Origin of the sequence: Mesorhizobium sp. M1C.F.Ca.ET.210.01.1.1 (assembly GCF_004791585.1) — a bacterium.
Lineage (GTDB): Bacteria > Pseudomonadota > Alphaproteobacteria > Rhizobiales > Rhizobiaceae > Mesorhizobium.
The window spans coordinates 1-57033 of record NZ_SRUU01000004.1; the positions used below are offsets into that span (position 1 = coordinate 1).

Consider the following 57033-nt stretch of genomic DNA (forward strand, 5'->3'; position numbering starts at 1 on the left):
AAGCCGCGATCTGGGCGCGCGACAATATGAGGAAGCCGCTGATCGCCTACATCGCCGGCCTTTCGGCGCCGAAGGGCCGCCGCATGGGCCATGCCGGCGCCATCATCTCGGCCTTCGGCGAGTCGGCACAGGAGAAGGTCGAGATCCTCAAGGACGCCGGCGTCGTCATCGTGCCGACGCCCGCCTCCTTCGGCGAGGTCGTGGCCGATACGCTGGCGCGGACGAAGAAGGCGGCGTGACAGCCGCGAGATGTGAAGTCTCCATCGGGTCGCCGGAAGCTTCGCGGCGACCCATCGATCGGCGAGAAATTCAATGAAACCGCGTTTGATTGTCACCCGCAGATGGCCTGCCGCCGTCGAAGCGATCCTGGCCGAGCGATTCGATACGACGTTCAACGCCAGCGATACGCCGCTCAGTCCTGCCGCAATGACTTCCGCCTTCGCGGATTATGATGCCATTCTAGCAACAGTCAGCGATCGCTTGCCTTCTGCGGTGTTTCCCGAGAGCGCCGCGCGCACCCGCATCATCGCCAATTTCGGCGTCGGCTTCAGCCATATCGACGTCGCGGCCGCCCGCGACCGCGAGATCGTGGTGACCAACACGCCGGGCGTGCTGACCGACTGCACCGCCGACCTCGCGCTCAGCCTGATACTGGCTGTAGCGCGCCGGACCGGTGAAGGCGAGCGGCAACTGCGGGCCGGAGAGTGGCGTGGCTGGTCGCCGACCCATATGGCCGGCGCGAAGGTGTCGGGCAAGACCTTGGGTATTGTCGGCATGGGGCGCATCGGCAAGGCGACAGCCAGGCGCGCGCATTTTGGCTTCGGCATGAAGATCGTGTTCTTCAACCGCTCGCCGGTCGACGATGACGAGACGCGCGCCATGGGCGCAGTGCAGATGCCGACTTTGGAAGATGTGCTCACGGCATCCGATTTCGTGTCGCTGCATTGTCCGGGCGGCACTGAAAACCGACATCTCATCAATGCTCGAAACCTGCGGTTGATGAAGCGCGGCGCGTTCTTGATCAACACTGCGCGCGGCGACGTCATCGATCAGGATGCCCTGATCGGCGCGCTGGAAAGGCGCGAGATCGCAGGCGCAGGTCTCGACGTCTTTGCCGACGAGCCGGCCGTTCCGGAGGCGCTGAAGCAGCTGGAGAACGTCGTGCTGCTGCCGCATCTCGGCAGCGCGACCGAGGAAACGCGCGTGGCGATGGGCATGAAGGTCGTGGAGAACCTGACCGCCTTCTTCGAGGGTCGCCCGGTTCCTGATCGGGTCGCCTGACTGCCGGCGTCGCCCTCGGTTCAGGACGCGGCCCCAGCGGCAATCGATGCGGACGAATCAGGAAAGCGGGTTTGGAACAGAGCAGACGCATCAACTTTCGTGAGGACGAGCGCAGCCTCTTGCTGCGCCTGCTGCTTCAGGTCGCAAGCGCGCGTGAGCCCGAAATTGCCGCCGTCTTGGCCGGACGCAGGCCGCTTGTCTCCCTCGCCGCGGAGCAGCGCATCCCGGCGCTTCAGGCGACCGGCGTATGGTTCCAGTTGCTGACGATTGCCGACGAGTTGCTTGCCATGCGGGCGCGTCGCGAACTCGAGCAAGGCGCAGGCGCCGACGAGGTGCCCGGCTCGTTGGCCAGCGTAGTCGCGCAGATGGCGGCGAACGGCAACTCGGCGGAGGAAGTCCAGGCGACGCTCGATGGGCTTTGCGTCGGGCCGACCATGACCGCGCACCCGACTGAGGCCAAGCGTGTCACGGTGCTGGAGATCCACCGCCGCATCTATCGCAAGCTGACCGAACTCGACCAGCCGCGCTGGGCGCCGCGCGAACGCGACCTGCTGGTCGCCGACCTGGAAAGCGAGATAGAGCTCCTGTGGATGACGGGCGAGCTGCGGCTGGAGCGCCCGACCGTCGAAGGCGAAATCGCCTGGGGCCTGCATTTCTTTCGCGAGGTCATCTTCGAGGCAACGCCGCAGCTCTATGGCAAGCTTCAAGGCGCCTTCGAGCGTCACTATCCGGGAGAGCCGATCAGAATTCCCTCCTTCATGCGCTATGCCTCGTGGATCGGCGGCGACCGCGACGGCAATCCAAATGTGACGGCCGCAGTCACCGCCCACGCCATGTCCGAATACCGCAATACCGCCATAGGCTGGTATCTGGCGCAGGTGCAGCGGCTGGTGACGGTGCTCAGCGCCAGCTCGAACGTCATCGACCTGCCGGCGAGCTTCAAGCCGGTGCTGCAAACGGCGCTTGATAAAAGCGGACAGGCTGACGTGATCGCCGCCCGCAACCCTGACGAACCGCTTCGCCAGTTCGCTTCGGCCTTGCTTGGCCGGTTGGTGGCCACGCGAGCCGGCGGCAAGGCGGCCTACCCCTCGGCCGACGCGTTTCGTGCCGATCTGACCGCCCTGTCTTGCGTTCTCGAAGCCATCGGAGGGCGCGCGGTAGCCAGGCGTTTCGTCCAGCCTCTGCTTTGGCAGGTCGGAAGCTTCGGCTTCCGTACGGTCTCACTCGACATCCGGCAGAACTCCACGGTCGTCAACCGGGTGTTGGCCGAGCTGTTTGCGCTGACAAATCCCGCCGAGCCGGTCGCACCCGGCACGCCGCAATGGTCGGCGCGCATTCGCGCGGCCTTGAGTGGGGGCGAGCGGCTGGAGATCGACGCCGGCCGACTCTCGCCCGAAGCAGGTGAACTGCTTTCGACATTCTCCGTCATCCGTGAGCACATCTCCGCCTCGGATGCCGACGCAGTTGGCTCATTCGTTCTCAGCATGACCCGCTCGACTGACGATCTGCTCGCGGTCTATCTGCTGGCGCAATATTGCGGACTTTCAACCGCGCCGGGTGGCGGCGGCACAATCAGGCTGCGGATCGTGCCATTGTTCGAGACCATCGCCGATCTTAAAGCCGCTCCTGGCATCCTGAGCGGATTGCTCGGCGTTTCACTGGTGCGGCAGACGGTGCGGGATTTCGGCGCGCGCCAGGAAATCATGCTTGGCTATTCAGATTCCAACAAGGACGGCGGATTCCTGGCTTCCAATTGGGAACTGGCAAAAGCGCAAAAGCGCCTCGCTGCCGTGGGGCGCAGGCACAACGTCAGGATCAGCTTCTTTCACGGCCGCGGCGGCTCGGTCAGCCGCGGCGGCGCGCCGACCGGCCGGGCGATAGCGGCACAGCCGCAAGGCACTGTCGCCAGGAGCATGCGCGTGACGGAGCAGGGCGAGGTCGTATCGTCGAAATTCGCCAACCGCGGTACAGGCCTTAACCAGCTCGAGGTTCTGGCCGCTGGCGTGCTGGCGCACAGTGTGGGATTGCTCGGTGGTTCCGAGCCGAAGGAAACACCGGAGTTCGATGAGGCGCTGGAAGCGCTGGCAGGCATGTCGCAGGCATCCTATGCCAGGTTGATGGCTGAGCCCGGCTTCCTCCATTATTTCAACCAGGCGAGCCCGGTCGCGGAACTGGCGCTCCTGAAAATGGGCTCACGGCCGGATCGCCGTTTCGGCGCCAGCGGCATTGCCGACCTGCGCGCCATTCCATGGGTTTTCGCCTGGAGCCAGAACCGCCATCTGTTGACCGGCTGGTATGGCATCGGCAGCGCGCTGAGCTCCTTCGTCACGGTGCGCGGCGAGGCCGGGCGCGAACTTCTGGCTCGCATGTTCGAGCACTCGCGCTTCTTCCGCCTGATCGTCGACGAGGCCGAGAAGACGCTTTACCAGTCGGACATGGAGATTGCGCGGCTTTACGCCGGCCTGGTGTCCGACAGCGATGCAGCCCAACGAATCTACGCCCGCATCGCCGCCGAATACGAACTGACGCGACGGCTGATCGGCGACCTCACGGGCGGCGATCTTTCGGCGCGCTTTCCGATGTTCAAGCGGCGTTTCGACAATCTGCGGCGACAGATGGACGACATTCACCGCCTGCAGGTCGATCTGCTGCGTGAAGTTCGGGCCAGTACCGGCACGGCGGACCAAAAGCGGACGACCGACGCTCTGCTCGTATCGATCAATTGCATCTCGGCCGGCCTTGGCTGGACGGGATAGGCTAGGCCCGTCTCAGGCTCGCAATACCTTTTTGTCGCGTGCGGTACTGCTCGCCCACGTATGATCGCGTAGGGCTTTCAGAGGCAATTCGTCAGGAGAGTTTTGGTGCGGTCGAGAAGACTCGAACTTCCACGGGTTGCCCCACAGCGACCTCAACGCTGCGCGTCTACCAATTCCGCCACGACCGCACGTGGTAGGAGCCGGAACCGACCGGCCCGGGGCCTGTAGCAAATCGTTTCCGGCGAAACAAGTGCGCCGTGCGGAATATTCGTCGCTGATTTGCACAACCCCTCACGAGCCGGCGGCGCACGACCGGAACTGGACGTTTTGGCCGATTGCCGCCATATAAGCGCAAATCATGCCGCCCAAGGTGCGACGCGGTTTTGGGGTCACGGCATACATAGTCGAGAACGAACAATCCATGACAGAACGCAGCCAGATCGCCACGTCGTTCCTGCCCCTTCCCGGTTCGGCGCCGGTCGAATGGGTGATCGAGCCCGGCCTTACTTCCTATCCGGACGCGCTTGCCTTCATGGAAGCGCGCGCCGAGGCGATCCGTAGCGGCGCAGCCAACGAGATGGTCTGGCTGGTCGAGCATCCGCCGCTCTACACCGCAGGCACGAGCGCCCGCATCGAGGACCTCATCGAGCCCGACCGGTTCCCGGTGTTTCCGGCCGGCCGCGGCGGCGAATACACCTATCACGGGCCCGGCCAGCGCGTGGCCTATGTCATGCTCGACCTGAAACGCCGGCGTGAGGACGTTCGCGCCTTCGTCGCCGCGCTGGAGCAATGGATCATCGGCACTCTTGCCGCCTTCAACGTGCGCGGCGAGCGGCGCGAGGACCGGGTCGGTGTCTGGGTGGTGCGGCCGGATCGCCCTGCCCTGCCCGACGGCTCGCCCGCCGAGGACAAGATCGCCGCCATCGGGATCAGGCTCAGGCGCTGGGTAAGCTTTCACGGCATCGCCATCAATGTTGAGCCGGAGCTCGGCCATTTCAGCGGTATCGTGCCTTGCGGCGTCTCGGACCATGGCGTGACCAGCCTCGTCGACCTTGGCCTGCCCGTTGCCATGGCAGACCTCGACGTCGCGCTGAAATCGGCCTTCGAGGATGTGTTCGGGCCGGCCGCTGCGCCAGTGGCGGAGCCGGCGCGCAAGGCTGGCTGATCCTCCCGCGCATACTGCGTCACATCAGCTGCGCGGACGCCCAGAGCACGCCGTAGCCGTGAATGGAAAAGACCGCCAGCAGCGCGCCGGCCATGGCCAGGCGGTCGAAGGTATGGATCGGCTTCAGCTCGTGGCGCGACTTCACGCCGCTTCCCACGGTGATGAGGCTGAGGATCGAAAACACCGCGCCGGTGACAAGCAGGAAGCTGGACGGGAACCCGGCACGCCAGCCAAGCGCCAGCAGGGCGGACAGCAGCAGGAAGGAGGCCAGCGCGAGCACAATCGGCCCCGGGCAGATCTGGCGCAGCACCTGGCCGCCGTCGAACTTCCACACCGGCACCAGATTGGCGATGTTGAACAGCGAGGCGCAGCCGGCAAGCGCCGCCAGCAGCAACGCCGGCAGACGGTGCCCTTCGCTACCGGCAAAGCCGCTGGCGGCGATCAGGACAGGCACCAGGAAAGCGGAGAAGCCGGCGCCCATCAGCGCCACGAAGGCGACCTCGAAGCGGCTGTCATAGGGCCGGCCGCCCATGGCGATGCCGCCGAGCAGCGGGATGAAGATCATCCGCGCCCGGCGATGCCCCGTCAGGCGGAACGCCGCCATGTGGCCAAGTTCGTGCAGCGCCACCACCGCGGTCAGGATCGCGGCCAGCGCCAGCCCGCCAAGGTTGAGCCCGAAGAACGGCCACAGGATGAAGGCCGAAAGCACGGCGAAGCCGATCTGGCTCACCGGATGCTCGAACCAGCCGCCCTTGCGATATGTGCCGGTCCTCGCCCAGACCTGCAGCTTAGCCAACTCGCGGCGCATGGCGAAGAAGCGGAAGATCAGGAAGGCGACGCCGCGATAGCGGTCGGTCTGCGTCAGCGTGACCCGCGTCGCACCGCCTTCGGGCGCGAGTTCCGTGGTTTCGCGATAGTTGGCCCAGAACGAGGGATCGAGCGCCGTATCCTCGATGACGCGCATCGAGAAACGGCTGCCTTCCACCACATCGTCGAACCGCGCCTTACGTTCGATCGGCCGGCCATCCCGCCCCTCCCAGGACAGTTTGATCAGCGCCGTACCCTCATTGTCTTGAGGTTCGGCGGAGAGGATTTCACCCGACCAGCCCGCATCGGCGCCGAACGGCCACAGCGCCTGCCAGAGGCGTTTGCGATCGGCCTCTATCACACGGCTGACGGTGACCGTGCGCAACCCCAGCGGCACGGTCATCAAGAGAAAGATCAGCCCGAGATTTCCGGCCACGAGGGTGACCGTGACGATGACCGACACTGCCTTTGCTCCCCATCTTCGGAAACCAGCCTAGCGGCGGCGCGGCCAAGAAAGACTTAACAAGGGGTGGGCTTTTTCCCATCCCCAGGGCGGGCCTTTTTTTGCCCGCCCGAACAACGGGGCGGGCTCTTGCCAGCCCCTGCGGCGGCGAAGCGCCTGGTCACATGGCGCCAATCCAGATCGCCATGGAAATGAGAAAGGTGCTCATGCAAACCAGCGAGACGACATCCTGAACCAGATCGGCCATAACTCTCTCCTGTTGTTAGTATGTTCGTAATTTGTTCTAATTTTGTTCGAATGTCAACGATAGCGAAGCGCCACTCCAGGCGAATCCGGCGGGCCAGTTCGGGCAGGGTTAAGGAAAGGTTGACGAGGCGAATGCCGGCCGGCCAGAGCCGACCGGGGCACGTCGAGACTCAGGTCAGGCCGAGCCGAGAATGGTGGATTCCGAGCAGGGGCGGAGCCGTCCTTAAGCTACGTGAGCACCCGCCTACGCCGGCCGTAGCCTTAAACTGCCACTCCGCTCATGAGTGCTTCGGTCGGCGAAGGCCGGAAGCGCAGGAGGCCGCCTTTCGCAGGCCGGCCTCACCTTAGTATCGACGTGCCTTAAAGCGGAACGACCTTGCCCTCGGCCAGCGTCACCCGCCGGTCCATGCGCGAGGCCAGCTCGTGATTGTGGGTGGCGATCAGCGCCGCCAGTCCCGATTGCCGCACCAGCGCCTCCAGCGCATCGAACACGTAGGAGGCGGTGGCCGGATCGAGATTGCCGGTCGGCTCGTCGGCCAGAAGCACCAGCGGCGCATTGGCGACGGCGCGCGCGATTGCCACCCGTTGCTGTTCGCCACCGGAAAGTTCCGACGGCCGGTGCTGCGCGCGCTTGCCGATCTGCATGTAGTCCAGCAGTTGCGCCGCCCGCTCGGACGCCTCCTTGGGAGGCAGCCCCTTGATCAGCTGCGGCATCATGATGTTTTCGAGCGCCGAGAACTCCGGCAGCAGATGATGGAACTGATAGACGAAGCCGATATCGTTGCGGCGGATCGCGGTGCGTTCCTCGTCGGAGAGCCGGCCGCAGGCGCGGCCGCCAAGGATCACGTCGCCGGCATCCGGGCGCTCTAGCAGTCCCGCCGTATGCAGCAAGGTCGACTTGCCCGAGCCCGATGGCGCCACCAGCGCCACCATCTCGCCGCGCCGAAGCGAAAAGTTGGCGCCGTTCAGGATGGTCAGCTTGCGCGGGCCCTGGACATAGTGCCGCTCGACGCCCTTCAGCTCGATAATGGCTTCGGCCATCACTCGTACCTCAAGGCTTCGACCGGATCGAGCCGGGCCGCCCGCCAGGCCGGGAACAGCGTGGCCAGGAACGACAGGGCCAGCGCCATGATAACCACGTAGGTGGTCTCGCGCGGGTCCATTTTGGCCGGCAGTTGGCTGAGGAAATAGAGCTCAGGGTTGAACAGTATCCTGCCGGTCATCCAAGAGAAGAACTGGCGGATCGATTCGATGTTGAGGCAGATGACGACGCCGAGCAGCACGCCGGCGATGGTGCCGGTGACGCCGATCGCCGCCCCCGTCATCAGGAAGATGCGCAGGATCGCACCGCGCGACGCTCCCATGGTGCGCAGGATGGCGATGTCGTGCCCCTTGTCCTTCACCAGCATGATGAGGCCCGAAATGATGTTGAGCGCCGCTACCAGCACAATCAGCGTCAGGATCATGAACATGACGTTGCGCTCGACCTGGAGCGCCGAGAAGAAGGTTTCGTTGCGCTGGCGCCAGTCGACGAGATCGATCGGTCGTTGCGCCGCCTGCTCGACCAGCGGCTTCAGCGCGTCGACATTGTCGGGATTGTCGACATAGATCTCGATGGTCTGCGCCCGCCCGTCCAGGTTGAAATAGAGCTGCGCCTCGGAAAACGGCATGTAGACGATCGAGCTGTCATACTCCGACATGCCGACCTCGAAGATCGCGGCCACCTTGTAGCCCTTCATGCGCGGCGTGGTGCCGAGCGGGGTGACGTCGCCTTCCGGCGAGATAAGCGTGATGGTGTCGCCAAGCACCAGCCCGAGATTCTCGGCCATGCGCTTGCCGATCGCCACGCCCTCGCCGGTGTCGAAACCGTCGAGCGTGCCCTGCTTGATGTTGCTGGAGACGATTGCGATCTTGGCGAGGTCCTCGCCGCGAATGCCGCGCACCAGCGCGCCGGCGCCGCCGCCGACATTGCCTTGCGCCAGCACCTGCCCGTCGATCAGCGGGATGGCGTATTTGACGCCTGCGACGCCGTTGATGCGGCCAGCCACCTCCGCATAATCTTCCAGTGGCGAATCCAGCGGCTGCACGATCAGATGGCCGTTGACGCCGAGGATGCGGGTCAAGAGCTCTGCACGAAAGCCGTTCATCACCGCCATGACGACGATCAGCGTCGCGACGCCGAGCATGATGCCGAGGAAGGAGATCGAGGCGATCACCGAGATCACCGTCTCCTTGCGGCGCGAACGCAGGTAGCGCCACGCCACCATGCGCTCGAAGCCTGAAAAGGCGCCCGCCGGCGATCTGGCCGCTGCCGCCGCCTCGCTCATCAGGCGATACCCAGGCGCTTCTTGGCTTCCGCGATCGGCAGCGTCTCGCGCTCGCCGCTGCGGCGGTTCTTGATCTCGACCTCGCCGGCGGCCACGCCGCGCGGGCCGACGATCACCTGCCAGGGCAGGCCGATCAGGTCGGCGGTTGCGAACTTGCCGCCGGGCCGCTGGTCGGTGTCGTCATAGAGCACGTCCTTGCCGGCCGAAGTCATCGCAGCGTAGAGCTCGTCGCAGACGTGGTCGCAGTCGGCGTCGCCCGCCTTCATGTTGATCAGGCCGACATCGAACGGCGCCACGGCTTCCGGCCAGATGATGCCGTTCTCATCATGGCTCGCCTCGATGATCGCCGCGACCAGTCGCGACGGGCCGATGCCGTAGGAGCCGCCCGAAGCGAAATGATCCTTGCCGTCGGGCCCGGTCACCTTGGCGCCCATCGGCTTGGAATATTTCTCGCCGAAATGGAAGATATGACCGACCTCGATGCCGCGCGCCGAGAGCCGGTCGCCTTCAGCGACGTTCGCCCAGGCCGCTTCGTCATGCATCTCGTCGGTGGCGGCGTAGGGGGTCGTCCACGTCTTCACGATGCCGCCGATCTCCGCATCGTTGGAGAAGTCGGTGTCCGCGCCAGGCACGTCGAGCGACAGATAGGCGCGGTCGCAGAACACCTGGCTCTCACCGGTGTCGGCCAGGATGATGAACTCGTGGCTGAGGTCGCCGCCGATCGGGCCGGTGTCGGCGCGCATCGGAATGGCCTGCAGCCCCATGCGCGTGAACGTCCTGAGATAGGAGACGAACATGCGGTTATAGGCTGCTCTCGCGCCTTCATAATCGAGATCGAAGGAGTAAGCGTCCTTCATCAGGAACTCGCGCGAACGCATGACGCCGAAGCGCGGACGCACCTCGTCGCGGAACTTCCACTGGATGTGGTAGAGGTTGAGAGGCAGGTCCTTGTAGGACTTGACGTAGGCGCGGAAAATCTCGGTGACCATTTCCTCGTTGGTCGGACCATAGAGCATGTCGCGATCCTGGCGATCCTTGATGCGCAGCATCTCCTTGCCGTAATCGTTGTAGCGGCCGCTCTCGCGCCAGAGGTCCGCCGACTGGATCGTCGGCATCAGGATTTCCAGCGCGCCTGCCCGGTTCTGCTCCTCGCGGATGATCTGGCAGACCTTGTCAAGCACGCGCTTCCCGAGCGGCAGCCAGGAGAAGCTGCCCTGCCCCTGCTGGCGGATCATGCCGGCGCGCAGCATCAGCCGATGCGAGACGATTTCGGCCTCGCGGGGGTTTTCTTTGAGAATAGGCAGGAAATAGCGCGACAAACGCATGGACTGGTCCGTGAATGAAAAAATGGCGGCGCGGAGAATCGCCGCAACCGAGGCTGCTTGCCCGGGCTTAATAGCCATTTCATGGCCGAATGGAAACCCGAGCAGCCAAAGTGTGGCGGCCTTCTGCACCCGATCAAAGGGCCTGCCCAGACCGCAAAATGCCGATTACCTCAATTTGATCGATTCACAAGCAAGCCCTGCTCCACTATTGTGCAGTGCAGCACGATATTGCCCGTTTGGAGGCAAAATTCTTCGTGACATGTTCACCTACGTTGGTCTAGTGTGCGCCGATAACCGAGAGGGCGGAGAAAAATCTGCTCTCCTACGCGGTCAAAGTCTTGGGAGGATGCGATCTAGGCGCGGTAACTCGCTGCCGCCGGACACCGGAAACGGATCGGACGCGTTTAAATTGCAAGGCCTCGTGCCTTGCATTTTTTTTGTGCAATCATCTGCTTAGCACGACAAGCTGCCAAACAGCTCTACCTCGCGTCAGCCCTTGAAATCGGAAGCCGGCTTCCGATTTCAACCAAAACGCGCGTTCTCAGTTCAATACTTGCGAAGGACTGTATAGGACTTTTAGCGGCTGTCACTTTGACTAAAGTCCGGCACGATGTGCGGGATGTCGTCGAAGCCGAAGCCAAGCCCCTTCGTCAAGCCGTAGAAAGTGCCAATGACAATGGCGGTGACGATCGTCGTGCGAATCGCAGCGCGCAGCATATGCGGTCCACGCGGCGCGCTCGACACCGTGCCGAGCGTCACGTCCTTGTCCTCATCCTGCGTGCGCAGGCTGAACGGCAGCACGGCAAACAGCACCAGCCACCATGTGACGAAGAACAGCGCGACAAATGAAACCCAGTTCATGCCTGCTCCAGTTCGACCAGCGTGCCGAAGAAGTCCTTCGGGTGCAGGAACAATACCGGCTTGCCGTGCGCGCCGGTCTTCGGATTGCCGTCGCCGAGCACGCGCGCGCCGCTCGCCTTGAGATGATCGCGCGCGGCAAGGATGTCATCGACCTCGTAGCAGACGTGATGCATGCCGCCGGAAGGGTTCTTCTCCAGGAATGCCGCAATCGGCGAGGCATCGCCCAACGGCTCCAGGAGTTCGATCTTGGTATTGCCGACATCGACGAACACCACTGTCACGCCATGTTCCGGCAGCGCCTGTGGCGCACTCAGCCGGGCGCCCAGCGTGTCGCGATAGGCCGCGCTCGCCGCGGCCAGGTCCGGCACGGCAAGCGCGACATGGTTCAGGCGTCCGAGCATATGCGCTCCGCTTTTAGGGGAGTAGGCAGTGGGCCATAGGCAGTAGGGACCTACAAAAATCCATCGCCTTTCCTATCGCCTACTGCCTAGTCCCTACTCCCTCATCTTGTGACGAACACCGTCACCAGCGGCTTCTTGCCCCAGGCTTCGTTGGCGGCGCCGCGCACGGCACGGCGCACGGCCTCCTGCACCAGGTCGAGGTCTTTTCGGCGCTGGCGCGGGATCGAGTCCACCGCGCCGATTGCCGCATCGAGCATCAGGTCTTCCAGCGTCTCGCCGCTGGCGTCGGCCTCGGCGACGCCGATCGCCACCAGATCCGGGTCGCCGGCAAGCTCGTATTTGTCGTCGAGCACGACATTGACCGCAACATGGCCGGCGAAGGACAGCTTGCGCCGGTCGCGTATGCCCATCTCCTGGTCGCTGCCGATCAGGAAACCATCCTTGTAGAGGCGGCCGAACGGCACCTGGTCGATGATCGTGGCGGGACCGGGCCAGAGCCTCAGCATGTCGCCGTCGCGCACCTGCGCCACCTGCCCGATGCCCGACATCGACATCAGCGAGCCCTGCGCGACCAGATGCGCCGCCTCGCCATGCACCGGCACTCCGATCTGCGGCCGCACCCATTCATACATCTTGCGCAGCTCGCTGCGACGCGGGTGGCCGGAAACATGCACCAGCGCGTCGCCGTCCTCGATGATTTTCATGCCGAGGTCGATCAGCCGGTTCTTGATCTCGAGGATCGCCTTCTCGTTGCCGGGAATGGTGCGTGAGGAGAACACCACTGTGTCGCCGGCCGTCAGCGCCACCGATTTCATCTCGTCGCGCGACAGCTTCGCCAGCGCGGCCAGCGGTTCGCCCTGGCTGCCGGTGCAGATGATCACCAGGTTCTCGCGCGGGATGAAGCCGTAGTCCTCCTCGGCGATGAACTCCGGCAAGCCATCCATGTAGCCGAGCTCGCCCGCGACGTCGATGACGCGCTTCAACGAGCGGCCGAGCACCAGGCACTGGCGGCCGGCATCGCGCGCCGCCCTGGCGATCGAGACGATGCGCCCGACATTGGAGGAGAAGGTGGTGACCGCGACCCGACCCTTGGCATTCTCGATGACGCCCTTCAGGCCCTCGCCGACCGCCACTTCCGAAGGCGACTCGCCTTCCCTCAGCGCATTGGTTGAATCGCAGATCAGCGCCAGCACGCCCTTGTCGCCATAGGCGCGGAAACGCGCCTCGTCGGTCTTCGGGCCGATCGTCGGCGCCGGATCGATCTTCCAGTCACCGGTATGGATCACCGTGCCGGCCGGTGTGGTGATCGCCAGCGACATCGGCTCGGGGATCGAGTGCGCCACCGGAATGGCCTCGATCTCGAACGGCCCGACGGTGAACTTCTCGCCGGCCCGGTAGATCGATGCCGGGATTTTCGGCGCATTCTGCTCGCCCTGCCGCTTGGCCTCCAGCAGCCCGGCGGTGAAGGGCGTCATCCACACCGGCGCTTTGAGTTTCGGCCAGATATCGAGCAGCGCGCCGTAGTGATCCTCATGCGCATGCGTGATGACGATGCCGCGCAACCCGTCGAGGTTCTCCTCGATGAAGCGCGTATCGGGCAGGATGAGATCGACGCCCGGATGCGCGGTGTCGGGAAATGTGACGCCGACATCGACGACGATCCATTCGCGCGCGTCCGCCGGCCCGTAGCCATAAAGGGCGAAGTTCATGCCGATCTCGCCGACGCCGCCAAGCGGCGCAAACACGAGTTCGGCGTTTTCTCTATTCGCCATGAATTCTTCCCTTCCTGGCCGGTCGGGCCAAGCCAATCAACCCCGCGCCGATGCGACCGCGCCGAAATGCACGTCGCCGGCCGCGATCGTCAAAACAGATCCGTCATCGTCGCGGATCACGAAACGGCAGTCCTCGTCAATGGTCTCGAAGACGCCACGCACCACATTGCCGTCAATTCTGACAGCAACCTCGCCGCCGAGCCCGGCCGCGCGCGCCAGCCAGCGCTTCCTGACCCCGCTAAGCCCGCGCCCGTCGTCCCACAATCTGGCATTCTCGCTCCAGGCGTCGGAGAGCGCCAGGAACAGCGTTTCGGCATCGCAATTGGCGCCCAGCGCCTTGAGCGATGTCGCCGGATACGGCAAATCCTGCGGGTAAGCCACCACATTGACGCCTATGCCGACGGCGACGGCAAAGCGTCCGCCTTCGAGCATGGCCGATTCCAGCAGGATGCCGGCGAGCTTGGCGCCGGAAGCGAGCACGTCGTTCGGCCATTTCAGCTCGAAGCGGTTTCGCCCTTCGCCACCGCCGTCCAGGCCAACGGCGATCCGGCCTTGCGGAACGATGGCGTCGAGTGCGTCGGCCAGAGCAAGGCCGGCGACGAAGCCGAGCGTCGCTGCAAGCCTCAGCTCGCCGCCAGGAACCAGAAGCAGCGTCGCCGCAAGATTGCCCTCGGGCGTCGCCCAAGCGCGGCCGCGCCGACCGCGTCCACTTTCCTGCCTCTTCGAGACCACCCAGAGCTTGCCGGGATCGCCGGCGCGCGCATGCTCGAGCGCTAGCGCGTTGGTCGAGCCGACGCTGTCATGGGCCTCGAGCCGGAACCCCTCCGACGCCGCGGTTGGAGCCAGCCGAAATGCCATCCCGTCAGAAGAACGTTTTTGCGGCGACTTCGGCATAGCTGCCGATCGGCCCGCCGATCAGCACATAGAACAGCACGAAGGCGCCGCTGACGCCGAGCACGAGGCGAAGCTCGCTTGCCATCGGCACGAAACCGCCGACCGGCTCGTCGAACCACATGATCTTGATGATGCGCAGGTAATAGTAGGCGCCCACCACCGAGGCCAGCACACCGATGATCGCCAGCGCGTAGAGATGCGCGTTGATGGCGGCGAGGAACACGTACCACTTCCCCCAGAAGCCGGCGAGCGGCGGAATGCCGGCCAGCGAGAACATCAGGATGGTGAGGATGGTAGCCATGATCGGATTGGTCGAGGCAAGGCCTGCGAGATCGCCGATCTGCTCGACATTGCCCTCCTTGCGCCGCATGGCGAGGATGAAGGCAAAAGTGCCGAGCGTCATCACCAGATAGATCAGCATGTAGATCGCCACGCCGCGCACGCCTGCCTGGCTGTTGGCGGCAAGGCCGACCAGCGCATAGCCCATATGGCCGATCGAAGAATAGGCCATCAGCCGTTTGATGTTGGTCTGGCCGATGGCGGCAAAGGCGCCCAGCGCCATCGAGGCGATCGAGATGAAGACGACGATCTGCTGCCAGTCGGCGGCGATCGGCTTGAAGGCGCCCATGGTAACGCGCACGATCAGCGCCATTGCCGCCATCTTCGGCGCCGCCGCCAGGAAGGCGGTGATCGGCGTCGGCGCACCCTCATAGACGTCGGGCGTCCACATATGGAACGGCACGGCGGAGATCTTGAAGGCAAGGCCGGCAAGCACGAAGACAAGGCCGAAGACAAGGCCGAGCTGCCGTTCGCCGCTGCCCAGCGCCGTCGCGATCTCGTGGAAGCCGGTGTTGCCGGTATAGCCGTAGACGAGGCTGATGCCGTAGAGCAGCATGCCCGACGACAGCGCGCCGAGGACGAAATATTTGAGACCCGCCTCGGTCGAGCGGAGATTGTCGCGGTTGATCGCCGCCAGCACATAGATCGCCAGCGACTGCAGCTCGAGCCCGAGATAGAGCCCGATCATGCCGTTGGCCGAGATCATCAGCATCATGCCGAGCGTGCAAAGCAGGATCAGCACCGGATATTCGAACTTGTCGAAATGCTCCTGCCTGGCAAAGCGCATCGACATGACGAGCGTCACCACCGAGCCGATCAGCGCCAGCATCTTCATGAAGCGGCCGAAAGAGTCCTGGACGAAGGCGTTGCCATAGGCAGCACCCTCGCCGCCGGAGGAAGCCAGCCACAGGCCGGCGATGACAAGCACCGCGACCGCAAGCCCGGTCACCGTCATCGTGTTGTTGGAGCGCGAATAGGCGCCCACCATCAAAAGCGCCAGCGCGCCGATGGCGAGGATCAGCTCCGGCGTCGAGAGCGAAAGGCTGGAGAGAAGGTCCGGCGTCATGGTTTTTCCCCAGTCAGTTCGCCGCCGCGGTCTGCGCGGAATTGATGGATGCGGTGACGTTGGTGACGAGCGCCTTGACCGATTGCGTCGTGGCGTCGAACACCGGCGCCGGATAGACACCGAAGAAGATGACCAGCACTACCAACGGGTAGATGATCGCCTTCTCGCGCGGCGACAGGTCGAGCAGGTTCTTCAGGCTTTCCTTGGTCAGCGCGCCGAAGATCACCCGGCGGTAGAGCCAGAGCGCGTAGGCCGCCGACAGGATGACACCGGTGGCCGCGAAGAACGCCACCCAGGTGTTGACCCGGAACACGCCGAGCATGGTCAGGAACTCACCAACGAAGCCGCTGGTGCCCGGCAGGCCGACATTGGCCATGGTGAAGATCATGAACGCGGTGGCGTATTTCGGCATGTTGTTGACCAAGCCGCCATAGGCGTCGATCTCGCGCGTGTGCATGCGGTCATAGATGACGCCGACGCACAGGAACAGCGCGCCGGAGACCAGGCCGTGGCTGAGCATCTGGAACATCGCGCCCTGCACGCCTTCCTGGTTCATCGCGAAGATGCCCATGGTGACGAAGCCCATATGGGCGACCGAGGAATAGGCGATCAGCTTCTTCATGTCCTCCTGCATCAGCGCCACCAGCGAAGTGTAGATGATGGCGACGACGGAGAGCGTGAAGATCAGCGGCGCGAATGTCTCCGACGCCAGCGGGAACATCGGCAGCGAGAAGCGCAGGAAGCCGTATCCGCCCATCTTCAAGAGGATGGCGGCGAGGATGACCGAGCCGGCAGTCGGCGCCTCGACATGCGCGTCTGGCAGCCAGGTGTGCACCGGCCACATCGGCATCTTCACCGCGAAGGAGGCGAAGAAGGCGAGCCACAGCCAGGTCTGCATGTTGGCCGGGAAGTTATGCGTCAGAAGCGTTGTGATGTCGGTGGTGCCGGACTGGAAGAACATCGCCATGATGGCGAGCAGCATCAGCACCGAGCCGGCGAGCGTGTAGAGGAAGAACTTGAACGATGCATAGACGCGCCGCTTGCCGCCCCAGACGCCGATGATGATGAACATCGGGATCAGGCCGCCCTCGAAGAAGACATAGAAGAGCACGATGTCGAGCGCGCAGAACACGCCGATCATCAGCGTCTCGAGGATCAGGAAGGCGATCATGTAAGCCTTGACCCGCTTCTCGATCGCCTCCCAGGAGGCGAGGATGCTGAGCGGCATCAGGAAGGTCGTCAGGATGACGAACAGCATTGAGATGCCATCGACGCCCATATGGTAGGAAATGCCCGAATCCAGCCAGGCGTGCTTCTCGACGAACTGGAAGCCGGCCTGCGAATTGTCGAAGCCCTTCCAGATGAACAGTGAAATTACGAAGGTGAACGCCGTCGTGATGAAGGCGATCGAGCGGATGTTGCGGCGCGCGTTTTCGCTGTCGTCGCTGATCGGCAGAATGAGCAGAACACCAACCAGCGGCAGGAAGGTGACCAGCGAGAGGATTGGCCAGTCGGTCATCAGAGCATCATCCAGGTGACGAGAGCGGCCACGCCGATCAGCATGGCGAAGGCATAGTGGTAGAGATAACCGGTCTGCAGCTTGACGACCCGGTTGGTGACGTCGACGACGCGCGCCGAAATGCCGTCGGGACCGAGGCCATCGATGATCGCGCCGTCACCAGTCTTCCACAGGAACCTGCCGAGGCGCTTTGCCGGCCGCACGAACAGGACGTCGTAGAGCTCGTCGAAGTACCATTTGTTGAGCAGGAAGCCGTAAAGCAGGCGATGATTGGCGGCGACGCTCCGCGGCAGTTCCGGCGAGCGGATATAGAACTTCCAGGCGACCGCGAAGCCGATGACCATGGCGATGAACGGCGCCAGTTCCACCCACAGCGGCAATTCGTGGATCTCGTGCAGGATGTGGTTCTCCGGCAGCGTGAACAGCGACGCCTTCCAGAATTCGCCATAGCCCTCGCCGATGAAGGCGCCGTGGAATATGAGGCCGGCAAAGAGCGCGCCGGCCGCCAGCACATAGAGCGGCACCAGCATCACCGGCGGCGATTCATGGACGTGATGCATGACCTCGTGGCTCGCGCGCGGCTCGCCGTGGAAGGTCATGAAGATCAGCCGCCAGGAATAGAAGCTGGTGAAGCAGGCGGCGATCACGAGCAGGATGAACGCGAAGCCGGCGACTGCATTGTGGCTGGCAAAGGACGTCTCGATGATGGCGTCCTTGGAGAAGAAGCCGGCGGTGCCGATGACTGTCGCCGGGATGCCGACGCCGGTCAGCGCCAGCGTGCCGACCACCATCATCCAGTAGGTCTTCGGGATCAGCGTTCTCAACCCGCCCATCTTGCGCATGTCCTGCTCATCGGAGACGGCATGGATGACCGAGCCCGAGCCAAGGAACAAAAGCGCCTTGAAGAAGGCGTGCGTGAACAGGTGGAAGATCGCCGCGCCATAGGCGCCGACGCCGAGCGCCACGAACATGTAACCGAGCTGCGAGCAGGTCGAATAGGCGATGACGCGCTTGATGTCGTTCTGGACCAGACCGACAGTGGCGGCGAAGAAGGCGGTGACGGCGCCGATGAAGGTGACGACGGTGAGCGCCGAATGCGACAGCTCGAACAGCGGCGAGAGCCTCGCCAGCATGAAAACGCCGGCCGTCACCATGGTCGCGGCATGGATCAGCGCCGAGACGGGTGTCGGGCCTTCCATGGCGTCGGGCAGCCAGGTGTGCAGCGGCACCTGCGCCGACTTGCCCATGGCGCCCATGAAGAGCAGCAGGCAGACCACCGTCAGCGCCGTGTGCTTGTCGAGCGCATGGCCGAGAAAGGTCAGCACCGCGGCCCCCTCCGGCGCGCCTTCGGCCGGGAGGAAGGAGGCGGCATTTGCAAAGACCGTGCCGAGATTGACCGAGCCGAACAGCACGAAGACGCCGAAGATGCCGAGCGCGAAGCCGAAATCGCCGACGCGGTTGACGACGAAGGCTTTGATCGCCGCGGCGTTGGCGGAGGGCTTCTTGTACCAGAAGCCGATCAGCAGGTAGGAGGCGAGGCCGACACCTTCCCAGCCGAAGAACATCTGCACAAGGTTGTCGGCCGTCACCAGCATCAGCATCGCGAAGGTGAAGAGCGAAAGATAGGCGAAGAAGCGCGGCCGGTCCGGATCGTGGTGCATGTAGCCGATCGAATAGATGTGGACCAGCGCCGACACCGTGTTGACGACGACCAGCATCACGACCGTCAGCGTGTCGATCCTCAGCGCCCAGGCGGCATCGAGCCCGCCGGCCTGGATCCAGCGCAGCACCGGCACGGTGAACACCTCGCCGTGGCCGAAGCCGACAGTGAAGAAGGCGATCCACGACAGCACCCCCGCGATCACTAGGAAGCCGGAGGTGATGTATTCGGATGCCTTGGCGCCGAGCGAGTTGCCGAACAGGCCGACAATCAGGAAGCCGAGCAGCGGAAGGAAGACGATGGCCTGGTACATGGTTGTTCCCGTCAACCCTTCATCTGGTTCACGTCTTCGACCGCGATCGAGCCGCGGTTGCGGAAGAAGACGACAAGAATGGCAAGTCCGATCGCGGCTTCCGCCGCGGCGACCGTCAGCACGAACAGGGCGAACACCTGCCCGACAAGGTCATGCAGCGCCGCCGAGAAGGCGACGAAGTTGATGTTGACCGCAAGCAGGATCAGCTCGATCGACATCAGGATGACGATGATGTTGCGGCGGTTCAAAAAGATGCCGAACACGCCGAGCGTGAACAGGATCGCCGATACGGTGAGATAATGCGCGATGCCGACGACCATCTCAGATGCCCTCGCCCGACTTGACCTTGCGGATTTCCATGCCCGTCGCCGGCGTGCGGCCGACCTGGGCGGCGATCGACTGCCGCTTGACGCCTTCCTTGTGGCGCAGGGTCAGCACGATGGCGCCGATCATGGCGACCAGGAGCACGAGGCCGGCGATCTGGAAGTAGTAGAGGTAGTCCGTGTAGAGGATGTCGCCGAGCGCGGCCGTGTTGGAGCGCGTGGCGAGGTCCGGCGTTGCCTTCGCCACCGTCGAGGCAAGCTGCGGCGCGAAGCTGTAGCCGCCCAGCACGACGATCAGCTCCGCCGCCAGGATCAGCCCGACCAGCGCGCCGATCGGCGCATATTGCAGCGCGCCCTGCTTCATCTCGGCGAAGTCGACGTCGAGCATCATGACGACGAACAGGAACAGCACCATCACCGCGCCGACATAGACGACGAGCAGGATCATCGCCAGGAACTCGGCGCCCGTCAGCATGAACAGGCCGGCGGCATTGAAGAAGGTGAGGATCAGGAACAGCACGGAATGCACGGGATTGCGCGACGAAATGACCATGAAGGCCGACGCCACCGCGACAAAGGCGAAGAGGTAGAAAAAGGCCGCCTCTAGTCCACTCAGCATGGGGTTCCCCCGGGTTCCTGTCCGAACAATGGGCTCAGCGCCGCTGCTCGATGTCGCCGCCGCCTCCGGCTGGCAAAGTTGCGTTTCCTTAGACGAGGCCCCTCGCCCCGTCCATGCGTCAAATGTCAGCGATAGGGCGCGTCCAGCGCGATGTTGCGCGCCAGTTCCCGCTCCCAGCGATCGCCGTTCGCGAGCAGCTTTTCCTTATTGTAGTAAAGCTCCTCGCGCGTCTCGGTCGCGAATTCGAAATTCGGCCCCTCGACGATGGCGTCGACCGGGCAGGCTTCCTGGCAGAAGCCGCAATAGATGCACTTCACCATGTCGATGTCGTAGCGCACGGTGCGCCGCGTGCCGTCGTTGCGGCGCGGGCCCGCCTCGATGGTGATCGCCTGCGCCGGGCAAATCGCCTCGCAGAGCTTGCAGGCGATGCAGCGCTCCTCGCCGTTGGGGTAGCGGCGCAGCGCGTGCTCGCCGCGGAAGCGCGGGCTCACCGGCCCCTTCTCGTGCGGATAGTTGATCGTCTCCTTCGGCGCGAAGAACTGGCGCATCGACAGGAAGAAGGCGCTGACGAAATCCTTCAGCAGCAGCGCCTTTGCGGCTTGGCCAAGAGCGGACATCACGCAAACCCCGTGATCTTGAGGAAGGCCGCGGTGGCAACCACCATGAACAGCGAGATCGGCAGGAACACCTTCCAGCCCAATCGCATCAGTTGGTCGTAGCGGTAACGCGGCACGAATGCCTTCACCATCGAGAACATGAAGAAGACCAGGCAGACCTTGAGCACGAACCAGATCAAGCCCGGCACCCAGGTGAAGGGCGCGAAGTCGAACGGTGGCAGCCAGCCGCCCAGGAACAGAATGGTGGCCAACGCGCACATCAGGACGACGGCGACATATTCGCCCAGGAAGAAGAGCAGGAACGGCGTCGAGGAATACTCGACCATGTGGCCGGCGACGAGTTCCGATTCCGCCTCCACCAGATCGAAAGGCGGACGGTTCGTCTCGGCCAGCGCCGAGATGAAGAAGACGACGAACATCGGGAACAGCGACAGCCAGTGCCAGTCGAGGAAGGTGTTGGGCAGGCCGAGCCTGGTGCCGAGGCCATCCTGCTGCGACATGACGATGTCGGAGAGGTTGAGCGAGCCGACGCAAAGCAGCACCGTGACGATGACGAAGCCGATCGAGACCTCGTAGGACACCATCTGCGCGGCCGAGCGCAGCGCGCCGAGGAACGGATATTTCGAATTCGACGCCCAGCCGCCCATGATCACGCCATAGACCTCCAGCGAGGAGATGGCGAAGACATAGAGAATGCCGACATTGATGTTGGCGATCGCCCAGCCGTCATTGACCGGAATGACGGCCCAGGCCGAGATCGCCAGCACCGCCGACACCAGCGGCGCAAGAAGGAAGACGCCCTTGTTGGCGCCGGACGGGATCACCGGCTCCTTGAAGACGAATTTCAAAAGGTCGGCGAAGGCCTGCAGCGTGCCCCAGGGACCGACGACGTTCGGGCCGCGGCGCAGTTGCACCGCCGCCCAGATCTTGCGGTCGGCATAGAGCACATAAGCCACGAAGATCAGAAGAACGACGATCAGCACGACCGACTTCAACAGGATCAGCAGCGCCGGCAGAACGTAGAAGGAGAAGAAGGTGTCCATGCTTATTCTGCCGCCTGCTTGAAGCCGCTCTTGGCCAGCGCCGAGCATTCGGCCATCACGGCAGAGGCCCGCGCGATCGGGTTGGTCAGATAGAAGTCCTTCACCGGCGAGGTGAAGGTGCCCTTGTTCAGCCGCCCGCCGAGCTTCGCCGCCTTGGCGATGTCGTCGGCGCTGCCAGCCAGGACCTGGTCGATGCGGGCGAGATGCGGATATTCGCCATAGAGCTTGGCACGCAGCTGCGCCAGGCTGTCGAAGGGCAGCTTCTTGCCGAGCACGTCTGAAAGCGCCCGCAGGATCGCCCAGTCCTCGCGCGCCTCGCCAGGCGCAAAGCCGGCGCGGTTGGTCTGCTGCACGCGGCCTTCCGTGTTGACATAGGTGCCGGATTTTTCCGTGTAGGCCGCGGCCGGCAGGATGACATTGGCGCGATGCGCGCCGGCGTCGCCATGCGTGCCAATATAGACGACAAAGGCGCCGCCGGTCTTGGCCATGTCGATCTCATCGGCGCCAAGCAGGAACAGTAGGTCCGTATCGCCCAGCATCGCCGCGACGTTCTTGCCGCCCTCGGCCGGCACGAAGCCGACATCGAGGCCGCCGACTCTGGCGGCTGCATTGTGCAGCACCGCAAAGCCGTTCCAGTCGGCCGTGACCGCATCGACGGCTGCCGCCAGCTTTGCCGCCTGGCCGAGCACCGCAGCACCATCCGCGCGCGCCAACGCGCCCTGGCCGACGATGATCAGCGGATGCACCGCCTTCTTCAGCACCTCGAAGAACTTGCCGTTGCCGTCGGCCAGGTCCTTCAGGGATTCAGGGCCGGCGCCGATGAGCTCATAGTCGTAGCGCGTGTCGCCGATCTCGCCGATGACGCCCACCGGCAAATTGCCGACGCGCCAGCGCTTGCGGATGCGGGCGTTGAGCACCGAGGCCTCGAAGCGCGGATTGGCACCGACGATCAGCACCGCATCGGCTTGCTCGATGCCCTCGATGGTCGGATTGAAGATGTAGCTGGCGCGGCCGAGCGACGGATCGAGCGCTGCGCCATCCTGGCGGCAGTCGATGCTCTTGGAGCCGAGCGCCGTCATCAGAAGCTTGAGCGCGTAGATTTCCTCGACCGCTGCAAGGTCGCCGGCAATGGCGCCGATGCGCTCGGGCGCGGTCTTGCCCACCTCTTCCTTGATCGCCGCAAAAGCTTCCGCCCAGCTTGCCGCAACGAGCCTGCCGTTGTTGCGCACATAGGGGCGATCGAGGCGCTGCGTGCGCAGGCCGTCCCAGATGAAGCGGGTCTTGTCGGAAATCCACTCCTCGTTCACCGCTTCGTTGACGCGCGGCAGGATGCGCATCACCTCGCGGCCTCTCGAATCGACGCGGATCGCCGAACCGACGGCGTCCATGACGTCGATCGATTCCGTCTTGGTCAGCTCCCACGGCCGCGCCTGGAAAGCGAACGGCTTGGAGGTCAGCGCGCCGACCGGGCAGAGGTCGATGACGTTGCCCTGCAGTTCCGAGGTCATCGCCTGTTCGAGATAGGTGGTGATCTCGGCATCCTCGCCGCGGCCGATCAGGCCGAGTTCGGAAATGCCGGCGACCTCGGTGGTGAAGCGGACGCAGCGCGTGCAGTGGATGCAGCGGTTCATCACCGTCTTCACCAGCGGGCCGATATACTTGTCTTCGACCGCGCGCTTGTTCTCATGATAGCGCGAGGAATCGACGCCGAAGGCCATCGCCTGGTCCTGCAGGTCGCACTCACCCCCCTGGTCGCAGATCGGGCAATCCAGCGGATGGTTGATCAGCAGGAACTCCATCACGCCTTCGCGGGCCTTCTTGACCATCGGCGTGTTGGTGAAGATCTCCGGCGGCTCGCCGTTCGGGCCGGGGCGCAGGTCGCGCACGCCCATGGCGCAGGAGGCCTGCGGCTTGGGCGGGCCGCCCTTCACCTCGATCAGGCACATGCGGCAGTTGCCGGCGATCGACAGCCGCTCATGGAAGCAGAAGCGCGGCACTTCAGCGCCGGCGTCCTCGGCCGCCTGCAGCAGCGTGTAGTGGTCGGGTACCGTGATCTCTTTCCCGTCGACCTTTAGCTTTGCCATTCGCCTCAAACCCTCGCGGATTTCCCGCAATCTCTCTTTCCGGGCGCGATTGACGCCGCGCCCGGCACTTCATCTCAGTACTTCGCGGCCAGCGCCGCCGCTTGGGCGGTCCAGTCGTCGCGGCCGATGCGGCCGGCGAGCGACAGGTAGTCCTCGACCCAGGCGATCTCTCCCGACGTCCAGGCGGCGATCTGGGCATAGGTCCAGATGCCGAGGCCGTTCAGCACTTTCTCCAGCTTCGGCCCGATGCCCGAGATCGACTTCAGATCCGAAGGCGTCGCCGGCTTGTCGATCGCCGTGGGCTGCCTGAAATCTTCCGGCATCAGCCCGCCGGCCGGGGCTTCCGCGACCGTGTCGGCGCCTGTGGCGTCAAGCGCCTTCTCGGTGGCGTTCGCCGCGATGTCGGTGACGTCCCTGGCAAATATCTGCGCCTCGGCGATCAGCGTCTCGGTCGCCTTGCGCGCCTTGGACAGATTGTTGGCCGCTTCGGTCCGCGCCTCGAGATCCTCGAGGAACGGCTGGAACATGCGCTGCGACGCCTCGAAGGCGCCGGAGAGCGCTCCCAGCCAGACGCCAAGCGCGTGATTGGCAAAACCGATGCCGAGCGCCGACATCGCCGCCGTCCCCGCGACAGGATGCGCCATGAGGTTGACGGCGCTGGCCATCTCCTTCGGCATCATCTTGGTCAGGTCCTGGTTCATCTTCTCGATCTGGTCCAAATAGGGCATCAGCGGGTAGGCTATCGAATACGGCGCCATAGACATCTCCTGGTCGTTTCTTCGTATGCCCGCCCCTGCTTTTCCGTCCCGGGCGATTGCCCGTCTTCACAAATTCTATTCCGCCGCCACCATCACCGGTTCGACCCGGTGCGCGTTGCGCGAAAACTCGTCGATACGGCGTTCCACCTCGCCGCGGAAGTGGCGCATCAGGCCCTGGATCGGCCAGGCAGCCGCATCGCCCAGCGCGCAGATCGTGTGGCCCTCGACCTGCTTGGTGACGTCGAGCAGCATGTCGATCTCGCGCTTCTGCGCCTCGCCGCGCACGAGCCGCTCCATCACCCGCCACATCCAGCCGGTGCCTTCGCGGCAAGGCGTGCACTGGCCGCAGCTCTCATGCTTGTAGAAGTAGGAGAGGCGCGCGATCGCCTTCACGATATCGGTCGACTTGTCCATGACGATGACGGCCGCCGTGCCGAGGCCGGATTTGAGGTCGCGCAACGCGTCGAAATCCATCGGCGCATCGATGATCTGCTCCGCCGGCACCAGCGGCACCGAGGCGCCGCCCGGGATGACCGCCAGCAGATTGTCCCAGCCGCCCCGGATGCCGCCGCAATGCGTCTCGATCAGCTCGCGGAACGGGATCGACATCGCCTCTTCGAAGGTGCACGGATTGTTGACGTGGCCGGAAACGCAGAACAGCTTGGTGCCGGCATTGTTCGGCCGGCCGAAGGACGAGAACCAGGCAGCGCCCCGGCGCAGGATGGTCGGTGCCACGGCGATCGATTCGACGTTGTTGACGGTGGTCGGGCAGCCGTAGAGGCCGACATTGGCCGGGAACGGCGGCTTCAGCCTTGGCTGGCCCTTCTTGCCTTCGAGGCTTTCGAGCAGCGCCGTCTCTTCGCCGCAGATATAGGCCCCGGCGCCATGGTGCATGTAGACGTCGAAGTCGTAGCCGGAGGTGTTGTTCTTGCCGATGAGCTTCGCCGCATAGGCCTCGTCGATGGCGCGCTGCAGCGCCTCGCGCTCGCGGATGAACTCGCCGCGCACATAGATATAGGCGGCGATCGCGCCCATGGCGAAGCCGGCGACCAGCGCGCCTTCGACCAGCGTGTGCGGATCGTTGCGCAGGATGTCGCGGTCCTTGCAGGTGCCGGGCTCGGATTCGTCGGCATTGATGACGAGGTAGCTCGGCCGCCCGTCGCTCTGCTTGGGCATGAACGACCATTTGAGGCCGGTTGGGAAACCGGCGCCGCCGCGACCGCGCAGGCCGCTCGCTTTCATCTCGTTGACGATCCAGTCGCGCCCCTTGGCGATAAGGCCGGGCGTGTCGTCCCAGATGCCGCGCGCCTGCGCTCCGGCCAGCGACTTGTCGAACAGGCCGTAGATATTGGTGAAGATGCGGTCTTTGTCCTGAAGCATTGTTCGTCCCTCAGACCGGCTTCTTGCCGAACACGCGGATGTATTCGGCGACGCCGCCCTTGGCGAGCGCCTTGGCCTGCTTCACCCAGTCGTCACGTTCGATGCGGCCACGGAAATTGAGATAGCCGTCGACCCATTCGCGCTCCGCCTTCTTCCACGCGGCAACCTGGCCGAAAGTGTAGATGCCGAGCGAATGCAAGGTGCCTTCGATCTTCGGACCGACGCCGGAGATCAGCTTGAGATCGTCGACCGTTGCCGGGCGCTCGATGCCGGCCGGGCGGTTCTTGTCCTCGAGCGATGGCTTCGCGGTTTTGGTGGCTGGCTGCTTGGTTTCGGGCGACTTGAAGGCGGAGGCCGGCTCGGCCTTGGTTATCGGCCCGCTGCGCGGCTTCGAGACCCCTTCGACTTCGGGAGAAGCCTGGTTGGCGTTGGCCGCGGAGTGGCGCGGCGCCCTGACGCTGGCCGCCTTCTCGGTGGCCGGCGAAACCTTGACCGGCGACGGCGTCTTCAGCGCCGGGCTGGTTTCGGGTGCGTCGGTTTTCGGCTTGCCGCTTTTCGAAGGCCCGACCGGACCCGAGGCCGCCGGCGCGGCAGGCGCCTGCGAGACGACGGCGGCAGGAGCAGCGGCCGGTGCCGCGGCAGCGGCTTGCCTGGCCGCCTTCGCCGCGGCCTTGGCTTCCTTGTCGCGGGTCGCCTTCAGGATCGCCTTCTCGCTCGTGAGCGTCGTGAGACCGGAAGCAGGCTCCGAACCCGTGCGGCCGTTCTGCGGGCCGGGCTTTACAGTGGCGCCCTTGCCGGCCTCATAGAGATCGATGATCTCGGCCAGGCGCTCCGGCGTCAGGTCCTCAAACGTGTCCTTGAAGATCATCACCATCGGCGCGTTGACGCAGGCGCCGAGGCATTCGACCTCCTCCCACGACAGCGTGCCTTTTTCATTGGTGTGGAACTGATCGTGATGGATCTTCGAGCGGCAGACATCCATCAGCGCTTCCGAGCCGCGCAACATGCAGGGCGTGGTGCCGCAGACCTGGATGTGGGCACGGGTGCCGACCGGATTGAGCTGGTACTGTGTGTAGAAGGTCGCGACCTCGAGGCCGCGGATGCGCGGCATGCCGAGCATGTCGGAGATCGTCTCGATCGCCGCCTTGGTGACCCAGCCTTCCTGCTCCTGCGCCAGCATCAGCAGCGGGATGATCGCCGACTGCTCGCGCCCTTTCGGATATTTGGCGATCCACTGCTTGGCCGCCGCCGTGTTCGCCTTGTTGAAGGCGAAGGAGGCTGGCTGGACGCTGGCATCTGCGAGACGGCGGACTGACATTTAGCGATCGACCTCACCAAACACGATGTCGAGGGAGCCAAGCACGGCGGTGACGTCGGCCAGCATGTGGCCGCGGCACAGGAAATCCATGGCCTGCAGATGCGCGAAGCCTGGCGCGCGCAGCTTGCAGCGGTAGGGCTTGTTGGTGCCGTCTGAGACGAGATAGACGCCGAACTCGCCCTTGGGCGCCTCGACGGCCGCATAGACTTCGCCCGCCGGAACGCGATAGCCCTCGGTGTAAAGCTTGAAGTGATGGATCAGCGCTTCCATCGAGCGCTTCATGGCCGCGCGTTTCGGCGGCACCACCTTGCCGTCGAGGTTCGACACCGGACCGGCGCTTTCCTTGCCGAGCAGCAGGTCGACGCACTGGCGCATGATCTTCGCCGACTGGCGCATCTCTTCCATGCGCACCAGATAACGGTCGTAGCAGTCGCCGTTCTTGCCGATCGGGATGTCGAAATCCATTTCGGAATAGCATTCATAGGGCTGCGCCTTGCGCAGGTCCCAGGCGGCGCCCGAGCCGCGCACCATCACGCCCGAAAAGCCCCAGGCCCAGGCATCGGCCAGCGACACCGTGCCGATATCGACATTGCGCTGCTTGAAGATGCGGTTGGGGGTGAGCAGCGCGTCGAGGTCGTCGATCGACTTCAGGAACGGGTCGATCCACTTGCCGATGTCCTCGATCAGTTTCTGCGGCAGGTCCTGGTGCACGCCGCCCGGCCGGAAATAGGCGGCATGCATGCGCGAGCCGGAGGCGCGTTCATAGAACACCATCAGCTTTTCGCGCTCGACGAAGCCCCACAGTGGCGGGGTTAGCGCTCCGACGTCCATCGCCTGCGTCGTCACATTGAGGATGTGCGACATGATGCGGCCCATTTCGGAATAGAGCACACGGATCAGCTGGCCTCGCTTCGGCACTTCGATGCCGAGCAGTCGCTCGGCGGCCAGAGCGAAGGCGTGCTCCTGGTTCATCGGCGCGCAATAGTCGAGCCGGTCGAGATAAGGCACCGCCTGCAGATAGGTCTTGGCCTCGATCAGCTTCTCGGTGCCGCGATGGAGCAGCCCGATATGCGGGTCGACGCGATCGACCACCTCGCCATCCAGCTCAAGCACCAGGCGCAAAACGCCATGTGCCGCAGGGTGTTGGGGCCCGAAGTTGATGTTGAAATTGCGGACGGAGGTCTCAGCCATTCTGGCGCCTCAATTCGTCTTGGCTTTTTCATCCCCCGGCAGGACGTAGTCCGTCCCTTCCCAAGGAGAAAGAAAATCGAAATTGCGGAATTCCTGCTTGAGCTCGACCGGCTCGTAGATCACGCGCTTGGCTTCGTCGTCGTAGCGCACCTCGACGAAGCCGGTAAGCGGGAAATCCTTGCGCAACGGATGGCCGTCAAAGCCGTAGTCGGTGAGGATGCGGCGCAGATCCGGATGATCGGAGAACAGCACGCCGTAAAGGTCGTACGTCTCGCGCTCATACCAGTCGGCGCCGGGATAGACGGCGGTCAGCGACGGCACCAGCGTCTCCTCGTCGGCCTGGACTTTCAGGCGGATGCGGACATTCTGCTTTGGCGACAAAAGGTGGTAGACGACGTCGAAGCGCTTGGCGCGCGACGGATAGTCCGCGCCGGAAATGTCGATGATCGAGATGAACTGGCAGCGCGGATCGTCGCGCAGAAAGGTCGCCACCTCGATCAGATTGCCGGGCTCGACGGAAACCGTCAGCTCGCCATAGGCAAGCACAGCTTCGCCGATGCGGCCGGCCAGCTTCTCGCCGAGATAGGTGGAGAGTTCGTTCAACGCCTGGGTCATCGGCTCACCGTTCGATCGTGCCGGTGCGGCGGATCTTCTTCTGCAGAAGGAGAATGCCGTAGAGCAGCGCTTCCGCGCTCGGCGGGCAGCCGGGCACATAGATGTCGACCGGCACGATGCGGTCGCAGCCGCGCACCACCGAATAGGAATAGTGGTAATAGCCACCGCCATTGGCGCAGGAGCCCATCGAGATGACGTAGCGCGGCTCCGGCATCTGGTCGTAGACCTTGCGCAGCGCCGGCGCCATCTTGTTGGTCAGCGTGCCGGCGACGATCATGATGTCGGACTGGCGCGGAGAGGCGCGCGGCGCGACGCCGAAACGCTCGCTGTCGTAGCGCGGCATTGAGGTGTGGATCATCTCGACCGCGCAGCAGGCAAGGCCGAAGGTCATGAACATCAGCGAGCCGCTGCGCGCCCAGGTGATCAGCGCCTCAGTCGAGGTGACAAGGAAACCCTTGTCGGCCAGCTCATTGTTGATTTCGAGGAAGAAGGGATCGTCCTCCCCCACCGGCCTGCCGGTGTTGGGGTCGATGATGCCCTTGGGCTTCGGCGCGACGAGGGTGCCTGAACTGTCGTTCAATCCCATTCCAGCGCTCCTTTCTTCCACTCGTAGGCAAAGCCGATGGTCAGCACCGCCAGAAAGACCATCATCGACCAGAAGCCGAGCATGCCGAGCTTGGAGAAGGACACCGCCCAGGGGAACAGGAAGGCGACCTCGAGATCGAAGATGATGAACAGGATCGACACCAGGTAGAAGCGGATGTCGAACTTCATGCGGGCGTCGTCGAACGAGTTGAACCCGCATTCATAGGCGGAAAGCTTTTCCGGGTCGGGATTGCGGTAGGCCACCAGGAACGGCGCGATGATCAGTGCGAGACCGACGACCATCGCCACGGCGATGAAGAGGACGATGGGCAGGTACGAACTTAGGAGTGCGGCCATGCGGCGACTTTCCTTTGGCGGGCCAGTTCACTTTGATTACAGCAACGGACTCTAATGCGGAAGCGTGACAGTTTAACCCGCTGAACCGTTTTAGGAGCCCTATGCTGCGACGCGGCGAGGGTTAGCGCAGCGGTTTCGGCGAAGCAAGTCAAACCTTGTTCAAAACGCGGCCCTGGACGCCATATCGGAAGAAAGTGGTCCGATCCGCTCCTGTTTGATTTCCTTCACCTTTTACTCCACTTTTCTCTCCTGACATATCTCCCGCCATTTGCTTGCTAGCATGGCCGGAATCACCGGCTAAAAATCCCGGCAAAGGATCAGAGGCAAAGGTAGCTGATGAAGGAAAAGATCTCGCTTCGCACGGCCAGGCGCATCGCGCTTGGCGCCCAGGGCTTTACGGACCCTCGCCCGGGCGGAGAGCCCAACCGCAGGCACCTCGCTCGCGTGCTCTCGCGAACCGGCTTGTTGCAGATCGATTCCGTCAGCGCGGTGGTCCGCGCCCATTATATGCCGCTTTATTCGCGCCTCGGCCCCTACCCGCTCACGCTGCTCGACAATGCGGCGGTCACTCGCAAGCGAAGCGTCTTCGAATATTGGGCGCATGAGGCATCCTTCCTTCCGGTCGAGACTTACCCGCTGATGCGCTGGCGCATGCAGCGGGCCGAGCAAGGCGAGGAGATGTATCTCGGCCTCGCCAAATGGGGCCGGGAGCGCAAGAAGATGATCGAGGAGATCTACGGGCAAGTCGCCGAACGCGGACCGATCGCCGCTTCCGATATCGAGGGCCACAAGGGCAATGGCGGCTGGTGGGGTTGGAGCGAGGCCAAGCATGCCTTCGAGTGGCTGTTCTGGGCCGGACGCATCACCACCGCCTACCGGCGCGGCTTCGAACGCTATTACGACCTGCCGGAACGCGTGCTGCCGCAGGCCGTCCTCGATCTGCCTGCGCCGTCGGTCGAGGACGCGCATCGCGAATTGCTGCGCATTTCCGCCCGCGCCCATGGCATCGCCACCTATGGCGACCTGCGCGACTATTTCCGGCTGGCGCCAGGCGATACGAAAGACAGGATCGATGAACTGGTCGAATTGGGCGAGCTGCTGCCGGTGAAGGTCGAAGGCTGGGACAAGACCGCCTATCTGCACAAGGACGCCCGTTTCCCGCGCCGGATCGAGGCGCGCGCCCTGCTCGCGCCGTTCGATCCGGTCGTCTTCGAACGCACGCGCACCGAAAAGCTGTTCGACTTCCGCTATCGCATCGAAATCTACACTCCGGCCGAAAAGCGCCAGTATGGCTATTACGTGCTGCCGTTCCTGCTCGGCGACCGGATCGTCGCCCGAGTCGACCTGCGGGCCGACCGGCCGGCCAGTGTGTTGCGCGTCCATGCCGCCTATGCCGAGGCTGGCGCTCCGCCCGAAACGGCTGCGCAGTTGCTGGAAGAGCTGAAGCAGATGCAATCCTGGCTTGGCCTGGAGCACATCGCGGTGACCCCGGCCGGCGACCTCGGGCCGGCGCTAGCCGACATTCCCGTGTCGTAGCCGTGCGTTGACACGCCCCCATAGGTAAGCCTAAATCCGCCGCAGACGGTCTTCTCCCGGCAAGGGGAGGAGCCAAGAGGGAATGCGGTGCGGGGCTCGAAAATCCCAAATCCGCGGCTGTCCCCGCAACTGTAAGCGACGAGCCTCAGCCGAAAACCACTGGGATGTTCCCGGGAAGGCGGCGCCAAGGCAATGAAGCGCGAGCCAGGAGACCTGCCGTCTGGGACTTTAAGTATCCGATCGCCTGGCGGGTTTTCCGGGCAAGGAGCCTGGTTTTGGATCGCAACGGCAGTTTTCCGGCTAATATCGTGGACGTTCCGTCCGAGCCCGGCGACGCACTCGCTGGCGTGACCGTTATCGTCTGCTCGTCCTGCCGCGACGAGACCGGTTCGGACGCGCATCCGCGCGCCGGCGCGCTCCTGGCCGAGGACACGCGCCGCGCCGCGTCGGGCCAGGATATCCGCGTCCGCACCGTCGAATGCCTCGGCAATTGCAAGCGCCGGCTCAGCGCCGCGCTCCTGCGTGACGGCTGCTGGAGCTACGTCTTCGGCGACCTGGAGACGACCAGCGGCCCCGACCTCGTCGCCGGCGCAAAACTGTTCGCCACCGCGACCGATGGCCTGATCCCCTGGCGCGGCCGGCCGGATTCCCTCAAGCGCGGCCTGGTTGCCCGCATCCCTCCCCTCGACCTCCTGAAGGACTGACCATGAACGCCTCCGTTTCCCGTGTCCCCTGCACCGTCGTCACCGGCTTCCTCGGTGCCGGCAAGACGACGCTGATCCGCAACCTCATTGAAAACGCCAAGGGCAAGCGACTGGCGATTATCGTCAACGAGTTCGGCGATGTCGGCATCGATGGCGAGATCCTCAAGGGTTGCGGCATCGAGACCTGCCCGGAGGAAAACATCGTCGAGCTCGCCAATGGCTGCATCTGCTGCACCGTCGCCGACGATTTCGTGCCGGCGCTCGACCAGATCCTGTCGCGGACGCCGAAGGTCGACCACATCCTGATCGAGACCTCCGGCCTCGCTCTGCCGAAGCCGCTTGTGCAGGCCTTCCAATGGCCGAGCGTGAAGAGCCGCGTCACCGTCGACGGCGTCATTGCCGTTGTCGACGGTCCGGCGCTGGCCGATGGCCGCGTCGCGTCCGACATGGATGCCCTGCAGGCGCAGCGCGCCGCCGACGATTCCCTCGACCATGACGACCCGGTCGAGGAGGTGTTCGAGGACCAGATCGCCTGCGCCGACCTTGTCATCCTGTCGAAGAGCGACCTGATGGACGCGGCAGGGTCGGAGCGTGCCAATGCCGTCATCGGCGAGCATGTGGCGCGCGCCGTCAAGGTCGTGCCGACCGCGCAGGGCAAGGTCGACCCGTCGGTGCTGCTCGGTCTCGGGCTTGCCGTCGAGGACGACATCGAGAACCGCAAGACGCACCACGACGACGAGCTCGACCACGAGCACGACGATTTTGACTCCTTCGTCATCGACATCCCGTCCATCGCCAGTCCGGACGATCTTGCCAAGCGCGTTGCCCTTGCCGCCGAGCAGGAAAACGTGCTGCGCGTCAAAGGCTTCGTCGAGGTCGGCGGCAAGCCGATGCGGCTGCTTCTCCAGGCTGTCGGCCCGCGCGTCAACCATTATTACGACCGCGCCTGGACGGCCGAGGACGACCGCCGCTCACGGCTCGTCGTCATCGGCCTCAAGGGGCTGAACCGCCCGGCGATCGAGAGTATCCTCGCCGGCTGAGGCCAGTACGAAAAGCGATGCATATCCTCACCGCGACATCCGCCTCGCTCGACGATCTCGCCGAGCCGGTCGACCTCAGGCAGACGCCTGCGGATGTCGTGGCGCTGTCCTTCACCGACAGCGATCTCGCCGGACTGGCCACCGCCTGGAAGGCGGATGCTGAGCGCTTGCCCTCGATGCGGCTCGCGGCACTTCGCGATCTGCGCCATCCGATGTCGGTCGACCTCTGGATCGACAGCGTAGCCCGCCATGCCAAGGTGGTTCTGGTCCGTATCCTCGGCGGTTACGACTGGTGGCGCTATGGCTGCGACCAATTGGCGACAGCCGCGCGCGAGCGCGGCATCAAGCTGGCGCTGCTGCCCGGCGAAAGCCATGACGAGGATCTGCGGCTGATCGAAGGCTCGACCTTGCCGCGCGTCGAGCTCGACGCCCTGCTCGGCTATTTCCGCGAAGGCGGCCCGGCGAACATGGCGGCGCTGGTGAAGAGACTGGCACGGCTGGCGGGGTCGGAGGCCGAGGTGGCCGAGCCGGTGGGCGTGCCGAAGGCGGGATATTATCAACCGGGACGAGGAGTTGTCGCAAAGCTAGCTCCGTCCAGCGCCGGCAATATCGGCTCCCCCATCATTCCCATCCTCTTCTATCGCTCAATGCTTCTGGCGGCCGACGTTGCGCCAATCGACGCCCTCGTTGAGGCGCTGCGCTCGCAGAGCATGGAGCCCGTGCCGATCTTCGTTTCCAGCCTGAAGGATCCGACGTCGCTTGCCTTCGTCGAAACCGCCCTCGCCTCGCTGAACCCGTCAGCCATCGTCACCGCCACCGCCTTCGCCTCCGGCGCCGAACCGGGCGCGGAAACGCTCTTCGACCGCGCCGGCGTGCCGGTCTTCCAGGTCATCGTCGCCACGACGAGGCGCGAGGTCTGGGAGAAGAACCAGCGCGGTCTGGCGCCGGCCGATCTCGCCATGCACGTCGTGCTGCCCGAGCTCGACGGCCGTATCCTCGCCGGCGCGATCTCCTTCAAGGGCGAAGTCGAGACCGATCCGGCGCTGGCCTTCCGTGCCTTCGCCAACCGCCCGGAAGCTGACCGAGTGGTACAGGTTGCCGCCCGCATCGCCGCCTTCGTCCATCTGCAGCGGACCGAGCGGGCAAAGCGCAAGCTGGCGATCCTGATTCCCGACTATCCAAGTGCACCCGGCCGCACGGGCTACGCTGTCGGCTTGGATGTACCTTCGAGCGTGCTCGCCATGCTGCATGACCTGCAGGAACAGGGCTATGCAGTTGAAGCGATTCCGCAATCGCCGCGTGAGTTGTTGGATGCGCTGGACGCTGCTGAGCACCCGTTGGGCATGGGCGACTACCTGCGTTTGTTGGCGGAGTTGCCCGAAGCCGCCCGCGACGCGGTTGAGGCCGCTTGGGGAAGAGCCAATAACGAAGCTCACGTCAATGCGCCCGAACAACGCTTCCCCTTCCGCGCCGCCACCTTCGGGAACATCACTGTAGCCTTGGCCCCCGATCGCGGCCGTTCCGCCGACCGCCGCGCCGACTACCACGATCCGTCCCTGCCCCCACGCCACAAACTGATCGCCTTCGGACTCTGGCTGCAAAAATCGCCCGGCGTCCACGCCATCGTCCATGTCGGCGCGCACGGCACGCTGGAATGGCTGCCGGGCAAGACGGTTGCCCTCTCGGGCGCCTGCTTCCCCGAGATCGTCACCGGCTCATTGCCGGTCATCTATCCCTTCATTGTCTCCAATCCCGGCGAGGCCGCGCAGGCCAAGCGCCGGATTTCGGCCGTCACGCTTGGCCATCTGCCGCCGCCGCTCACCGGAGCCGGCCTCGACGAGGCGCAGCAGCGTCTGGAGCGGCTGGTCGACGAATACGCCCAGGCCGACGGCCTGGACCGCCGCCGCCGCGACCGCCTGGCCAGGCTTATTGTCGAAACTGCGCAAAAATCCGGTCTGGCGGCCGAGGCCGGCGTTGCCGGCACCGATGCTCCGGACGAAGCACTGCGCCGCATCGATGCCTGGCTGTGCGATCTCAAGGATTTCGCCGTCAAGGACGGGCTGCATATCTATGGCCGCTCGCCCGATGGCGAGGTTGATCCGCTGCGCCAGCAAAGCGCGGAAGCCGAAAAGACGGCCCTGCTCGCCGCGCTCGATGGTCGCCACATCAAGGCAGGCCCGGCTGGCGCGCCGGCGCGTGGCCGCTCCGACGTGCTGCCGACCGGCCGCAACCTGTTCACCTCCGATCCGCGCACCATGCCGACGCCGACCGCCTATGATCTCGGCCAGACAGCGGCCGCAGAAGTCATGCGCAGCTACATGCAGAGCCATGGCGACTGGCCGCGCTCGCTGGTCATCGACCTCTGGGGTTCAGCCTCCTTGCGCACCGGCGGCGAGGAGATCGCCCAGGGCCTGGCGCTGATGGGCTGCCGGCCGCAATGGGATGCCGCCACCGGCCGCGTCACCGGCATCGAGGTGCTGCCGCCGGCGGTGCTCGGCCGCCCGCGGGTCGACGTCACCTGGCGCATCTCCGGCCTGTTCCGCGACATGTTCCCGACCCAGATCGCGCTGATCGACGCCGCAGCCGGCGCCGTCGCCAGCCGCGACGAGGATGATTCCGAAAATCCCCTCGCAGCCGCGACACGAGCCGCGGGCAAGATCGGACCGCGCATCTTCGGCACCTCGCCCGGCACCTACGGTGCCGGCGTCGAGGATTTGCTGTCGCGCGGCGAATGGGGCGTGCGCGAGGAGATCGGCCGCGCCTATCTCGACGCCACCTCGCACGCCTATGGCGGCGCCGAGGGTGAGGCGATCTCGGCGCCCGGAGCCTTCGTGGGCCGTATCGCCGAAGCCGACCTGCTCGTCCACACCGGCGACGACCCGGGCCGCGACATCCTCGAAGGCTCTGCCGATGTCGCCTTTATCGGCGGGTTTTCGGCTGCCCTCGCCGCGCTCGGCCGGAATGCCGACGTCATCGTGCTCGACACAACCGACCCGAAGAAGCCGAAGCCGCGCTCGGTCGCCGAAGCGGTGGCCAGAGTGGTCCGCGCCCGCGCGGTCAACCCGCGCTTCATCGCCGGCCAGATGCGCCATGGTCCGCGCGGCGCCTCCGAATTCGCCGAAACGGTCGACCGTCTCGTCGGTTTCGCCGAGACCACGCACGCGATTTCGGGCGCGCTGATCGAGGCGGTGCACGACGCCTATCTCGGCGATGCGGACGTTCGTGCCTTCCTGCTGCGCGAAAATCCTGCCGCCGCAAAGGTCATTGCCGAGCGCCTCCTTTCGGCGCGACGTCGGGGCCTCTGGCATCCGCTCAGGAATTCCATCGACGACGATCTCGCGGCTTTGATCGCCGAGGCGCAAGGAGTGGCGGCATGAACGTATTCTCGCGCCGCGGCGCTTGCCCTGCTCTCAGTGCTCCGATGCAAACCGGCGACGGGCTTTTGGCGCGGCTCAATCCGGTCACTGGAGGACTCCCTCCCAAGTCGCTGATCGGACTCTGCGAATCCGCCTTGCGCCATGGCAACGGCATCATCGAAGTGACCGCACGCGGCAGCCTGCAAATCCGCGGCCTGACCGCCGAAAGCGCGAAGCTGCTGGCGACGGAAGTGGATGCGCTGGGCATTGCGGCGCGGACTGGCGTGCCGGTCGAGACCGGGCCGCTGGCGGGCATCGACCCGCAGGAGATCGCCGATCCGCGCCTGCTGGCCGAGCGGGTCCGGGCGGCGATTGACGAGGCCGGACTGACGGCAAGGCTGGGACCCAAGGCGTCGGTGATTGTCGACGGCGGCGGACAGCTGACGATGGATGCGGTGGCGGCTGATGTAAGGCTGACTGCCGTGCGTAGCGCTGACGAAGTTCTGTGGAACGTGGCGGTCGCCGGGGACGCGCGCAGTGCAAAGTCTCTCGCGGTGGTCGATGCTGATGCAGCGCGCGACATCACCGTTGCTGCTCTGAGAATGGTCGCCGAAAAAGGCAGAGAGGCGCATACGCGAGATTTGTCCGAGAGACAGTTGGCCTCTCTCTCAGGCTGGCATTCCTTCGCGCCCCCCTCTGTCCTGCAGGACACCTCCCCCACAAGGGGGGAGATCGGCAGCTTGCGCGCCGGCTCCCAACGGTCGGTGTTGGAGAATGGCGAAACCGGCGGCGACAGCCCAATCTCCTCCCAAGTGGGGAAGATGTCCGGCAGGACAGAGGGGGGCGCCGTAGAGCGCTATCGCTCACCGATTGGCCTCCTCAACCTGAACAACGGCCACGCCGTTGGCATCGCCCTGCCCTTCGGCAGCATGCCGGCGCAATCCCTCATTGACCTCGCCTGCCAAGCCACGAAACTTGGCTCGACCGAAATCCGCCTAGCCCCCGGCCGCGCCCTGCTCTTCCTAGGCGTTTCCGCATCCGTCTGCCCCAATCTGCAAAATTCCGCCACAGCCCTCGGCTTCGTCACCTCCCCAGCCGACCCGCGCACCCGCATCGCAGCCTGCCCCGGCATGCCGGCCTGCGCTTCCGGCCGCATCGCCACCCGCACCATCGCCGAGACCATCGCAAAGGAAAGCGCCGGCGTCCTCGACGCCTCGCTCACACTGCACATTTCCGGCTGCGCCAAGGGCTGCGCGCATCCCGGCCCTGCAGCACTCACTTTGTTCGGCGACGAAAACGGAGCCGGACTTGTCGTGGACGGGACGGCAAAGGCCCTTCCTGCCGGATACAGGCCGGGCTATGACGCCGCGCAAGGCATCGGCGGCATCCTTGCCGCGGTGCGCGCGCAAAGACATCAGGGCGAAACCGCTGCCGCCTGCCTGGCAAGGCTTGGCGCAGCCGGCATCGCCGAACTCTATCGACGGAACCAGTGAATGGCCGCCTACGACTATATCCATGACGGCATGGCGATCTACGAGCGCTCCTTCGCCATCATCCGCGCCGAGGCGGATCTTTCGCGCTTCTCCGACGCGGAAGCCGATGTCGCGATCCGCATGATCCATGCCTGCGGCCAGGTCGAAGCCGCAAGCCATTTCATTTTCTCCAGCGATTTCGTTGCCTCCGCGCGCACGGCCCTTGCCGCCGGCGCGCCAATCTTCTGCGATGCCGAAATGGTCGCCCATGGCGTCACCCGCGCTCGGCTGCCGGCCGGCAACGACGTGATCTGCACGCTGCGCGACCCGCGCACCTCGGAGATCGCCAAGGAAATCGGCAACACGCGCTCGGCCGCGGCGATCGACCTCTGGGGCGAGCGCATGGCCGGATCGGTCGTCGCCATCGGCAACGCGCCGACCGCGCTTTTCTATCTGCTCGAAAAACTACGCGATGGCGCGCCGAAGCCGGCGGCAATCATCGGCATGCCGGTCGGCTTCGTGGGTGCCGCCGAATCCAAGGATGCGCTGGCCGAGAATTCCTATGGCGTGCCCTACGCCATCGTGCGCGGCAGGCTGGGCGGCAGCGCCATGACGGCGGCCGCGCTCAATTCATTGGCGAGGCCGGGCCTGTGAACGCGATCGTAAAAGGCCGTCTTGTCGGCGTCGGCACGGGTCCCGGCGATCCTGAACTTCTGACGCTTAAGGCGGCGCGCGCGCTGGCCGAGGCCGACGTCGTCGCCTATTTCGCCAAGCGCGGCAACAACAGCAATGCGCGCGCCATCGTCGAGGCCCGCTTCCGGCCGGACATGATCGAGCTGCCGCTGCTCTATCCGGTGACGACCGAGATCGACAAGGATCACGACGACTACCGCTCTCAGATCGCCGATTTCTACGAACAGTCGGCCGAACAGGTCGCCGAGCATCTTGGCGCCGGCAGGATGGTGGCTGTGCTGTCGGAAGGCGATCCGCTCTTCTACGGTTCCTACATGCACCTGCATGTGCGGCTCGCGCACCGCTTCCCGACCGAGGTCATCCCCGGCATTACCGCCATGTCCGGCTGCTGGTCGGCGACCGGCCTGCCGATCGTCCAGGGCGATGACGTCCTGACCGTGCTGCCCGGCACGATGAGCGAGTTCGAGCTGACGCGACGGCTGGCCGACACCGATGCCGCCGTCATCATGAAGGTCGGCCGCAACCTGCCAAAAATCCGCCGCGCGCTGGAAGCGACAGGCAAGCTGGCCAAAGCCGTCTATATCGAGCGCGGCACCATGCCGGGAAGTGTCTCCATGCGGCTTGCCGAAAAGCCGGACGACAAGGCGCCCTATTTCGCCATCGTGCTGGTCGCCGGCTGGTCCGCCCGACCCGGAGCCCCCGGAGCAAAGCCATGAGCGGCCGCCTCACCGTCATCGGCCTTGGTCCCGGCAACGCCGACCAGGTCACGCCACAGGCAAGCCGCGCCGTGGCCGAGGCTACCTTCTTCTATGGCTACACACCCTATCTCGACCGCCTTGAACTGAGGCCGGACCAGACCCGCATCGCCTCCGACAACCGCGAGGAGCTCGCCCGCTCCAACGAGGCATTGGCCAAGGCTGCCGAAGGCCACAATGTCGCCGTCGTGTCCGGCGGCGACCCCGGCGTCTTTGCGATGGCGGGGGCCATATGCGAGGCGATCGAGGGCGGCCCGGCCGAATGGCGCGCCATCGACCTCGCGGTCGTTCCCGGCGTCACGGCCATGCTCGCGGTCGCCGCCCGCATCGGCGCGCCGCTTGGCCACGACTTCTGCGCCATCTCGCTGTCCGACAATCTGAAGCCGTGGGACCTGATCGAACTGCGCCTGCTGGCGGCTGCCGGCGCCGGCTTCGTCATCGCGCTCTATAATCCAATCAGCAAGGCCCGCCCCTGGCAGCTTGGCCGCGCCTTCGAATGCCTGAAGGCGATCCTGCCCGGCACCACGCCGGTGATCTTCGGCCGCGCCGCCGGCCGGCCCGACGAGCGTATCGATGTCTACCTTCTGGCGGACGCCGATGCGGCAAAGGCCGACATGGCGACCTGCATCATCATCGGCTCACCCGAGACCCGGATCATCAAGCGCAACGAGCGGCCCGCGCTGGTCTACACGCCGCGGTCGGCAACGGGCTCGAACAGATGATCGACCATTGCGGCAAGCGCATCGACGGTTTCAGCCGAAGGCACGTCCGGCAGCGGTGGCCGGCGAACCATGATCACCTCGATGCCGAGTGCCCGCGCTGCGGCGATCTTGCCGTAGGTCGCCTCGCCGCCGCTGTTCTTCGAAACGACGGCATCGATGCCATATTTTTCGAGCAGTGCCCGTTCATCGGCTTCCGGAAACGGTCCACGCGCCAGCAGATAGAGCGCATCGGGCAGGGCCAGCTTCGGCTCGACCGGATCGACGCTGCGAATGAGATAGTGGTGCTGCGGTGCGGCCTCGAAGGCGCCGGCCTCCTGCCGACCAATCGCCAGCAAGACGCGACGCGGCGGCGTGCCAAGCGCTCCTGCAGCTTCCGCGACGCTATCCACCAGCGTCCAGCGATCGCCGGCGACAGGTTCCCAGCCGGGACGACGCAGCGCGAGGATCGGCATGCCAACTTGCTTGGCAGCCGCAGCGGCATTGGCCGAAATGCGCGCAGCGTAAGGGTGCGTGGCGTCGATCAGCAGGCAGATGTGTTCCCCGCGAAGATAGGCCGCCAGCCCTTCGGCGCCGCCAAAGCCGCCGACGCGCACCGGAACGCCTTGCGCGACCGGGCTTTCCGTGCGGCCGGCCAGCGACAGCGTGACCGAGAAATCGTCGCGACGCGCCAGCTTTCCCGCCAGTTGCCGGGCTTCCGTGGTTCCGCCGAGGATCAGGATGCGGTGGGTCATCATGCCTGCTAAGGGTCCGCGCGCTGCCAAGCCAGCCTCAAGATGGCTGACGATCGTCGGCATCGGCGGGGACGGTTTAGCGGGTCTCGGCGACGAGGCCAAGCGGCGGATTGCCGAGGCCAAAGTCGTCTTCGGCGGCAAGCGGCATCTCGCGCTGGTTTCATCCCTGGTAAAGGGCGAGACTCGTCCATGGCCGACGCCGTTCGACACCGAAATGCGCGACGTGCTGGAACTCGCCGGAACAAGCGTCTGCGTGCTTGCGTCCGGCGACCCGTTCTTCCATGGCGTCGGCGTCACGCTGGCGCGCAAGGCAGAGCCGGATGAGATGCTCGTGCTTCCCGCGCCGTCGTCACTTTCGCTTGCGGCCTCCCGCCTGGGCTGGGCGCTGCAGGACGTCGAGGCCATCTCGCTGCACGGCCACGCGATCGACCTGATCAGGCCCCTGCTCCATCCGGGCGCGCGTATCCTTGCGCTGACCTCCGACGGGGACGCGCCTGCCGCCATTGCCGGGCTGCTCGACGAACTCGGCTTCGGCCCTTCGCGCTTGACGGTCCTCGAAGCGCTCGGCGGTCCGGATGAGAAGCGTCGTACCGCGCGCGCCGATGCCTTCGATCTAAAAAAAATCAATCCGCTCAACGTGCTGGCGCTGGAAATTGAATCGACTCCGGATGCGCGCATCCTGCCCTTGACCGTCGGTCTCGCCGACCATCTGTTCGAGCATGACGGCCAGATCACCAAGCGCGAGATCCGCGCCATCACGCTGTCGGCGCTGGCGCCGCGCCGGGGTGAGCTGCTGTGGGATATCGGCGCCGGCTCCGGCTCGATCGGCATCGAATGGATGCTGGCGCACCCGTCCATGCGCGCCATCGCCATCGAGGTCGACTTGGAGCGCGCCGCCCGTATCCGCCGCAACGCCGCGCATTGCGGCGTGCCCGGCCTTGCCGTCATCGAAGGTTCGGCGCCGAAGGCGCTGGCAAAGCTGGAGACGCCCGACGCGATCTTCATCGGCGGCGGCGGCAGCGATGCCGGCGTGCTGGAGAAGGCGATCAAGGTCCTGCGTCCTGGCGGCCGGCTGGTCGCCAATGCGGTGACGCTGGAGATGGAGGCGCTGCTTCTCGACCAGCACAACAGGCGCGGCGGCGATCTCACCCGCATCGCGCTCTCGCGCGCGGCGCCCGTCGGTTCGATGCAGGCCTGGCGTCCGGCCATGCCGGTCATCCAGTGGAGCTGGGTGAAGCCATGATGGTCGCGGGTATCGGCAGCCGGAAGGGCGTGACGGCGCGCGACGTGCGCGCCGCGATCGAGACCGCGCTCGAAGCGCATGGGCTGGCGATGACCGCGCTTTCGGGGCTGGCAACGGGCGAAATCAAGCGCGACGAGGAGGCGATCTTTCTCGCCGGACGCGACCTCGCCCTACCGGTGATCGTCGTCAGCGACGGCGCGCTGCAGGCCGCTGCCTCCGGTACGATCAGCCGATCCGAATTGTCGCAGGCGCATACCGGCACGCCTTCGGTTTCGGAAGCGGCAGCCCTGGCGGTTGCCGGCAAGGGTGCAAGACTGCTCGGGCCACGCATTGTGCTCGGTCCAGTGACCTGCGCCATCGCGCTTGGCGGAGGTGCCGAATGACCGTCCATTTCATCGGCGCCGGCCCGGGCGCGGCCGACCTCATCACCTTGCGCGGCAGCCGGCTGCTCGCCTCTTGCCCGGTCTGCCTCTATGCCGGCTCGATCGTCGCGCCGGAACTGCTCGACCATTGCGCACCGGGAACCAAACTGATCGACACCGCGCCGATGTCGCTCGACGAGATCGAGGCCGAATATGTCGCCGCCCACAAGGCCGGCCAGGACGTCGCGCGCCTGCACTCAGGCGACCTTTCGGTCTGGAGCGCTGTGGCCGAGCAGATCAGGCGACTGGAGAAGCACGACATCCCCTACACGCTGACGCCGGGCGTGCCGTCCTTCGCGGCGGCCGCTGCGGCGCTGCGGCGCGAGCTCACCATTCCAGAACTGGCGCAAAGCCTGGTGCTGACCCGCGTCTCCGGCCGCGCCTCGAAAATGCCGCCAGGCGAGACGCTCGCCGGCTTCGGCCGCACCGGCGCTACGCTTGCCATTCATCTCGCCATCCACGCCATCGACCGCATCGTTGCCGATTTGACGCCGCTCTATGGCGCCGAGTGCCCGGTCGCTGTCGTCTTCCGCGCCTCCTGGCCGGATGAGCGCATCCTGACCGGCACGCTCGGCACCATCGAAGCGCTGCTGGCCGAAAACCCGATGGAGCGGACAGCGATCATCTTCGTCGGCAGCGCATTGGCCGCGCAGGATTTTGGCGAAAGCTCACTCTACGACGCCCACTACCAGCGGCGTTTTCGCGGACGGGACGGATTGTGAACGGCAGCGCCTTGAACAGAAACGGACAAACTACGGTCGAGCAGGCGCTGGCGCGGCTGAACTTCAAGCCGCGCGAGTTGAAACCCGGCCATGTCTGGCTGGCCGGTGCCGGCCCTGGCGATCCCGGCTGCCTGACGCTGGAGGTGCTGGCGGCGCTCGGGCAATGCGATGCGCTGGTCTATGATGCGCTGGTCTCTCCTGAGGTCGTCGCGGTCGCCGAAGGCGCCGAGCTATTCTACGCAGGAAAGCGCGGCGGCCAGCCTTCGATGAAGCAGGACGACATCAACGCGCTGCTGGTGCGGCTTGCCCGCGAGGAACGCCGCGTCGTGCGCCTCAAGGGCGGCGATCCCTATATTTTCGGTCGCGGCGGGGAAGAGGCGCTGGCACTCGCGCGGGAAGGCATTCCATTCCGAGTGCTGTCCGGCCTGACCTCCGGCCTTAGCGCGCTCGCCGCCACCGGCATCCCTGCCACGATGCGCGGCATCAACAAGGCCGTCATCCTCGCCACCGGCCATGCGGCGGGCACCGACGACGACATCGACTGGGCAGCGATTGCCCGCACCGGCCAGCCGGTCGTCGTCTATATGGGCATGGCGAATCTGCCGATCATCGCCTCGGCCCTGCTCGAAGGCGGGCTTGCGCCGTCGACGCCGGCGGCCGTGATCGTCGCGGCGACCACGCCGCAGGAGCGCACCGTCGTCGCCACGCTTGCAACAATCGCCGAGGAAGCCGCGACCGCCGGACTTGCCTCGCCGGCGCTGATCGTCGTCGGCGGCATCGTCGCAATGCGCGCGGCACTGGCGGGCGAGGCATGACGGCGCGGGCGATCATCATCGGCGCGCCGCGCTCAGGCTCGGGCAAGACCAGTGTCACCATTGGCCTGCTGCGCGCGCTGGCCCGGCGCGGGCTCAAGGTGCGCGGCGCAAAGTCCGGGCCGGACTACATCGACCCCGGCTTCCACGCCGCCGCCACCGGGCTCTCCGGCGTGAACCTGGACAGTTGGGCAATGTCGCCTTCCCTGCTCAACGCGCTGGCAAGCCAAGCGGCGGACGATGCCGAGTATGTCATCCTCGAAAGCGCCATGGGCCTGTTCGACGGCATTCCCGCGCCTGAAGGCAGATCAGGTTCGGCCGCCGACCTTGCCCGGCTCTACGGCCTGCCGGTGCTTCTGGTGCTCGACGTCTCAGGGCAATCGACGACGGCCGCCGCCGTCGCCAAGGGTTTTGCCACCTATGATCCGGATGTGCGCATGGCCGGCGTCGTGCTCAACCGCCTTGGCAGCGAGCGTCACCGGCGGCTGTCGGGCGACGCGATCGAGGCGATCGGCTTGCCGGTGGTCGGTGCGATCCTGCGCGATCCAACGCTCAACCTGCCCGAGCGGCATCTCGGCCTGGTACAAGCTGGCGAATATGAGAACCTGATGGCGCATCTCGACCGGCTGGCCGACATGGTCGAGAAGTCAATCGAGATCGACGCCGTTCTGGCGCTTGCAACCCCGCTTGAACCGGCGGCCGGCGACTTCGGCGACGCCCTGCAGCCGCCCGGGCAGCGCATCGCGCTGGCCGAGGATGCCGCCTTCACTTTCCTCTACCCGCATGTCATCGCGCACTGGCGCAGGGCAGGTGCCGAAATCGTTCCCTTCTCGCCGCTTACCGACGAAGCGCCCGCCTCAGACTGCGATGTCTGCTGGCTGCCCGGCGGCTATCCCGAACTGCATGCCGGCAGGCTGGCGGCCGCCGACAACTTCCGCGCGGGAATGGCGCGCTTCGCCGCGACGAAGCCCGTGCACGGCGAGTGCGGCGGCTTCATGGTGCTGGGCGAAATGCTGGAGGACGCCGACGGCCAGAGCCACCGCCTGCTTGGCCTGCTCGGCCATTCGACCAGCTTCGCCAGGCGCAAGATGAATCTCGGCTATCGCGAAGCTCGGCTGCGCACCGCCTGCCCGCTCGGTAGCGAAGGCACGTTGATCCGCGGCCACGAGTTCCACTATGCGCAGACGACGGCCACCGGCAACGACGAGCCCCTGGCTGACCTTGCCGACGGCCAGGGCAATCCGCTCGGCGCCTCGGGCTACCGGCGTGGCCTTGTCAGCGGCACCTTCTTCCACGCCATAGCGAGGAGCGCATGAGCGGCCTCTCCGAGCCTCGCCGGTTGCTGGACGATATCGGCCTCTGCCTCGTCTTTTTCACGCGGCTGAGGCTGCCGTCGGGCGATTTCGGCGGCCGCGGCCTTGCCAATGCGATCTGGGCCGCGCCTTTTGCCGGTCTCGCCGTGGCGGTCATCGGCGCGCTCGCCTATGCCATTGCCAGCGGTTTGGGTCTTGCCGCCGGCCCGGCCGCGGCGCTCGGGCTCGCCGCGACGATGCTCGTCACCGGCTGCCTGCACGAGGACGGTCTCTCCGACATCGCCGACGGGTTCGGTGGCGGCAGAACGCGCGAGAGGAAGCTGGAGATCATGCGCGACAGCCGCATCGGCGCCTATGGCGCGGCAGCGCTTGGCGTCTCGCTGCTCATCCGCTGGAGCGCGCTTTCGGAACTGGCCGGCCCAGGTCACGTCTTCCTGGCGCTTTTGGCCGCCCACGCCGCCTCGCGCGGCCTGTTTGGCGCTTTCATGCATCTTCTGCCGCCTGCTCGCACCGATGGCTTGTCGGCCAACGCCGGCTCCGTGAGCGCCGAAACCGCAGGTGTCGGGGCCGCGCTCGGCGCCGTGGCGCTGCTGACCCTCGGCCTCGGCGGCGCGATTGCCGCAATCATCCTGCTCGGCCTGATGTTCGCAGCGTTCCGCGCGCTTTGCCTCAGCCAGATCGGCGGCCAGACCGGCGACACGATCGGTGCGCTGCAGCAGTTCGGCGAGATCGCGGTCCTGCTCGTCGCTTCCGTTTGCCTTTCCTGATTCTCTTTTGGAGACCTTGCCCCCATGTCCCTGCAATCAACGTCCTTCAAATCGCTCGAAGACCTGCGTTCCGCCTGCCTTGATCTCCCTTCCGGCAGCGATACCGCGGCCAGTGCCGTGGCCAGCCGCCAGGACACGCTGACCAAGCCGCCGGGCAGCCTCGGCCGCCTTGAAACGATCGCCGCCTGGCTGGCCCGCTGGCAGGGCCGCGACATGCCTAAGCTCGACAACGTCAAGGTCTTCGTCTTTGCCGGCAATCACGGCGTCACCGCGCAGGGCGTTTCGGCCTATCCGTCGGAAGTCACCGTGCAGATGGTGGCGAACTTCGCCGGCGGGGGTGCCGCCATCAACCAGCTCGCGCGCATTGCCGGCGCAAAGCTCGACGTCATCCCGCTCGATCTCGACCATCCCACGGGCGACTTCACGCAAGTGCCGGCAATGGACGAGCAGACTTTCCTCGCTGCCGTCTCGGCCGGCTATGATGCCGTGACCGGAGACCTCGATCTTGTCTGCTTTGGCGAGATGGGCATAGGCAACACCACGCCGGCCGCAGCGATCTCGACGGCCCTTTTCGGCGGCGGCGCGGAAAAATGGACCGGGCGCGGCACCGGCGTCGACGATGCCGGGCTGCAGCGCAAGGTCGTGGCCATCGAGGCCGGCCTCAGACGGCATGCCGGATCGCTGTCCGATCCTTTGAAGATCGCCGCGGCCCTTGGCGGACGCGAGCTGGCCGCCATCTTCGGCGCCACGCTCGCCGCGCGCCGCAGCAACGTGCCGGTACTGCTCGACGGCTTCGTCTGCACCGCTGCCGCGGCGCCGCTGGCAAGGCTGCACCCGACCGGGCTGGCGCACACGATCGCCGCTCATGTCTCGGCCGAAGCCAGCCATCGCCGCCTGCTCGAAGCACTCGGCCTGCCGCCGCTGCTCGATCTCGGCATGCGGCTTGGCGAAGGCTCCGGCGCCTGCCTTGCCGTCAACATCGTGCGCTCGGCGCTGGAATGCCACGCAAGGATGGCAAGCTTCGCCGAGGCCGGCGTATCGGAAAAATGACAAGCAGCTAGCTGGTTGAAGAACCAACTTAGAGCAATTCCGGAAAAGTGTGCAGCGGTTTTCCGTCCGGAATTGCGCAAAAACAAATACTTAGAGCGGTTCGGGGATTCCGTGAAACGTCGAACCGGTCTTGCACGCGGGCCGCATCATTTGATCTTGATTGCAATGAGCCTGGGGCGGCGCAGCCGCAAGGAGCGGACGGCGAAGGAGGCCAGCCTCTTGTAAAGTCGTGCCGCCTCGCGCAACACGGCCTCAGGAGCGTCGACACGGTTCGACATCCGGGGCCGCACGATCGTCGATGCAAAACGTGGGGCGGCAGTGAACCGGTCCTGCATGCATAGCGCGGGACCGATTTTGTAGATCTTCAGACTTGGCATTCCATCATTGAACAGATGCAGGTCGAAGTCCTGATCGATTTCGGTGAAGGTTGCATGTAGCTTCGCGGCGCATTCACGCGAGATGACATAGGCCGCCGCTCCGGCGAATCCCGAAATCGCCTGATACAGCTTTCTGCCAAGCGCTTTCTGCCCGGCATCGATACCGACAAACCGCTTTCCCAATTTTTCGAGATGAACGATGTCGGCGTCGGCCGGTATCCACGACACATCGTTCAGAAATGCCGGCAGATCGTCGCTGAGATGCGCGTCGTCCTCAAAAATCGCGGCGAACCTGTCGGGACCGTTGGCGATTTCGTTCCAGATCGCGCGATGACTGAAGAAGCAGGCGATCGTTTCTTTTGAAACATTGAACTGGACAGCTACACTGTCCGCGATCGAAGTGTTGCTCACCGCTTCAAATCGTTCGATGTCGAGACCTAAACGGCTTGCTTGCGCGTCAAACCATTCACGACGGTCAACCGAGACCGCCAGGTTGATGTAGAACGACCGCATTTTCGAATACCCCCAAAGCCCGAAATCGTTCTACCCAACGAAAAGCAACAGCTCAATACGATCCTTGATCCGGATGTTGTTTGGACCTGTCGACGTGTTTGTTGCACACAGAGTTCCTCGCATGGAGGACCCGCCATGGGCACCGATTCTCGAAGAGACCTGGTGGATGCTGAAACGTCGTCCCGCGGCCGCTGCTTTGGCCATTGCCGTGCTTGTCGCTGGTGTGCTTCGCCGCAGCGGAGATCATAGCTACGGTCCGATCGACACAGCGGTATTTGTTCTTTTCCTGATTTTCGCTTGGTGGCTCATCGGCGATTTTTCCGGGGGCAAGGAGCGTGCCCCGACCGACGCCGAAAATGGCGTCGACAACAGCCTCGCCTTCGACCGGCAAGTTCCTGAACCGTGTCTTTCGACGCGGGCGCAGCGTCTAATCCAGGGATATCAAAGAATTAGATGGTGGGTGTGCACAGGATCGAACTGTGGACCCGCTGATTAAGAGTCAGCTGCTCTACCAACTGAGCTACACACCCACACCGCCGGAAACCCAGCGTCGGCGGCGCATATAGCCGCCGGATTCGGCGATGTCCAGCCCTGCTGGATCATTTCCCGACAAATCGCCGAATTGCCGCAGGTGTCAGATCAAAAGCTTGCCTTCCGCGACCTTGATTGCGTGCCCACCGATGCGGGCCGAGGCCAGCTTTCCGCCGTCGACATTGAGCTCCAGCCGGATGCGCGAGGGCCTGCCCATCTCCAGCCCCTGCTCGATCCAAAGCTGCGAGATCCCGTCCGTCGGAGCATCGAAATGCATGATGGCGCCGGCAAAGGCGGCCGCCGCCGACCCAGTCGCCGGGTCTTCGTAGGAGGGATTGCCGGGCACGACCATGCGGACATGGAAGGCGCTGTCGTGATGCACCGTCTCGCGGCAATAGACATAAGGGCTGGCAAAGGCCCATTCGCTCTTGCGCGAAGCGAGTTCCGACCAGGCCTGGTTGTCCAGCCGGATCTTTGCCGCCGCTTCAAGGTCGGCGACCGGAATGGTGACGTAGGGCACGCCAGCCGACCAGAACGAGATGCGGTGATTCTCGAAGCCGATTTCGTGCGGGCCAAGCCCAAGCGCCGCGCCGATCATCTCGGGGTCGGCGACGAGTTCCAGCCGCTCCGGCAGTTTCGCCAGGTCGAATTCGGCAAAGATGGCCCCGTCATGCTTGCTCACCGCGCAGCGCACCGGGCCGATATTCTCCTCCAGCACGAAGATGCCCGCCGCCTCGCCCGCCTGCTCCGCAAGCGCGATCGCCGAGCCGACGGTCGGATGGCCAGCGAACGGCATCTCATAATCAGGCGTGAAGATGCGGATGCGATTGCGGTGCTTGGAGTTGTCGGGCGGGAACACGAAAACCGTCTCGGACAGGTTGAATTCGCGTGCGATCGCCTGCATGGCGACCGTGTCCAGCCCCTGGCAGTCGAGCACGACGGCGAGCGGATTCCCGGCCAGCCGTTCGTTCGTAAACACATCGTAGAGCAAGTAATTGCTCGCCATGGAGAAAACCTTCCGCCTCGCTCCGAATTTCTGCCTCAATCCCAACATGAGGGAAATTTAATTTGAAATTCGAACCACAAGGCCTGATTTGTGCACGGATAGGGACGTCAATTTCGACTATAGGGGTCCGGCGTGGACCAGGTTGTCAATCCGCCAAAGGCGGAATCCAACACTTCCATCGAGACAGCTCTCGGGCTCGACCGCAAAGGCGTGAGCCGCAAGCGTCGCCGCGGCTGGCTCTACGTTCTGCTGGTGCTGGCGGTCGTGGCGGCCGCGTATGGCGTCTACCGGTGGAACGCCGCCTCGCCGCCCCGAATCGAATACACGACAGCTCCGGCAACAATCGCCGACCTGACTGTCCAGGTGTCGGCAACCGGCACGCTGCAGCCGCTAACGCAGGTCGACATCTCCAGCGAGCTTTCCGGCATCGTTCGCTCCGTCGCGGTCAACGAGAACCAGCAGGTCAAGAAGGGCGACGTGCTGGCGACGCTCGACACCGCCAAGCTCGAGGTCCAGATCGAGCGCGCCACCGCCTCGGCCAAGGCGGCCGCAGCCAGCGTCGAAGACGCCAAGGTCACGCTGCAGGAAAACGAGAATGCGGTGGTCCGCGCGAGCGCGCTGACCAGGCGCGGCATGGCGACGGACCAGTCGCTCGAGGCGGCGACCGCGACGCGCGATCGCTCCAAGGCGGCGCTCGAAAGCGCCGAAGCCAATCTCGCCATCGCTGAGGCCGATCTGAAGGCCCAGCAGACCGACCTTGCCAAGAGCACCATCTATGCCCCGATCGACGGTATCGTGCTCACGCGCTCGGTCGACCCCGGACAGACGGTCGCCTCCTCGCTGCAGGCGCCGGTGCTGTTCGTCCTTGCCGCCGACTTGCGGAACATGGAGCTGCAGGCAGCGGTGGACGAGGCCGATATCGGCCAGGTCAAGCCCGGCCAGCATGCCCGCTTCACCGTCGATGCATTCCCGGACCGCCCTTTCGATGCCGAGATCCGCGACATCTCTTACGCCTCCGTCACCACCGACGGCGTCGTCACCTACAATGCACGGCTGGAAGTCGACAACAGCGAGCTTCTGCTCAGGCCCGGCATGACCGCCACGGTCGCGGTGGTGACCAAGCAGGCCCAGGGCGTGCTCACGGTGCCGGCCACTGCCTTCCGCTACCGTCCGGCGCAACAAGCGGCCCGCGGCTGGAGCCTCAGCGACCTCTTCACCGGCCGCATGGGTCGCCCGAACCGGCAGCGCGAGGCGACAAAGGCGCCGACCGACGGTTCGCGCACGCTCTATGTGCTGGAAAACGGACGGCCGCATCCGGTCAACGTCAGGATCGGCTCGACCGACGGCGAGCAGACCGAGATCACGTCCGGCCTCAAGGAAGGCGCTGAGGTCATCATCGGCTCACAGCAGCGGAGCTGACAATGATGTCCGCTCCCCTGCTCATCACTTTCGACAAGGTCTGGAAGAGCTATGGCGAGGGCGAAGCGCGCGTGCATGCTCTCGCCGGCGTCGATCTCGCAATTCGAAAAGGCGAATTCGTCGCCATCATGGGCCCGTCCGGCTCCGGCAAGTCGACGGCCATGAACATCATCGGCTGCCTCGACACGCCGACGGCCGGAACCTACAGATTCGAGGGCGTCGATGCCGGCCGGCTCGACCGCAACCGCCGCGCTTTGCTGCGCAACCTCTATGTCGGTTTCGTCTTCCAAGGCTACAATCTCCTGCCCCGCACCACGGCGGCGGAGAACGTCGAGCTGCCTCTCATCTATCGCGGCGTTTCCGCCCGCGAGCGCCGAGATCTCGCCATGCAGGCGCTGGCTGAGGTGGGACTTGTCGGGCGCGAGCATCACACGCCTGCCGAGCTGTCGGGCGGTCAGCAGCAGCGCGTTGCCATTGCGCGCGCCATCGTCACCAAACCCACCTTGCTCGTCGCCGACGAGCCCACGGGAAATCTCGACACCGCGCGCACGCACGAGATTATGGAATTGCTGACCAGGCTCAATGCCGAGCTCGGGCTCACCATCGTCATGGTCACGCACGAGGCCGATGTCGCGGCCTATGCCGAGCGCACCGTGCGCTTCCTCGACGGCCACGTCGCCTCGGATACGGCGAAAGCCGAGGCAGCATGATCTGGGAGACCGTCCGCCTTTCGCTGATATCGATCCGCAGGAACGTGCTGCGCTCGTTCCTGACGTTGCTCGGCATCGTCATCGGCGTCGCCGCCGTCATCGCCATGCTCACCATCGGCTCAGGCACCACCGAGAAGGTCAAGGCCGATATCTCCAAGCTCGGCAGCAATCTCTTGGTCGTCCGCTCCGGCCGCCCCGCCGGGCCCGGCGGACCGGGCGGCCTCGACCAGGTCACCCGCCCGCTGGCCGCCAAGGACCTTGCAGCACTTGTCGCCCATCTCAGCGGCGCTCGCGCCATCGCGCCGGCCTCGCAGAAACAGGTGCGCGTCATCTTCGGCACAGAGAGCTTGACATCGGGCGTCACCGGCACCGACAGCGCCTATCTCGACGCGCGCGACTGGAAGCTGGTGTCGGGCCGCCCCTTCAGCGATTCCGAGACGCGCGCCGGCGCCGGCGTATGCCTGATCGGCGAGACGGTGCGCCAGCAGTTCTTCGGTGCCGGCGATCCCGAAGGCGAGACCATCCGCGTCAACCGCACCTCCTGCAGGATCATCGGCCTGTTGGAGGCGAAGGGTTATACCGGCTTCGGCCAGGATCAGGACAATGTCGTGCTGATGCCTTTGGCCGCCTACCAGCGGCGCATCGCCGGCAACCGCGACATCGATTCTATTTACATCGCCGCCGACGACCGGACGCCGACCACCGAACTGCAGCCGCGCGTCGAGGACATCCTGCGCGATACGCGCCGCATCACGCCGGACCGCGATCCCGATTTCTCGATCCGCGACATGACCCAGATCGCCGACGCCATGGCCAGCGCCACCACCACCATGACCGGTATGCTGGGCGCCGTCGCCGGCGTCAGCCTCTTGGTCGGCGGCATAGGCATCATGAACATCATGCTGGTGTCGGTCACCGAGCGCACGCGCGAGATCGGCATCAGGCTGGCGATCGGCGCACATGAGAAGCACATCCTCATCCAGTTCCTGGTCGAGGCGACGGTTTTGTCGCTGCTCGGCGGCATCATCGGCATCCTGATCGGACTGGCGCTCGCCGGCCTTGCCTCGGCGACGCTGACCATTCCGTTCGCGCCAAGCCCGGCAATCATCCTGCTCGCCGTCGGTTTCTCGGCGCTGATCGGCATGGTGTTCGGTTTCTTCCCGGCGTTGCGCGGCGCAAGGCTCGACCCGATCGACGCGCTGAGGCATGAATAGGCGCGGCCGCCGCAGGGATTCGCCCGCCCTCTGTTGTCGCACACCCGGCAATGCGATTGCAGTGGCCTTTGCTATGCGGGGGAGATCCGAATGAGCAGGAAGGCGCGGCTGATCCTGGTGCTGGCGATCTTCGAGGTCGCCTTGGCCGGCCTGTGGTGGTATCTGGCCCGCTACGGCATCCAAAATCCCGATCGCGTCGCTGCGAATTTCCAGGAGGTTGTCGGCCAGACGATGGGAATGGCGATGGGCGCGCTGCTCGGCCTCGGCGTCATGTTGTTTTTCGTCGCCGCCCGCAACGACCGCAAGGCATTGCAGGACAAGGGGCGACGCTGACCATCGTCAAGATCGCGACCTGTCAAAACGGAAGTCGCGCATTCTCTTTGACCTCCTTCATGACGAAGAATGTCCGGGTCTGCCGGACGCCCGGCAGCGCGATCAGCTTCTGCCCGTGGAGCTTGTTGAAATCGGCCATGTCCCGCACCCTTATCTTAAGCAGATAGTCGAAGTCGCCCGCCACCAGATTGCAATCCAGCACCTCCTTGAGCTTGAGCACGGCCTCCTCGAAAGCGGCGAAGCTTTCCGGCGTCGAGCGGTCGAGCACGACGCCGACCATCACCAGCGCGCCAAGCGCTACGGCGGCGGGAGCGATCTCAGCCCTGACCCCGGTGATGTAACCCTCTTCGAACAGGCGTTGCGTGCGCCGGTGGCATGTGGCGGCGCTGACATTCACACGCGCCGCCAGTTCCGCGTTGGTCAGCCGTCCCTCGGACTGAAGGGCCCGGAGGATCTTGATGTCGACGCGGTCGAAAGTTGGGTCGGAAGTTTCTTCCATTTCCATGAGCCTGAATGGACGACCAAGACCAAGCTTAGCGCATTTTTTGATGGAAGTGGAAAAATCCTGGCGATCCTTCGAGAGCACCTTTCGCCCTCGTTCGGCTATCCTTTGTCTATCGAAAACCACCATGGCGGAGGACAGATCGATGTCACTTCTCGACAAGTTTGAACGCTATCCGCTGACCTTCGGCCCGACGCCGATCGAGCATCTGCCGCGCCTGAGCGCGGCGCTGGGCGGGAAGGTGCAAGTCTACGCAAAGCGTGACGATTGCAATTCCGGTCTCGCCATGGGCGGGAACAAGCTGAGAAAGCTCGAATACATCGTGCCAGACGCTCTTCGCACCGGCGCCGACACGCTGGTATCGATCGGCGGCGTCCAGTCGAACCACACCCGCATGGTGGCGGCGACGGCAGCCAAAATCGGCATGAAATGCGTGGTGATCCAGGAGAAATGGGTGCCGCACTATGATGCGGTCTACGACCGGGTCGGAAACATCCTCCTGACGCGCCTGATGGGCGCGGACAGCCGGCTCGTCGACGACGGCTTCGACATCGGCATCCGCAAGAGCTGGCAGGACGCGATCCAGTCGGTGAAGGACGCTGGCGGGAAGCCCTATCCGATTCCCGCCGGGGCCTCGGTGCACAAATTCGGCGGGTTGGGCTATGTCGGCTTTGCCGAGGAGGTGGCTAGGCAGGAGGCCGAGCTCGGCTTCACCTTCGACTACATTGTCGTGTGCGTCGTGACCGGGTCGACGCAGGGCGGCATGATCGTTGGCTTCGCCGCGCAAGACCGCGCCGACCGGGTGATCGGCATCGACGCCTCTGGGACAATCGACCAGACCCGCGCGCAGGTCCGCCGCATCGTCGACGACACCGCCGCGCTCGTCGGGCTGGGCCGCACTATTCGCGACGACGAAATCGTGATCAACCCCGACTACGCCTATCCGGCCTATGGCGTTCCGTCAGAAGCCACGAACGACGCGATCCGGCTGGCGGCCCGCACGGAGGCCATGATCACCGATCCGGTCTACGAGGGAAAATCGATGCAGGGCCTGATCGATCTAACCAGGAAAGGCTTCTTCCCCGAAGGTTCGAGAATTCTCTACGCGCATCTCGGTGGCGCACCGGCCATCAACGGCTACAGCTACTATTACAAGGACGAACGCCCGGCGACCAAGCTCGTGAGTGAGTCCGCCGCCCGGGAACGCGCGCCTGAGGACACGTTGCTTCCAATCTTTCCGTGATCCGGCTTCGTCCAGGCGGCTGCCAAAGTGACGTGTTGCCGGATCGTGAAAGACGGTGCGCCTGCAAGGCGACATCCAGGATCAGAGATCCGTGCCGCTGCGAGCAAAATGCCACTCGATCAGCGGCTTCATATGGCCCATCAGGCCGTCCGGCAGGTCTTCGGCATGGCGGATGACGACCGGCCCCTCGATCTCCGGCTCGGTCTCGGCGGCGACGAAAGCGCTGATGCGCCGCGCCAGATCATCGGCATGTTCGGCCACCCGGTAGCGGCGGAAGATCACCGTGCCGCTGGCCGTCGACAGCGCATGATAGCGCCGTCCCCGCCGGGCCGCTGACAGGTCGATCCCGGTCTCCTCGCCCACCTCGCGGATCATATTGAAATCGACATCGACGAGGCCGTCGCGGAAATCGACCGGCTCGAAGGAGCCGGCGGCGAAATACACACGGCCGGCATTGACCGTATGCGAACCCATGCGGATCGCCACCAGCGCATTGTCGCCGGCGACCAGCACGGCATGCGCATAGGCATGTTCGGCGCCGCTCAGCTCGCGGTTTTTGCGCCAGAGCATGAAGGTCGAATACTTCACCGCGTGGCAGCGGCCGATAAGCCGGCTGTCGCGATAGCTGAGCGCCGAAAGCAGCACCACCGTACCGTCATACAGCGCCGGCTTCGCCTCCATTTCGCGCCGCCAGTTTTCGGCGATCGCTGCCCGATTGTCGCGTTCGAAGGGATGCGGATTTGGGTCGAGCCTTACGTCGACGTCGTCGACCGGCAAGATCACGTTGCGCGGCAGGTCGAAACTCACGGGCTCAGGCCATGTCCAGGGTGATCACCACCGGGCAGTGGTCGGAGGCCTTCGGCCTGTCCCAGCCGGCGCGCGGGAAACGTTCCACCTCCTGCCCGGACGGAAAGATGGTACGCCATGGCTGGCCGTTGCGGATGATCTCCGGCACCGCTGTGGCGTTCTTCGCCGCCAGCGCCTTGGACAGGAGGAGGTAGTCGAGCTGGCACAGATGCCGCTCCTCCGGCCCGCGCGTGTGGTAAAAACTCCAGCGGTCCATCTCCGGCCGCCGCTCGACGACGTTCTCACAGAAGCCGCCCGCTATCAGCACGTTGATCGAGGACTGGGCTTCGTCGACCACCTCGAAACGGTAGCCGTCGAAGCTGTCGCCTTCGATCTTCACGCGTTGCCGGTAGTCGTTCAGGTCGCCGCAGATCGCCCAGCGCTTGTCGGCGGCGTGGTCCTTGCCAAACCGGTCCTCGATGATGCGGCGCACGGCCTGCGCCTCGGCGATGCGCAGCGGCATCGTCGCCTCGCGGCCGTCGAGCCCGTTGCGCGGCGAGCCCATCGACTTGAAATGGACCAGATAAAGCGTCAGCGGCACGCCGCCCACTGTGACGTCTATTTCCAGGCAGTCGCGCCGGAAAATGCGGTCGCTGGCGAGATGCCCGAGTGCCGCAAGCTCCGGCGTGAACAGGCCGAACTGCTCGAAGGTGACATAGGCGTGGCTAGTCATGCGCACGAACTCGATCGGCTGGCCCTGGGCCGTCTCGCTGCGCATCATCACAGCGACGTCAATGCCTCGGGAGTCATTGCCGGCGGTGGTGTATTTCTGGCGGTAGCCCTGCCCGATCATCTTGAAGAGATAGCCGTATTCGAAAGCCTTCAGCGCCTCGATATTGTCGACCTCCTGCATGCAGATGATATCCGCGCGGGTCGCGGCTATAGCGAGCGCCGTCAACTGGCGGGTATCGTCAGA

The 57033-nt window shown here is 64.9% G+C and carries 52 protein-coding genes, 2 tRNA genes, 1 pseudogene and 1 riboswitch (1 of these 56 only partly in view); of the genes and pseudogenes, 24 read left to right on the plus strand and 31 right to left on the minus strand.

Going from position 1 to position 57033, the window contains the following annotated elements:
• From EN853_RS05815 to EN853_RS05825, 3 genes and pseudogenes are all read left to right on the plus strand, one after another.
• Positions 1-239, plus strand: a pseudogene (locus tag EN853_RS05815) (succinate--CoA ligase subunit alpha); the annotation flags it as partial.
• Positions 240-312: 73 nt separating this feature from the next.
• Entirely contained in the window at positions 313-1281 is a 969-nt protein-coding gene (locus EN853_RS05820) for a D-glycerate dehydrogenase (RefSeq protein WP_127858842.1), read from the plus strand.
• 71 nt (positions 1282-1352) lie between these two features.
• Positions 1353-4037 (plus strand): phosphoenolpyruvate carboxylase, encoded by a 2685-nt coding sequence (locus EN853_RS05825; protein WP_127858841.1) that lies wholly within the window; start codon positions 1353-1355, stop codon positions 4035-4037.
• 103 nt (positions 4038-4140) lie between these two features.
• Here the strand turns inward: EN853_RS05825 and EN853_RS05830 are convergent.
• Positions 4141-4225: transfer RNA gene (locus EN853_RS05830), tRNA-Leu, on the minus strand.
• 233 nt (positions 4226-4458) lie between these two features.
• Between EN853_RS05830 and lipB the strand changes: the two genes are divergently transcribed.
• Positions 4459-5202 (plus strand): lipoyl(octanoyl) transferase LipB, encoded by a 744-nt coding sequence (lipB, locus tag EN853_RS05835; RefSeq protein WP_127858840.1) that lies wholly within the window; start codon positions 4459-4461, stop codon positions 5200-5202.
• 19 nt (positions 5203-5221) lie between these two features.
• Here lipB and EN853_RS05840 read toward each other — a convergent pair whose 3' ends face one another.
• The 23 genes from EN853_RS05840 to EN853_RS05950 all read right to left on the minus strand — a co-directional run bounded on the left by EN853_RS05840 (position 5222) and on the right by EN853_RS05950 (position 30085).
• Entirely contained in the window at positions 5222-6472 is a 1251-nt protein-coding gene (locus tag EN853_RS05840; protein ID WP_127858839.1) for an SRPBCC family protein, read from the minus strand.
• Between the two features lie 606 nt (positions 6473-7078).
• Positions 7079-7759 carry an ABC transporter ATP-binding protein gene (locus tag EN853_RS05845; RefSeq protein WP_127858838.1) on the minus strand — a complete coding sequence of 227 codons (681 nt, stop codon included), beginning with the start codon at positions 7757-7759 and terminating at the stop codon, positions 7079-7081.
• A complete protein-coding gene (locus tag EN853_RS05850) occupies positions 7759-9045 on the minus strand; it encodes a lipoprotein-releasing ABC transporter permease subunit (protein ID WP_127858837.1) in 1287 nt (428 codons plus the stop codon). Before EN853_RS05850 ends, EN853_RS05845 begins: the two co-directional genes overlap by 1 nt.
• Positions 9045-10370, minus strand: coding sequence for a proline--tRNA ligase (gene proS / locus EN853_RS05855; RefSeq protein WP_127858836.1), 1326 nt, complete (start codon positions 10368-10370; stop codon positions 9045-9047). Before proS ends, EN853_RS05850 begins: the two co-directional genes overlap by 1 nt.
• A 576-nt stretch (positions 10371-10946) precedes the next feature.
• Positions 10947-11231, minus strand: coding sequence for a DUF1467 family protein (locus EN853_RS05860; RefSeq protein WP_127858835.1), 285 nt, complete (start codon positions 11229-11231; stop codon positions 10947-10949).
• Positions 11228-11632 carry a methylmalonyl-CoA epimerase gene (mce, locus tag EN853_RS05865; protein ID WP_127858834.1) on the minus strand — a complete coding sequence of 135 codons (405 nt, stop codon included), beginning with the start codon at positions 11630-11632 and terminating at the stop codon, positions 11228-11230. Before mce ends, EN853_RS05860 begins: the two co-directional genes overlap by 4 nt.
• Positions 11633-11733: 101 nt before the next feature.
• Complete coding sequence (locus EN853_RS05870) at positions 11734-13404, minus strand: ribonuclease J (RefSeq protein ID WP_127858833.1); 1671 nt, start codon at positions 13402-13404, stop codon at positions 11734-11736.
• 36 nt (positions 13405-13440) lie between these two features.
• The gene (locus EN853_RS05875) at positions 13441-14262 is read right to left on the minus strand and encodes a biotin--[acetyl-CoA-carboxylase] ligase (RefSeq protein WP_127858832.1); all 822 of its coding nucleotides are present in this window, start codon (positions 14260-14262) and stop codon (positions 13441-13443) included.
• 4 nt (positions 14263-14266) lie between these two features.
• Positions 14267-15703: an NADH-quinone oxidoreductase subunit NuoN gene (nuoN, locus tag EN853_RS05880; protein ID WP_127858831.1), complete on the minus strand. Its 1437-nt coding sequence runs from the start codon at positions 15701-15703 to the stop codon at positions 14267-14269.
• A gap of 13 nt (positions 15704-15716) precedes the next feature.
• Entirely contained in the window at positions 15717-17222 is a 1506-nt protein-coding gene (locus tag EN853_RS05885; protein ID WP_127858830.1) for an NADH-quinone oxidoreductase subunit M, read from the minus strand.
• Entirely contained in the window at positions 17222-19195 is a 1974-nt protein-coding gene (gene nuoL / locus EN853_RS05890; RefSeq protein WP_127858829.1) for an NADH-quinone oxidoreductase subunit L, read from the minus strand. Before nuoL ends, EN853_RS05885 begins: the two co-directional genes overlap by 1 nt.
• A gap of 11 nt (positions 19196-19206) precedes the next feature.
• On the minus strand, positions 19207-19515 hold the full coding sequence (gene nuoK, locus EN853_RS05895) for an NADH-quinone oxidoreductase subunit NuoK (RefSeq protein ID WP_066998791.1): 309 nt from the start codon (positions 19513-19515) through the stop codon (positions 19207-19209).
• A gap of 1 nt (position 19516) precedes the next feature.
• Positions 19517-20137 carry an NADH-quinone oxidoreductase subunit J gene (locus EN853_RS05900; protein ID WP_127858828.1) on the minus strand — a complete coding sequence of 207 codons (621 nt, stop codon included), beginning with the start codon at positions 20135-20137 and terminating at the stop codon, positions 19517-19519.
• 125 nt (positions 20138-20262) lie between these two features.
• A complete protein-coding gene (gene nuoI / locus EN853_RS05905; RefSeq protein ID WP_127858827.1) occupies positions 20263-20754 on the minus strand; it encodes an NADH-quinone oxidoreductase subunit NuoI in 492 nt (163 codons plus the stop codon).
• Positions 20754-21797: an NADH-quinone oxidoreductase subunit NuoH gene (nuoH, locus tag EN853_RS05910; protein WP_127858826.1), complete on the minus strand. Its 1044-nt coding sequence runs from the start codon at positions 21795-21797 to the stop codon at positions 20754-20756. Before nuoH ends, nuoI begins: the two co-directional genes overlap by 1 nt.
• A gap of 2 nt (positions 21798-21799) precedes the next feature.
• A complete protein-coding gene (nuoG, locus tag EN853_RS05915; RefSeq protein WP_127858825.1) occupies positions 21800-23881 on the minus strand; it encodes an NADH-quinone oxidoreductase subunit NuoG in 2082 nt (693 codons plus the stop codon).
• A 74-nt stretch (positions 23882-23955) separates the two neighbouring features.
• On the minus strand, positions 23956-24639 hold the full coding sequence (locus tag EN853_RS05920; RefSeq protein ID WP_127858824.1) for an NADH-ubiquinone dehydrogenase: 684 nt from the start codon (positions 24637-24639) through the stop codon (positions 23956-23958).
• Positions 24640-24714: 75 nt separating this feature from the next.
• Entirely contained in the window at positions 24715-26019 is a 1305-nt protein-coding gene (gene nuoF / locus EN853_RS05925) for an NADH-quinone oxidoreductase subunit NuoF (protein ID WP_126088602.1), read from the minus strand.
• Between the two features lie 10 nt (positions 26020-26029).
• Positions 26030-27337 carry an NADH-quinone oxidoreductase subunit E gene (locus tag EN853_RS05930; RefSeq protein WP_127858823.1) on the minus strand — a complete coding sequence of 436 codons (1308 nt, stop codon included), beginning with the start codon at positions 27335-27337 and terminating at the stop codon, positions 26030-26032.
• Positions 27338-28528 carry an NADH-quinone oxidoreductase subunit D gene (locus EN853_RS05935; protein WP_127858822.1) on the minus strand — a complete coding sequence of 397 codons (1191 nt, stop codon included), beginning with the start codon at positions 28526-28528 and terminating at the stop codon, positions 27338-27340. It lies immediately after the preceding gene.
• Between the two features lie 9 nt (positions 28529-28537).
• Positions 28538-29143 carry an NADH-quinone oxidoreductase subunit C gene (locus EN853_RS05940; RefSeq protein WP_127858821.1) on the minus strand — a complete coding sequence of 202 codons (606 nt, stop codon included), beginning with the start codon at positions 29141-29143 and terminating at the stop codon, positions 28538-28540.
• Between the two features lie 4 nt (positions 29144-29147).
• A complete protein-coding gene (locus tag EN853_RS05945; protein ID WP_013531090.1) occupies positions 29148-29729 on the minus strand; it encodes an NADH-quinone oxidoreductase subunit B in 582 nt (193 codons plus the stop codon).
• Positions 29720-30085: an NADH-quinone oxidoreductase subunit A gene (locus EN853_RS05950; protein ID WP_126088598.1), complete on the minus strand. Its 366-nt coding sequence runs from the start codon at positions 30083-30085 to the stop codon at positions 29720-29722. Before EN853_RS05950 ends, EN853_RS05945 begins: the two co-directional genes overlap by 10 nt.
• 336 nt (positions 30086-30421) lie before the next feature.
• Here EN853_RS05950 and EN853_RS05955 point away from each other — a divergent pair, with 336 nt between their 5' ends.
• From EN853_RS05955 to EN853_RS05990, 8 genes are all read left to right on the plus strand, one after another.
• On the plus strand, positions 30422-31621 hold the full coding sequence (locus tag EN853_RS05955; protein ID WP_127858820.1) for a winged helix-turn-helix domain-containing protein: 1200 nt from the start codon (positions 30422-30424) through the stop codon (positions 31619-31621).
• A 29-nt stretch (positions 31622-31650) separates the two neighbouring features.
• Positions 31651-31857: riboswitch (cobalamin riboswitch) on the plus strand.
• 39 nt (positions 31858-31896) lie between these two features.
• Positions 31897-32325 carry a DUF1636 family protein gene (locus EN853_RS05960; RefSeq protein ID WP_127858819.1) on the plus strand — a complete coding sequence of 143 codons (429 nt, stop codon included), beginning with the start codon at positions 31897-31899 and terminating at the stop codon, positions 32323-32325.
• A 2-nt stretch (positions 32326-32327) separates the two neighbouring features.
• A complete protein-coding gene (gene cobW / locus EN853_RS05965) occupies positions 32328-33365 on the plus strand; it encodes a cobalamin biosynthesis protein CobW (RefSeq protein WP_127858818.1) in 1038 nt (345 codons plus the stop codon).
• 17 nt (positions 33366-33382) lie between these two features.
• The gene (cobN, locus tag EN853_RS05970) at positions 33383-36742 is read left to right on the plus strand and encodes a cobaltochelatase subunit CobN (protein WP_127858817.1); all 3360 of its coding nucleotides are present in this window, start codon (positions 33383-33385) and stop codon (positions 36740-36742) included.
• The gene (gene cobG, locus EN853_RS05975; protein WP_127858816.1) at positions 36739-38214 is read left to right on the plus strand and encodes a precorrin-3B synthase; all 1476 of its coding nucleotides are present in this window, start codon (positions 36739-36741) and stop codon (positions 38212-38214) included. The genes cobN and cobG overlap by 4 nt, the downstream gene beginning before the upstream one ends.
• A complete protein-coding gene (locus tag EN853_RS05980) occupies positions 38215-38847 on the plus strand; it encodes a precorrin-8X methylmutase (RefSeq protein WP_127858815.1) in 633 nt (210 codons plus the stop codon).
• Positions 38844-39602: a precorrin-2 C(20)-methyltransferase gene (locus EN853_RS05985; RefSeq protein WP_127858814.1), complete on the plus strand. Its 759-nt coding sequence runs from the start codon at positions 38844-38846 to the stop codon at positions 39600-39602. The genes EN853_RS05980 and EN853_RS05985 overlap by 4 nt, the downstream gene beginning before the upstream one ends.
• Positions 39599-40363 carry a precorrin-3B C(17)-methyltransferase gene (locus EN853_RS05990; protein ID WP_127858813.1) on the plus strand — a complete coding sequence of 255 codons (765 nt, stop codon included), beginning with the start codon at positions 39599-39601 and terminating at the stop codon, positions 40361-40363. Before EN853_RS05985 ends, EN853_RS05990 begins: the two co-directional genes overlap by 4 nt.
• Here EN853_RS05990 and EN853_RS05995 read toward each other — a convergent pair.
• On the minus strand, positions 40327-41094 hold the full coding sequence (locus tag EN853_RS05995; RefSeq protein WP_127858812.1) for a cobalt-precorrin-6A reductase: 768 nt from the start codon (positions 41092-41094) through the stop codon (positions 40327-40329). The two genes, EN853_RS05990 and EN853_RS05995, sit on opposite strands and share 37 nt — an antisense overlap.
• Position 41095: 1 nt before the next feature.
• Here EN853_RS05995 and cbiE point away from each other — a divergent pair, with 1 nt between their 5' ends.
• The 7 genes from cbiE to cobT are packed head-to-tail and all read left to right on the plus strand — an operon-like array spanning position 41096 to position 47423.
• Positions 41096-42337, plus strand: a complete 1242-nt coding sequence (cbiE, locus tag EN853_RS06000; protein WP_127858811.1) for a precorrin-6y C5,15-methyltransferase (decarboxylating) subunit CbiE — start codon at positions 41096-41098, stop codon at positions 42335-42337.
• Positions 42334-42720: a cobalamin biosynthesis protein gene (locus EN853_RS06005; RefSeq protein WP_127858810.1), complete on the plus strand. Its 387-nt coding sequence runs from the start codon at positions 42334-42336 to the stop codon at positions 42718-42720. The genes cbiE and EN853_RS06005 overlap by 4 nt, the downstream gene beginning before the upstream one ends.
• Positions 42717-43481 (plus strand): precorrin-4 C(11)-methyltransferase, encoded by a 765-nt coding sequence (gene cobM / locus EN853_RS06010; RefSeq protein ID WP_127858809.1) that lies wholly within the window; start codon positions 42717-42719, stop codon positions 43479-43481. The genes EN853_RS06005 and cobM overlap by 4 nt, the downstream gene beginning before the upstream one ends.
• Positions 43478-44296 carry a uroporphyrinogen-III C-methyltransferase gene (gene cobA, locus EN853_RS06015; RefSeq protein ID WP_127858808.1) on the plus strand — a complete coding sequence of 273 codons (819 nt, stop codon included), beginning with the start codon at positions 43478-43480 and terminating at the stop codon, positions 44294-44296. Before cobM ends, cobA begins: the two co-directional genes overlap by 4 nt.
• Positions 44293-45609, plus strand: coding sequence for a cobyrinate a,c-diamide synthase (locus EN853_RS06020; protein WP_127858807.1), 1317 nt, complete (start codon positions 44293-44295; stop codon positions 45607-45609). The genes cobA and EN853_RS06020 overlap by 4 nt, the downstream gene beginning before the upstream one ends.
• Positions 45606-46373: an adenosylcobinamide-GDP ribazoletransferase gene (locus EN853_RS06025; protein WP_127858806.1), complete on the plus strand. Its 768-nt coding sequence runs from the start codon at positions 45606-45608 to the stop codon at positions 46371-46373. Before EN853_RS06020 ends, EN853_RS06025 begins: the two co-directional genes overlap by 4 nt.
• Positions 46374-46397: 24 nt before the next feature.
• Complete coding sequence (gene cobT, locus EN853_RS06030) at positions 46398-47423, plus strand: nicotinate-nucleotide--dimethylbenzimidazole phosphoribosyltransferase (RefSeq protein ID WP_127858805.1); 1026 nt, start codon at positions 46398-46400, stop codon at positions 47421-47423.
• Between the two features lie 146 nt (positions 47424-47569).
• Here the strand turns inward: cobT and EN853_RS06035 are convergent, their stop codons facing one another.
• The 3 genes from EN853_RS06035 to EN853_RS06045 form a co-directional block, all read right to left on the minus strand.
• Positions 47570-48313 carry a glycosyltransferase family 25 protein gene (locus EN853_RS06035; RefSeq protein ID WP_127858804.1) on the minus strand — a complete coding sequence of 248 codons (744 nt, stop codon included), beginning with the start codon at positions 48311-48313 and terminating at the stop codon, positions 47570-47572.
• Positions 48314-48767: 454 nt separating this feature from the next.
• A tRNA-Lys gene (locus EN853_RS06040) sits at positions 48768-48843 on the minus strand.
• 104 nt (positions 48844-48947) lie between these two features.
• On the minus strand, positions 48948-49850 hold the full coding sequence (locus tag EN853_RS06045; protein WP_127858803.1) for a PhzF family phenazine biosynthesis protein: 903 nt from the start codon (positions 49848-49850) through the stop codon (positions 48948-48950).
• 132 nt (positions 49851-49982) lie between these two features.
• Between EN853_RS06045 and EN853_RS06050 the strand changes: the two genes are divergently transcribed.
• The 4 genes from EN853_RS06050 to EN853_RS06065 all read left to right on the plus strand — a co-directional run bounded on the left by EN853_RS06050 (position 49983) and on the right by EN853_RS06065 (position 53526).
• Positions 49983-51269, plus strand: coding sequence for an efflux RND transporter periplasmic adaptor subunit (locus EN853_RS06050; RefSeq protein WP_127858802.1), 1287 nt, complete (start codon positions 49983-49985; stop codon positions 51267-51269).
• Between the two features lie 5 nt (positions 51270-51274).
• Positions 51275-51979, plus strand: a complete 705-nt coding sequence (locus EN853_RS06055) for an ABC transporter ATP-binding protein (RefSeq protein ID WP_167524388.1) — start codon at positions 51275-51277, stop codon at positions 51977-51979.
• Positions 51976-53193 (plus strand): ABC transporter permease, encoded by a 1218-nt coding sequence (locus EN853_RS06060; RefSeq protein ID WP_127858800.1) that lies wholly within the window; start codon positions 51976-51978, stop codon positions 53191-53193. The genes EN853_RS06055 and EN853_RS06060 overlap by 4 nt, the downstream gene beginning before the upstream one ends.
• A gap of 90 nt (positions 53194-53283) precedes the next feature.
• Positions 53284-53526: a hypothetical protein gene (locus tag EN853_RS06065; RefSeq protein ID WP_127858799.1), complete on the plus strand. Its 243-nt coding sequence runs from the start codon at positions 53284-53286 to the stop codon at positions 53524-53526.
• 22 nt (positions 53527-53548) lie between these two features.
• Here EN853_RS06065 and EN853_RS06070 read toward each other — a convergent pair whose 3' ends face one another.
• On the minus strand, positions 53549-54025 hold the full coding sequence (locus EN853_RS06070; RefSeq protein WP_127858798.1) for an Lrp/AsnC ligand binding domain-containing protein: 477 nt from the start codon (positions 54023-54025) through the stop codon (positions 53549-53551).
• 148 nt (positions 54026-54173) lie between these two features.
• Between EN853_RS06070 and EN853_RS06075 the strand changes: the two genes are divergently transcribed.
• Complete coding sequence (locus EN853_RS06075; RefSeq protein WP_245516833.1) at positions 54174-55271, plus strand: 1-aminocyclopropane-1-carboxylate deaminase; 1098 nt, start codon at positions 54174-54176, stop codon at positions 55269-55271.
• Positions 55272-55352: 81 nt separating this feature from the next.
• Here EN853_RS06075 and EN853_RS06080 read toward each other — a convergent pair whose 3' ends face one another.
• Together EN853_RS06080 and EN853_RS06085 are read right to left on the minus strand one after the other, a co-directional pair.
• Complete coding sequence (locus EN853_RS06080) at positions 55353-56078, minus strand: hypothetical protein (RefSeq protein ID WP_127858797.1); 726 nt, start codon at positions 56076-56078, stop codon at positions 55353-55355.
• Positions 56079-56082: 4 nt separating this feature from the next.
• Positions 56083-57033, minus strand: partial view of an endonuclease/exonuclease/phosphatase family protein gene (locus EN853_RS06085; RefSeq protein WP_127858796.1) — the 3' portion only. Its footprint extends 162 nt past the window's final position; 951 of the gene's 1113 nt are visible here — the last part of the coding sequence; its start codon lies beyond the right edge, outside the window — the gene reads right to left on this strand; the stop codon is at positions 56083-56085.

Bases quoted from the DNA above. Each gene is read 5' to 3' on its own strand.
- cobT (WP_127858805.1), top strand. From the start codon at position 46,398: ATGTCCCTGCAATCAACGTCCTTCAAATCGCTCGAAGACCTGCGTTCC.
- EN853_RS05875 (WP_127858832.1), bottom strand. From the start codon at position 14,262: ATGGCATTTCGGCTGGCTCCAACCGCGGCGTCGGAGGGGTTCCGGCTC.
- EN853_RS05995 (WP_127858812.1), bottom strand. From the start codon at position 41,094: ATGACCCACCGCATCCTGATCCTCGGCGGAACCACGGAAGCCCGGCAA.
- mce (WP_127858834.1), bottom strand. From the start codon at position 11,632: ATGCTCGGACGCCTGAACCATGTCGCGCTTGCCGTGCCGGACCTGGCC.
- EN853_RS05980 (WP_127858815.1), top strand. From the start codon at position 38,215: ATGGCCGCCTACGACTATATCCATGACGGCATGGCGATCTACGAGCGC.
- nuoF (WP_126088602.1), bottom strand. From the start codon at position 26,019: ATGCTTCAGGACAAAGACCGCATCTTCACCAATATCTACGGCCTGTTC.
- EN853_RS05820 (WP_127858842.1), top strand. From the start codon at position 313: ATGAAACCGCGTTTGATTGTCACCCGCAGATGGCCTGCCGCCGTCGAA.
- EN853_RS06070 (WP_127858798.1), bottom strand. From the start codon at position 54,025: ATGGAAGAAACTTCCGACCCAACTTTCGACCGCGTCGACATCAAGATC.
- EN853_RS06020 (WP_127858807.1), top strand. From the start codon at position 44,293: ATGACGGCGCGGGCGATCATCATCGGCGCGCCGCGCTCAGGCTCGGGC.
- EN853_RS05935 (WP_127858822.1), bottom strand. From the start codon at position 28,528: ATGGCTGAGACCTCCGTCCGCAATTTCAACATCAACTTCGGGCCCCAA.
- nuoL (WP_127858829.1), bottom strand. From the start codon at position 19,195: ATGTACCAGGCCATCGTCTTCCTTCCGCTGCTCGGCTTCCTGATTGTC.
- cobM (WP_127858809.1), top strand. From the start codon at position 42,717: ATGACCGTCCATTTCATCGGCGCCGGCCCGGGCGCGGCCGACCTCATC.
- EN853_RS06025 (WP_127858806.1), top strand. From the start codon at position 45,606: ATGAGCGGCCTCTCCGAGCCTCGCCGGTTGCTGGACGATATCGGCCTC.
- EN853_RS05845 (WP_127858838.1), bottom strand. From the start codon at position 7,759: ATGGCCGAAGCCATTATCGAGCTGAAGGGCGTCGAGCGGCACTATGTC.
- nuoH (WP_127858826.1), bottom strand. From the start codon at position 21,797: ATGGACACCTTCTTCTCCTTCTACGTTCTGCCGGCGCTGCTGATCCTG.
- cbiE (WP_127858811.1), top strand. From the start codon at position 41,096: ATGCCTGCTAAGGGTCCGCGCGCTGCCAAGCCAGCCTCAAGATGGCTG.
- EN853_RS06075 (WP_245516833.1), top strand. From the start codon at position 54,174: ATGTCACTTCTCGACAAGTTTGAACGCTATCCGCTGACCTTCGGCCCG.
- EN853_RS06045 (WP_127858803.1), bottom strand. From the start codon at position 49,850: ATGGCGAGCAATTACTTGCTCTACGATGTGTTTACGAACGAACGGCTG.
- nuoK (WP_066998791.1), bottom strand. From the start codon at position 19,515: ATGGTCGTCGGCATCGCGCATTATCTCACCGTATCGGCGATCCTGTTC.
- EN853_RS05860 (WP_127858835.1), bottom strand. From the start codon at position 11,231: ATGAACTGGGTTTCATTTGTCGCGCTGTTCTTCGTCACATGGTGGCTG.
- EN853_RS05950 (WP_126088598.1), bottom strand. From the start codon at position 30,085: ATGGCCGCACTCCTAAGTTCGTACCTGCCCATCGTCCTCTTCATCGCC.
- EN853_RS06055 (WP_167524388.1), top strand. From the start codon at position 51,275: ATGTCCGCTCCCCTGCTCATCACTTTCGACAAGGTCTGGAAGAGCTAT.
- EN853_RS05920 (WP_127858824.1), bottom strand. From the start codon at position 24,639: ATGGCGCCGTATTCGATAGCCTACCCGCTGATGCCCTATTTGGACCAG.
- EN853_RS05945 (WP_013531090.1), bottom strand. From the start codon at position 29,729: ATGGGATTGAACGACAGTTCAGGCACCCTCGTCGCGCCGAAGCCCAAG.
- EN853_RS05955 (WP_127858820.1), top strand. From the start codon at position 30,422: ATGAAGGAAAAGATCTCGCTTCGCACGGCCAGGCGCATCGCGCTTGGC.
- EN853_RS06065 (WP_127858799.1), top strand. From the start codon at position 53,284: ATGAGCAGGAAGGCGCGGCTGATCCTGGTGCTGGCGATCTTCGAGGTC.
- EN853_RS06060 (WP_127858800.1), top strand. From the start codon at position 51,976: ATGATCTGGGAGACCGTCCGCCTTTCGCTGATATCGATCCGCAGGAAC.
- EN853_RS05870 (WP_127858833.1), bottom strand. From the start codon at position 13,404: ATGGCGAATAGAGAAAACGCCGAACTCGTGTTTGCGCCGCTTGGCGGC.
- EN853_RS05850 (WP_127858837.1), bottom strand. From the start codon at position 9,045: ATGAGCGAGGCGGCGGCAGCGGCCAGATCGCCGGCGGGCGCCTTTTCA.
- EN853_RS05900 (WP_127858828.1), bottom strand. From the start codon at position 20,137: ATGCTGAGTGGACTAGAGGCGGCCTTTTTCTACCTCTTCGCCTTTGTC.
- nuoN (WP_127858831.1), bottom strand. From the start codon at position 15,703: ATGACGCCGGACCTTCTCTCCAGCCTTTCGCTCTCGACGCCGGAGCTG.
- cobN (WP_127858817.1), top strand. From the start codon at position 33,383: ATGCATATCCTCACCGCGACATCCGCCTCGCTCGACGATCTCGCCGAG.
- EN853_RS05990 (WP_127858813.1), top strand. From the start codon at position 39,599: ATGAGCGGCCGCCTCACCGTCATCGGCCTTGGTCCCGGCAACGCCGAC.
- EN853_RS06035 (WP_127858804.1), bottom strand. From the start codon at position 48,313: ATGCGGTCGTTCTACATCAACCTGGCGGTCTCGGTTGACCGTCGTGAA.
- proS (WP_127858836.1), bottom strand. From the start codon at position 10,370: ATGCGTTTGTCGCGCTATTTCCTGCCTATTCTCAAAGAAAACCCCCGC.
- nuoI (WP_127858827.1), bottom strand. From the start codon at position 20,754: ATGTCCGCTCTTGGCCAAGCCGCAAAGGCGCTGCTGCTGAAGGATTTC.
- lipB (WP_127858840.1), top strand. From the start codon at position 4,459: ATGACAGAACGCAGCCAGATCGCCACGTCGTTCCTGCCCCTTCCCGGT.
- cobG (WP_127858816.1), top strand. From the start codon at position 36,739: ATGAACGTATTCTCGCGCCGCGGCGCTTGCCCTGCTCTCAGTGCTCCG.
- EN853_RS05885 (WP_127858830.1), bottom strand. From the start codon at position 17,222: ATGACCGACTGGCCAATCCTCTCGCTGGTCACCTTCCTGCCGCTGGTT.
- cobW (WP_127858818.1), top strand. From the start codon at position 32,328: ATGAACGCCTCCGTTTCCCGTGTCCCCTGCACCGTCGTCACCGGCTTC.
- nuoG (WP_127858825.1), bottom strand. From the start codon at position 23,881: ATGGCAAAGCTAAAGGTCGACGGGAAAGAGATCACGGTACCCGACCAC.
- EN853_RS05940 (WP_127858821.1), bottom strand. From the start codon at position 29,143: ATGACCCAGGCGTTGAACGAACTCTCCACCTATCTCGGCGAGAAGCTG.
- EN853_RS06005 (WP_127858810.1), top strand. From the start codon at position 42,334: ATGATGGTCGCGGGTATCGGCAGCCGGAAGGGCGTGACGGCGCGCGAC.
- EN853_RS05930 (WP_127858823.1), bottom strand. From the start codon at position 27,337: ATGTCAGTCCGCCGTCTCGCAGATGCCAGCGTCCAGCCAGCCTCCTTC.